General features: G+C 69.1%; 51 protein-coding genes and 2 pseudogenes (1 of these 53 running past the window's edge). 37 read left to right on the top strand and 16 right to left on the bottom strand.

The genetic code is table 11. From position 1 onward, the window contains the following. A protein-coding gene (gene ffh, locus ACZ4XX_RS16520) for a signal recognition particle protein (RefSeq protein ID WP_329283498.1) crosses the window boundary here: on the top strand, window positions 1-843 show its 3' portion. It extends 711 nt beyond the left edge of the window; 843 of the gene's 1,554 nt are visible here — the last part of the coding sequence; its start codon lies off the left edge, out of view; it ends in the stop codon at window positions 841-843. Window positions 844-997: 154 nt separating this feature from the next. Further along, on the top strand, window positions 998-2,923 hold the full coding sequence (ftsH, locus tag ACZ4XX_RS16515) for an ATP-dependent zinc metalloprotease FtsH (RefSeq protein WP_468508607.1): 1,926 nt from the start codon (window positions 998-1,000) through the stop codon (window positions 2,921-2,923). Window positions 2,924-3,089: 166 nt separating this feature from the next. Here ftsH and ACZ4XX_RS16510 read toward each other — a convergent pair whose 3' ends face one another. Next, a complete protein-coding gene (locus ACZ4XX_RS16510) occupies window positions 3,090-3,815 on the bottom strand; it encodes a class I SAM-dependent methyltransferase (RefSeq protein ID WP_468508606.1) in 726 nt (241 codons plus the stop codon). 361 nt (window positions 3,816-4,176) lie between these two features. Between ACZ4XX_RS16510 and ACZ4XX_RS16505 the strand changes: the two genes are divergently transcribed. From ACZ4XX_RS16505 to ACZ4XX_RS16415, 19 genes are all read left to right on the top strand, one after another. After that, complete coding sequence (locus ACZ4XX_RS16505) at window positions 4,177-4,770, top strand: hypothetical protein (RefSeq protein WP_024755886.1); 594 nt, start codon at window positions 4,177-4,179, stop codon at window positions 4,768-4,770. Window positions 4,771-4,925: 155 nt separating this feature from the next. Next, complete coding sequence (rpsP, locus tag ACZ4XX_RS16500; protein WP_317602091.1) at window positions 4,926-5,369, top strand: 30S ribosomal protein S16; 444 nt, start codon at window positions 4,926-4,928, stop codon at window positions 5,367-5,369. Between the two features lie 2 nt (window positions 5,370-5,371). Next, window positions 5,372-5,611 (top strand): RNA-binding protein, encoded by a 240-nt coding sequence (locus tag ACZ4XX_RS16495; protein WP_003980229.1) that lies wholly within the window; start codon window positions 5,372-5,374, stop codon window positions 5,609-5,611. 120 nt (window positions 5,612-5,731) lie between these two features. Next, the gene (gene rimM / locus ACZ4XX_RS16490) at window positions 5,732-6,310 is read left to right on the top strand and encodes a ribosome maturation factor RimM (RefSeq protein WP_468508605.1); all 579 of its coding nucleotides are present in this window, start codon (window positions 5,732-5,734) and stop codon (window positions 6,308-6,310) included. After that, the gene (gene trmD, locus ACZ4XX_RS16485) at window positions 6,307-7,128 is read left to right on the top strand and encodes a tRNA (guanosine(37)-N1)-methyltransferase TrmD (RefSeq protein WP_468508604.1); all 822 of its coding nucleotides are present in this window, start codon (window positions 6,307-6,309) and stop codon (window positions 7,126-7,128) included. The genes rimM and trmD overlap by 4 nt, the downstream gene beginning before the upstream one ends. Window positions 7,129-7,256: 128 nt before the next feature. After that, window positions 7,257-7,607: a 50S ribosomal protein L19 gene (gene rplS / locus ACZ4XX_RS16480; RefSeq protein ID WP_053644504.1), complete on the top strand. Its 351-nt coding sequence runs from the start codon at window positions 7,257-7,259 to the stop codon at window positions 7,605-7,607. Between the two features lie 69 nt (window positions 7,608-7,676). Next, complete coding sequence (gene lepB, locus ACZ4XX_RS16475; protein WP_468508603.1) at window positions 7,677-8,525, top strand: signal peptidase I; 849 nt, start codon at window positions 7,677-7,679, stop codon at window positions 8,523-8,525. Continuing rightward, window positions 8,518-9,513, top strand: coding sequence for a signal peptidase I (lepB, locus tag ACZ4XX_RS16470; protein WP_468508602.1), 996 nt, complete (start codon window positions 8,518-8,520; stop codon window positions 9,511-9,513). The genes lepB (ACZ4XX_RS16475) and lepB (ACZ4XX_RS16470) overlap by 8 nt, the downstream gene beginning before the upstream one ends. After that, complete coding sequence (gene lepB, locus ACZ4XX_RS16465; RefSeq protein ID WP_468508639.1) at window positions 9,482-10,426, top strand: signal peptidase I; 945 nt, start codon at window positions 9,482-9,484, stop codon at window positions 10,424-10,426. The genes lepB (ACZ4XX_RS16470) and lepB (ACZ4XX_RS16465) overlap by 32 nt, the downstream gene beginning before the upstream one ends. A gap of 74 nt (window positions 10,427-10,500) precedes the next feature. After that, window positions 10,501-11,277: a signal peptidase I gene (lepB, locus tag ACZ4XX_RS16460; RefSeq protein WP_468508601.1), complete on the top strand. Its 777-nt coding sequence runs from the start codon at window positions 10,501-10,503 to the stop codon at window positions 11,275-11,277. A gap of 191 nt (window positions 11,278-11,468) precedes the next feature. After that, window positions 11,469-11,957 carry an NUDIX hydrolase gene (locus ACZ4XX_RS16455; RefSeq protein WP_468508638.1) on the top strand — a complete coding sequence of 163 codons (489 nt, stop codon included), beginning with the start codon at window positions 11,469-11,471 and terminating at the stop codon, window positions 11,955-11,957. 55 nt (window positions 11,958-12,012) lie between these two features. Beyond that, on the top strand, window positions 12,013-12,321 hold the full coding sequence (locus ACZ4XX_RS16450) for a DUF2469 domain-containing protein (protein WP_005311352.1): 309 nt from the start codon (window positions 12,013-12,015) through the stop codon (window positions 12,319-12,321). A gap of 140 nt (window positions 12,322-12,461) precedes the next feature. Continuing rightward, window positions 12,462-12,827: a YraN family protein gene (locus ACZ4XX_RS16445; protein ID WP_468508600.1), complete on the top strand. Its 366-nt coding sequence runs from the start codon at window positions 12,462-12,464 to the stop codon at window positions 12,825-12,827. Between the two features lies 1 nt (window position 12,828). Further along, window positions 12,829-14,451, top strand: a complete 1,623-nt coding sequence (locus tag ACZ4XX_RS16440; RefSeq protein WP_468508599.1) for a YifB family Mg chelatase-like AAA ATPase — start codon at window positions 12,829-12,831, stop codon at window positions 14,449-14,451. Continuing rightward, on the top strand, window positions 14,448-14,930 hold the full coding sequence (locus ACZ4XX_RS16435) for a hypothetical protein (RefSeq protein WP_468508598.1): 483 nt from the start codon (window positions 14,448-14,450) through the stop codon (window positions 14,928-14,930). The genes ACZ4XX_RS16440 and ACZ4XX_RS16435 overlap by 4 nt, the downstream gene beginning before the upstream one ends. Then, the gene (locus tag ACZ4XX_RS16430; protein ID WP_352276336.1) at window positions 14,899-16,350 is read left to right on the top strand and encodes an integrase; all 1,452 of its coding nucleotides are present in this window, start codon (window positions 14,899-14,901) and stop codon (window positions 16,348-16,350) included. The genes ACZ4XX_RS16435 and ACZ4XX_RS16430 overlap by 32 nt, the downstream gene beginning before the upstream one ends. Then, window positions 16,347-18,164 (top strand): hypothetical protein, encoded by a 1,818-nt coding sequence (locus ACZ4XX_RS16425; protein ID WP_352276337.1) that lies wholly within the window; start codon window positions 16,347-16,349, stop codon window positions 18,162-18,164. Before ACZ4XX_RS16430 ends, ACZ4XX_RS16425 begins: the two co-directional genes overlap by 4 nt. Continuing rightward, window positions 18,161-20,368, top strand: a complete 2,208-nt coding sequence (locus tag ACZ4XX_RS16420) for a hypothetical protein (RefSeq protein WP_468508597.1) — start codon at window positions 18,161-18,163, stop codon at window positions 20,366-20,368. Before ACZ4XX_RS16425 ends, ACZ4XX_RS16420 begins: the two co-directional genes overlap by 4 nt. Further along, window positions 20,365-20,907 carry a hypothetical protein gene (locus ACZ4XX_RS16415; RefSeq protein ID WP_468508596.1) on the top strand — a complete coding sequence of 181 codons (543 nt, stop codon included), beginning with the start codon at window positions 20,365-20,367 and terminating at the stop codon, window positions 20,905-20,907. The genes ACZ4XX_RS16420 and ACZ4XX_RS16415 overlap by 4 nt, the downstream gene beginning before the upstream one ends. Before the next feature lie 205 nt (window positions 20,908-21,112). Here the strand turns inward: ACZ4XX_RS16415 and ACZ4XX_RS16410 are convergent, their stop codons facing one another. The 7 genes from ACZ4XX_RS16410 to ACZ4XX_RS16380 all read right to left on the bottom strand — a co-directional run bounded on the left by ACZ4XX_RS16410 (window position 21,113) and on the right by ACZ4XX_RS16380 (window position 29,268). Further along, the gene (locus ACZ4XX_RS16410; protein WP_468508595.1) at window positions 21,113-23,044 is read right to left on the bottom strand and encodes an AAA family ATPase; all 1,932 of its coding nucleotides are present in this window, start codon (window positions 23,042-23,044) and stop codon (window positions 21,113-21,115) included. Then, window positions 23,041-23,607, bottom strand: coding sequence for a hypothetical protein (locus ACZ4XX_RS16405; RefSeq protein WP_352276342.1), 567 nt, complete (start codon window positions 23,605-23,607; stop codon window positions 23,041-23,043). Before ACZ4XX_RS16405 ends, ACZ4XX_RS16410 begins: the two co-directional genes overlap by 4 nt. Then, window positions 23,604-24,974 (bottom strand): hypothetical protein, encoded by a 1,371-nt coding sequence (locus tag ACZ4XX_RS16400; RefSeq protein ID WP_352276343.1) that lies wholly within the window; start codon window positions 24,972-24,974, stop codon window positions 23,604-23,606. The genes ACZ4XX_RS16405 and ACZ4XX_RS16400 overlap by 4 nt, the downstream gene beginning before the upstream one ends. Before the next feature lie 50 nt (window positions 24,975-25,024). Next, the gene (locus ACZ4XX_RS16395; RefSeq protein WP_352276345.1) at window positions 25,025-25,450 is read right to left on the bottom strand and encodes a hypothetical protein; all 426 of its coding nucleotides are present in this window, start codon (window positions 25,448-25,450) and stop codon (window positions 25,025-25,027) included. Between the two features lie 449 nt (window positions 25,451-25,899). Continuing rightward, a complete protein-coding gene (locus ACZ4XX_RS16390) occupies window positions 25,900-26,439 on the bottom strand; it encodes a hypothetical protein (protein ID WP_352276346.1) in 540 nt (179 codons plus the stop codon). A gap of 260 nt (window positions 26,440-26,699) precedes the next feature. Next, a complete protein-coding gene (locus ACZ4XX_RS16385) occupies window positions 26,700-27,443 on the bottom strand; it encodes a hypothetical protein (protein WP_468508594.1) in 744 nt (247 codons plus the stop codon). 166 nt (window positions 27,444-27,609) lie between these two features. After that, on the bottom strand, window positions 27,610-29,268 hold the full coding sequence (locus ACZ4XX_RS16380) for a hypothetical protein (protein WP_468508593.1): 1,659 nt from the start codon (window positions 29,266-29,268) through the stop codon (window positions 27,610-27,612). Window positions 29,269-29,739: 471 nt separating this feature from the next. Here ACZ4XX_RS16380 and dprA point away from each other — a divergent pair. The 3 genes and pseudogenes from dprA to ACZ4XX_RS16365 all read left to right on the top strand — a co-directional run. Beyond that, window positions 29,740-30,633, top strand: a pseudogene (gene dprA, locus ACZ4XX_RS16375) (DNA-processing protein DprA); the annotation flags it as partial. Window positions 30,634-30,872: 239 nt separating this feature from the next. Continuing rightward, a complete protein-coding gene (gene whiG, locus ACZ4XX_RS16370; RefSeq protein WP_468508592.1) occupies window positions 30,873-31,709 on the top strand; it encodes an RNA polymerase sigma factor WhiG in 837 nt (278 codons plus the stop codon). Between the two features lie 72 nt (window positions 31,710-31,781). Continuing rightward, on the top strand, window positions 31,782-32,330 hold the full coding sequence (locus tag ACZ4XX_RS16365) for a TetR/AcrR family transcriptional regulator (RefSeq protein WP_468508637.1): 549 nt from the start codon (window positions 31,782-31,784) through the stop codon (window positions 32,328-32,330). A gap of 73 nt (window positions 32,331-32,403) precedes the next feature. Here ACZ4XX_RS16365 and ACZ4XX_RS16360 read toward each other — a convergent pair whose 3' ends face one another. Continuing rightward, window positions 32,404-32,853, bottom strand: coding sequence for a murein hydrolase activator EnvC family protein (locus ACZ4XX_RS16360; RefSeq protein ID WP_468508591.1), 450 nt, complete (start codon window positions 32,851-32,853; stop codon window positions 32,404-32,406). Between the two features lie 254 nt (window positions 32,854-33,107). Between ACZ4XX_RS16360 and rpsB the strand changes: the two genes are divergently transcribed. The 6 genes from rpsB (at window position 33,108) to ACZ4XX_RS16330 (ending at window position 39,379) form a co-directional block, all read left to right on the top strand. Further along, window positions 33,108-34,028, top strand: coding sequence for a 30S ribosomal protein S2 (gene rpsB, locus ACZ4XX_RS16355; protein ID WP_468508590.1), 921 nt, complete (start codon window positions 33,108-33,110; stop codon window positions 34,026-34,028). A 102-nt stretch (window positions 34,029-34,130) separates the two neighbouring features. Beyond that, a complete protein-coding gene (tsf, locus tag ACZ4XX_RS16350; RefSeq protein WP_468508589.1) occupies window positions 34,131-34,967 on the top strand; it encodes a translation elongation factor Ts in 837 nt (278 codons plus the stop codon). A 164-nt stretch (window positions 34,968-35,131) separates the two neighbouring features. Beyond that, window positions 35,132-35,896: a UMP kinase gene (gene pyrH / locus ACZ4XX_RS16345; protein ID WP_406062623.1), complete on the top strand. Its 765-nt coding sequence runs from the start codon at window positions 35,132-35,134 to the stop codon at window positions 35,894-35,896. Window positions 35,897-35,990: 94 nt separating this feature from the next. After that, the gene (gene frr / locus ACZ4XX_RS16340; protein WP_030322321.1) at window positions 35,991-36,548 is read left to right on the top strand and encodes a ribosome recycling factor; all 558 of its coding nucleotides are present in this window, start codon (window positions 35,991-35,993) and stop codon (window positions 36,546-36,548) included. Further along, window positions 36,548-37,651 (top strand): phosphatidate cytidylyltransferase, encoded by a 1,104-nt coding sequence (locus tag ACZ4XX_RS16335; protein ID WP_468508588.1) that lies wholly within the window; start codon window positions 36,548-36,550, stop codon window positions 37,649-37,651. The genes frr and ACZ4XX_RS16335 overlap by 1 nt, the downstream gene beginning before the upstream one ends. Before the next feature lie 108 nt (window positions 37,652-37,759). Continuing rightward, on the top strand, window positions 37,760-39,379 hold the full coding sequence (locus ACZ4XX_RS16330; RefSeq protein WP_468508587.1) for an MFS transporter: 1,620 nt from the start codon (window positions 37,760-37,762) through the stop codon (window positions 39,377-39,379). Between the two features lie 113 nt (window positions 39,380-39,492). Here the strand turns inward: ACZ4XX_RS16330 and ACZ4XX_RS16325 are convergent, their stop codons facing one another. Both ACZ4XX_RS16325 and ACZ4XX_RS16320 read right to left on the bottom strand, forming a co-directional pair. Continuing rightward, a complete protein-coding gene (locus ACZ4XX_RS16325) occupies window positions 39,493-42,453 on the bottom strand; it encodes an NACHT domain-containing protein (RefSeq protein ID WP_468508586.1) in 2,961 nt (986 codons plus the stop codon). 213 nt (window positions 42,454-42,666) lie between these two features. Further along, the gene (locus tag ACZ4XX_RS16320; RefSeq protein ID WP_468508585.1) at window positions 42,667-42,879 is read right to left on the bottom strand and encodes a hypothetical protein; all 213 of its coding nucleotides are present in this window, start codon (window positions 42,877-42,879) and stop codon (window positions 42,667-42,669) included. Window positions 42,880-43,118: 239 nt separating this feature from the next. Here ACZ4XX_RS16320 and rlmN point away from each other — a divergent pair, with 239 nt between their 5' ends. The 5 genes from rlmN (at window position 43,119) to ACZ4XX_RS16295 (ending at window position 48,960) form a co-directional block, all read left to right on the top strand. Further along, on the top strand, window positions 43,119-44,225 hold the full coding sequence (rlmN, locus tag ACZ4XX_RS16315) for a dual-specificity RNA methyltransferase RlmN (protein WP_468508584.1): 1,107 nt from the start codon (window positions 43,119-43,121) through the stop codon (window positions 44,223-44,225). Between the two features lie 237 nt (window positions 44,226-44,462). Then, window positions 44,463-45,557, top strand: a complete 1,095-nt coding sequence (locus tag ACZ4XX_RS16310) for a thiamine ABC transporter substrate-binding protein (RefSeq protein ID WP_468508636.1) — start codon at window positions 44,463-44,465, stop codon at window positions 45,555-45,557. A gap of 38 nt (window positions 45,558-45,595) precedes the next feature. Next, a complete protein-coding gene (locus ACZ4XX_RS16305) occupies window positions 45,596-47,209 on the top strand; it encodes an ABC transporter permease (protein ID WP_468508635.1) in 1,614 nt (537 codons plus the stop codon). Continuing rightward, window positions 47,209-48,237, top strand: coding sequence for an ABC transporter ATP-binding protein (locus ACZ4XX_RS16300; RefSeq protein WP_468508583.1), 1,029 nt, complete (start codon window positions 47,209-47,211; stop codon window positions 48,235-48,237). Before ACZ4XX_RS16305 ends, ACZ4XX_RS16300 begins: the two co-directional genes overlap by 1 nt. A 75-nt stretch (window positions 48,238-48,312) precedes the next feature. After that, a complete protein-coding gene (locus tag ACZ4XX_RS16295; protein WP_468508582.1) occupies window positions 48,313-48,960 on the top strand; it encodes a dihydrofolate reductase family protein in 648 nt (215 codons plus the stop codon). A 168-nt stretch (window positions 48,961-49,128) separates the two neighbouring features. On the opposite strand, the gene ACZ4XX_RS16290 is transcribed toward ACZ4XX_RS16295, so the two are convergent. The 5 genes from ACZ4XX_RS16290 to ACZ4XX_RS16270 all read right to left on the bottom strand — a co-directional run bounded on the left by ACZ4XX_RS16290 (window position 49,129) and on the right by ACZ4XX_RS16270 (window position 54,326). Then, window positions 49,129-50,268: an LOG family protein gene (locus tag ACZ4XX_RS16290; protein ID WP_468508581.1), complete on the bottom strand. Its 1,140-nt coding sequence runs from the start codon at window positions 50,266-50,268 to the stop codon at window positions 49,129-49,131. Between the two features lie 98 nt (window positions 50,269-50,366). Continuing rightward, window positions 50,367-51,512 carry a hypothetical protein gene (locus ACZ4XX_RS16285; RefSeq protein ID WP_468508580.1) on the bottom strand — a complete coding sequence of 382 codons (1,146 nt, stop codon included), beginning with the start codon at window positions 51,510-51,512 and terminating at the stop codon, window positions 50,367-50,369. Continuing rightward, a complete protein-coding gene (locus ACZ4XX_RS16280) occupies window positions 51,494-52,222 on the bottom strand; it encodes an ABC transporter ATP-binding protein (RefSeq protein WP_468508579.1) in 729 nt (242 codons plus the stop codon). Before ACZ4XX_RS16280 ends, ACZ4XX_RS16285 begins: the two co-directional genes overlap by 19 nt. Window positions 52,223-52,461: 239 nt before the next feature. Next, window positions 52,462-53,832 carry an aspartate aminotransferase family protein gene (locus tag ACZ4XX_RS16275; RefSeq protein WP_468508578.1) on the bottom strand — a complete coding sequence of 457 codons (1,371 nt, stop codon included), beginning with the start codon at window positions 53,830-53,832 and terminating at the stop codon, window positions 52,462-52,464. A gap of 2 nt (window positions 53,833-53,834) precedes the next feature. Further along, window positions 53,835-54,326, bottom strand: coding sequence for an Lrp/AsnC family transcriptional regulator (locus ACZ4XX_RS16270; protein WP_030322349.1), 492 nt, complete (start codon window positions 54,324-54,326; stop codon window positions 53,835-53,837). Window positions 54,327-54,530: 204 nt separating this feature from the next. On the opposite strand from ACZ4XX_RS16270, the gene ACZ4XX_RS16265 reads away from it, so the two are divergent. Further along, entirely contained in the window at window positions 54,531-55,976 is a 1,446-nt protein-coding gene (locus tag ACZ4XX_RS16265) for a gamma-aminobutyraldehyde dehydrogenase (protein ID WP_468508577.1), read from the top strand. Window positions 55,977-56,119: 143 nt separating this feature from the next. Further along, a pseudogene (locus ACZ4XX_RS16260) lies at window positions 56,120-57,283 on the top strand (polyamine ABC transporter substrate-binding protein); the annotation flags it as partial. Window positions 57,284-57,364 lie beyond the last annotated feature (81 nt).

The raw sequence follows: 57,364 nt of genomic DNA, 5'->3' as shown, positions 1-57,364 counted from the left end.
TTCCGCGACGGCGTCGGCTTCGACGGCGTCGTGCTCTCCAAGCTCGACGGCGACGCCCGCGGTGGTGCCGCGCTCTCCATCGCGCACGTCACCGGCAAGCAGATCATGTTCGCCTCCAACGGCGAGAAGCTGGACGAGTTCGACGCGTTCCACCCGGACCGCATGGCGTCCCGCATCCTCGGCATGGGCGACATGCTCTCCCTCATCGAGAAGGCGCAGCAGACCTTCGACGAGGAAGAGGCCGCCAAGATGGCCTCGAAGCTCGCGTCGAAGAAGGGCCAGGAGTTCACGCTCGACGACTTCCTGGCGCAGATGGAGCAGGTCCGCAAGATGGGCTCCATCTCGAAGCTCCTCGGCATGCTTCCGGGCATGGGCCAGATGAAGGAGCAGATCGCCAACATCGACGAGAAGGACGTCGACCGCACGGCCGCCATCATCAAGTCGATGACCCCGGGCGAGCGCCACGACCCGACCATCATCAACGGCTCGCGCCGCGCCCGTATCGCCAAGGGCTCCGGCGTCGAGGTCAGCGCGGTCAAGGGCCTCGTCGAGCGGTTCTTCGAGGCCCGCAAGATGATGTCCCGCATGGCCCAGGGCGGCGGCCTCCCCGGCATGCCGGGCATGCCCGGCATGGGCGGCGGCCCCGGCCGGCAGAAGAAGCAGGTCAAGCAGGCCAAGGGCAAGCGCAAGAGCGGCAACCCGATGAAGCGGAAGGCCGACGAGCAGGCGGCCGCCGAGCGCCGCGACCAGGCGCAGCAGGGCGGGGCCTTCGGTCTCCCGGCGCCGGGACAGGCCCCGAAGGACTTCGAGCTGCCGGACGAGTTCAAGAAGTTCATGAGCTGATGAGCTGACCGGGCGACGCGCCCGAGCACGGCGTGAGGGGCCCGGAGCGGTACGACACCGCTCCGGGCCCCTCTTCATCCCTCCGGACCGCCCGCGATGCCGCGTTCGTCCCGCTCTTCGATACTGGGGCCACAGCCGCCCCGAGGAGAGCCACGTGGCCAACCCTGTACCCCCGCGCGACCGGACCGACCAGCCCTGGCGCTCGGAGGGGGCCCCGCCGCCACCGCCGGCGAAGAAGAAGATGCCCGGCGGCTGGGGAGGTCTCATCCTCACCGCCCTGGTCGTCTATCTGATCGCCAACCTCGTGCTGTCGTTCTTCAACCGGGGCGACGAACCGACGATCTCGTACACCGAGTTCAGCAAGCAGGTGAACGCCGGCAACGTCACCAAGATCTACTCCAAGGGCGACGCCATCCAGGGGGAGCTGAAGAACAAGCAGCCCCTGCCCGACGGGGACGAGGGCGACTACGGCAAGTTCGAGACCCAGCGGCCCGCGTTCGCCGACGACGACCTGTGGGCGCAGCTGACCAAGCAGAACGTCACCGTCACCGCGGAGCCGGTCGTCCAGGAGCGCAGCTTCCTCGCCAACCTGCTGATCTCGCTCGCGCCGATGCTGCTGCTCGTCGTGCTGTGGATCTTCATCGCCCGCCGGATGAGCTCCGGGATGGGCGGCGCCGGCGGCATGCTGGGCCGCAAGTCCCCGCCCAAACCCGTCGAGCTGGAGGCCGGCGCCAAGCGCACCACCTTCCAGGACGTCGCCGGCATCGACGAGGTCGAGGGCGAGCTCAACGACGTCGTCGACTTCCTCAAGAACCCGCAGGCCTACCGCGAGATGGGCGCCAGGATGCCGCGCGGTGTGCTCCTCGCGGGGCCGCCCGGCACCGGCAAGACCCTGCTCGCCCGCGCCGTCGCCGGCGAGGCCGGGGTGCCGTTCTTCTCCGCCTCCGCGTCCGGGTTCATCGAGATGATCGTGGGCGTCGGCGCCTCCCGGGTCCGCGAGCTGTTCGCCGAGGCCCGCAAGGTCGCCCCCGCGATCATCTTCATCGACGAGATCGACACCATCGGCCGGGCCCGCGGCGGCGGTTCCGGGATGGGCGGCCACGACGAGCGCGAGCAGACCCTCAACCAGATCCTCACCGAGATGGACGGCTTCACCGGCTCCGAGGGCGTCATCGTCCTCGCCGCCACCAACCGCGCCGACGTCCTCGACCCCGCCCTCACCCGCCCCGGCCGCTTCGACCGGATCGTGCACGTCAACCCGCCCGACCGGGGCGGCCGCGAGGCCATCCTCAGGATCCACACCCGGGAGATCCCGCTCGCCAAGGACGTCGACCTGCAGCACGTGGCCCGCACGACCCCCGGCATGACCGGCGCGGAACTCGCCAACCTCGCCAACGAGGCCGCCCTCCTCGCCGTCAAGCGCGACCAGAGGGCCGTCACCCAGTCCGACCTCTCCGACGCCCTGGAGAAGGTCCAGCTCGGCGCCGAACGCCCGCTCGTGATGCCCGCCGACGAGCGGCGCCGCACCGCGTACCACGAGAGCGGCCACGCCCTCCTCGGCATGCTCCAGCCCGGCGCCGACCCCGTCCGCAAGATCACCATCGTGCCCCGCGGCCGCGCCCTCGGCGTGACCCTCTCCACCCCCGACTCCGACAGGTACGCCTACACCGAGGACTACCTGCGCGGCCGGATCATCGGTGCCCTCGGCGGCATGGCAGCCGAACAGGTCGTGTTCGGCGTCGTCACCACCGGCGCCGAGAGCGACCTGGAACAGGTCACCAACATCGCCCGCGGGATGGCGGGACGCTGGGGCATGAGCGAGCGCGTCGGTCGCCTCACCGCCATCCCGAGCGACGCCCAGCAGGCGTACGGCCTCTCGGCGGCCCCCGCGACCCTCGACACCGTCGACGCGGAGATGCGCCGCATCGTCGACGAGTGCTACGAGAGCGCCGTGCGGCAGCTCCGCGAGCACCGCGGCCGGCTGGACGCGCTGGCCGCCGCGCTCCTGGAGAACGAGACGCTGGAGGAGGCCGCCGCCTACCGCGCGGCGGGCATCACGCGCGCGGCGCGGGAGGACTGAGCCAGGGAGCCCGCAGTCGCGGGACCGGCGGGCTCGGAGCCCGCAGTCGCGGGACCGGCGGGCTCGGAGCCCGCTGTCACGGGACCGGCGGCCGCGGAGTCCGCTGTCGCCGAACCGTCGGCCACGGGGCCCGCTGCGACCGAGCCCGTTTCCGCGGATCCCGTTTCTACGGCACCCGGGCGACGACGTACCGGAAGACGTTCGGCATCCACACCGTGCCGTCCGCGCGCACGTGCGGGGCCAACGCCTCCTCGATCTCCTTCTCGACCTGGGAGAGCTCCGTCGCCCGCACGGCCTCGTCGAACGCACCCGTCGACAGCAGCCCGCGCACCGCGCTGCTCTCACTGGCGTACCCGAAGGGACAGGCCACCCGCCCCGCACCGGCGGGCCGCAGCCCCGCCCCGGCCGCCAGACTCTCCAGGTCGGTCCGGAGGGCCGGCCTGCGGTCCGCGAGCCGGGCCGCGACCCGCAGCACCGCCTCCGTGGAGCACCGCTCCGGCGGCCCCCAGCCGGCGAGCACGACCGTCGCGCCCGGTTGGGCCGTACGGGTGAGCGCCGCCAGCTCCGGCAGGAGCGCGTCCGTCGTGTGGAAGGCCGTGATCACGTCGTACGTGTCCCCCTCGGGGGGCTCCGCCGTGACCGTCACGCCCTCGGGGAGCCGCTCCCTCGCGAGTTCCACGCGCGCGTGGTCCCGGTCCGCGCCGGCCACCCGGGCGCCCCGCGCCGCCGCCATGAGAAGCGCCAGACCGGAGCCGCAGCGGAGGCCCAGGACCCGGGTCCCGGCGCCCACGCCGAGGCGGTCGTACACCGCCTCGTAGAGCGGGACGAGCATCCGTTCCTGGATCTCGGCCCAGTCACGCGCGGGGTGGTGCGGGACGAGCGTAGGTGTCATGGAAACGTGCCCCAATCCGTGCTCGGACGACGACCCCCCGTAGCCAGGGAACTGCGCATCCCGTGCCGCGTCCAGTGCTCGCACCGCACCGATTCGTCCGGAAGAGAGGCGACCCGGTAATGTCCCTGCCACGCTTCCCGGTCCGCTCGGGCAGCCGTTCCCCAAGGCGCGCGCGCACCACGGCTGCACGCCGGGGCGTATGCGCCACTACGCACCAGCTTGACGCCCTCTGCGTGTCTTCTCCGTAGATCGGCGCACTGGCCCTCGTCACGACACATCAACGGCAACTGACGGGTACGTGCAAAATATTTGGGATGCCCCGGAATGGAACCCGGGGGCACTTCGGCTCGTTGTACGCGACGTGAGCACGACACCACCTGTTCTCGCCGCAGAGCTGGCACAGGCGTGGGCCGACATTCAGCGGCACCACCCCGAGCTGCCCGATCTTGCCGCGCCCGAGTCCCTGATCGGAGAGTCCTCGTCCGCCTGCGGCGCCGAACTCTCCTTCGAACGACTGCTCCACGAGGCAGTCCACGGCATCGCCGCCGCCCGGGGTGTCCGCGACACCTCCCGCGCCGGCCGCTATCACAACCGCAGATTCCTCGCGATCGCCGAGGAGATGGGCCTCGACCACCCCGAGGAGCCGCACGCCAGCAGCGGCTTCTCCCTGGTCACGCTCAACCCCGAGGCGAGGCGGCGCTACCGCCCCACCATCGAGCGGCTCCAGCGCGCCCTCAAGGCCCACACGGTCGCCACGGCGGCCGACACCAAGCGCTCCTTCCGCGGACCGGCCGCCCGGCACGGCTCCTCGGGCGGCGGCGTCCGCGTCAAGGCCGTCTGCGACTGCGGACGCAACGTGCGCGTGGTGCCCTCGGTGCTCGCCCAGGCCCCGATCGTCTGCGGCGGCTGCGGCAAGCCCTTCCGTATCCCGGAGACCGTGGGCGCCGCGAGCTGACCTCGCGGTGTGTGGCACAATGGCTAGCTGTACTCGACAGTCGCACAGGACCCCTCTCTCCTCCGGCTGACGCGTCCATCGGGCATCCGAGTACCGCAACCCCACGTGGCATCTCAAAGTGCCCAACCACGTCAAGACCAGGAGACACCACTCCAGTGGCAGTCAAGATCAAGCTCAAGCGCCTCGGTAAGATCCGCCAGCCGCACTACCGCATCGTCGTCGCCGACTCCCGCACCCGTCGGGACGGTCGCGCGATCGAGGAGATCGGCCTCTACCACCCGACGTACAACCCGTCGCGTATCGAGGTCGACTCCGAGCGTGCGCAGTACTGGCTGTCCGTCGGCGCCCAGCCGACCGAGCCCGTCCTCGCCATCCTGAAGCTCACGGGCGACTGGCAGAAGGCCAAGGGCCTCCCGGCCCCCGAGAAGGCCCTGCTCGTCCCCGCGACGAAGGAGGCGAAGCGCGCCTCGTTCGACGAGTTCGCGAAGACCCTCGAGTCGGGCGACGACAAGGGTGAGGCCATCACCCAGAAGGCCAAGAAGGCCGACAAGAAGGCTGACGAGGCCGAGGCCGCGTCGACCGAGTCGACCGAGGCCTGAGCATGCTCGAGGAGGCTCTCGAGCACCTCGTGAAGGGCATCGTCGACAACCCCGACGACGTGCAGGTCGCCTCGCGCACCCTGCGTCGCGGCCGCGTGCTGGAGGTCCGGGTCCACCCGGACGACCTCGGCAAGGTGATCGGCCGCAACGGCCGCACCGCACGCGCGCTGCGTACCGTCGTGGGCGCCATCGGCGGCCGTGGAATCCGGGTCGACCTCGTCGACGTGGACCAGGTCCGCTGAGCAGGCCGGCAGCATCACCTTAGTTGTGCCGGCACGGGCCGGGGAGGGCTTACGAGCCCACCCCGGCCCGTTGTCGTTCGCGTCGTTCGTACGAGCTGTGTGACAGGAGAGTGTGGAGCAGTGCAGTTGGTAGTCGCGCGGATCGGCCGCGCCCACGGGATCAAGGGCGAGGTCACCGTCGAGGTACGCACGGACGAGCCCGAACTCAGGCTCGGCCCCGGTGCCGTACTGCTCACCGACCCGGCCTCCGCCGGGCCGCTGACCATCGAGACAGGCCGGGTGCACAGCGGCCGGCTGTTGCTGCGCTTCGAGGGCGTCCGCGATCGCACCGGCGCCGAGGCCCTGCGCAACATCCTCCTCATCGCCGAGGTCGACCCCACGGAGATGCCCGAGGAGGAGGACGAGTACTACGACCACCAGCTCATGGACCTGGACGTGGTGCTCGCCGACGGCACCGAGATCGGCCGCATCACGGAGATCTCCCACCTGCCGTCCCAGGACCTCTTCATCGTCGAGCGTCCCGACGGCACCGAGCTGATGATCCCGTTCGTCGAGTCGATCGTCACCGAGATCGACCTGGAGGAGCAGCGGGCCGTCATCGACCCGCCGCCCGGCCTGATCGACGACCGCGCCGAGATCGTCTCCTCCCGCGACGAGTCCGACGAGTCCGACGACGAGTCCGGTGAGGGCCAGGCATGAGGCTCGACGTCGTCACGATCTTCCCCGAGTACCTCGAACCGCTGAACGTCTCCCTCGTCGGCAAGGCCCGCGCACGCGGACAGCTCGACGTCCACGTCCACGACCTGCGGGACTGGACGTACGACCGGCACAACACCGTCGACGACACCCCGTACGGCGGCGGCCCCGGCATGGTCATGAAGACCGACCCCTGGGGCGACGCGCTCGACCAGACGCTCGCCGACGGCTACGAGAGCGGCGCCCACGGCCCCGTCATGGTCGTCCCGACCCCCAGCGGCCGACCCTTCACCCAGGAGCTCGCCGTCGAGCTCTCCGAGCGGCCCTGGCTGATCTTCACCCCGGCCCGCTACGAGGGCATCGACCGCCGCGTCATGGACGAGTACGCGACCCGGATGCCCGTCTACGAGGTCTCCATCGGCGACTACGTCCTCGCCGGCGGCGAGGCCGCCGTCCTCGTCGTCACCGAGGCCGTCGCCCGCCTGCTGCCGGGCGTCCTCGGCAACGCCGAGTCCCACCGGGACGACTCCTTCGCCCCCGGCGCCATGGCCAACCTCCTCGAAGGCCCCGTCTACACCAAGCCCCCCGAGTGGCGCGGCCGGGGCATCCCCGACGTCCTCCTCAGCGGGCACCACGGCAAGATCGCCCGCTGGCGGCGCGACGAGGCCTTCCGCCGCACCGCCGCCCACCGGCCCGATCTCATCGAGCGCTGCGACCCCGCCGCCTTCGACAAGAAGGACCGCGAGATCCTCTCGATGATGGGCTGGGCGCCCGAGCCCGGCGGCCGATTTTGGCGCAAGCTCGACGACGTGGAACAATAGGCCGCTGTCGTCCGTCCGGCGCGCGCCCCTGCCACAGGGGGAACGACGCCGCCAGGATCGGACGATCTTCCGAATCGCTTCGAACGTACCGCTGATGGCCTGTGGCATCAGCGAGGAAAGAGACCTCCATGGCCTCCCTGCTCGACCAGGTCAACGCGGGTTCGCTCCGCTCGGACCTCCCCGCCTTCCGTCCCGGCGACACCGTGAACGTCCACGTGCGCGTCATCGAAGGCAGCCGCTCGCGTATCCAGCAGTTCAAGGGCGTCGTCATCCGTCGCCAGGGTTCGGGCGTCAGCGAGACCTTCACGGTCCGCAAGGTCTCGTTCTCCGTCGGCGTCGAGCGCACCTTCCCGGTGAACAGCCCGATCTTCGAGAAGATCGAGCTCGTGACCCGCGGTGACGTCCGTCGCGCCAAGCTCTACTACCTCCGTGAGCTGCGCGGCAAGGCTGCCAAGATCAAGGAGAAGCGCGACCGCTGAGCTCAGGCTCCCGGCACGCTCGACGCTTCCGAGCCCTCGCACAGGCAGTCCGGATAGGCTCTGCCACCGATGGACACCGAAGCACAGCACACGGAGCGCGACCCCTCTTCCGGTACGGAGGACGGGTCGCGCTCCGCGCGCGTTTCCGAGGACACGAACGGCGCGAACGGCGCGAGGGACACGGGGGACACGGGGGACACGGGGGACGCGGCGGGCGCCGGGAGCGCGAGGAGCACCTCCTCCTGGCGGCGCACGGCCTTCGTCGGCGGCGCCTGCGTGACCTTCCTGCTGCTCCTGAGCCACTTCGTGATGCAGCCCTTCCTGATCCCCAGCCGTTCCATGGAACCGACCCTCCAGGTCGGCGACCGGATCCTGGTCAACAAGCTGGCGTACCGTTTCGGCAACGAGCCGGGCCGGGGCGACGTCGTCGTCTTCGACGGCACCGGCTCCTTCGTGCGGGAACAGCCCCCGGGCAATCCCGTCACCGGTCTCCTGCACGACGGGGCGGCCGCCCTCGGTCTCGCCGAACCCGACGAGACCGACTTCGTGAAGCGGGTCGTCGGCATCGGCGGCGACCGGGTCGTCTGCTGCGACAAGAACGGCCGGCTCACCGTCAACGGCGTCCCCGTCGAGGAGCGTTACGTGATGCTCGGCGACCGGCCGTCCAGCGTGCCCTTCGACATCGTCGTCCCGCAGGACAGGCTCTGGGTCATGGGCGACCACCGCAGCCAGTCCAGCGACTCCCGCGACCACCTCGGCAGCCCCGGCGGCGGCATGGTCCCCGTCGACAAGGTCGTCGGCCGCGCCGACTGGATCGCCTGGCCCTTCGGCCGCTGGACCACGGTCCAGGAGACCGATGCCTTCGGCGCCGTACCCGCCGCGCCGGCAGGAGGACACGGGACGGCACCCCATGGGTAGCAGGGGACGCCCTCCGGGCGGCTCCGGGCGTGCCTTCGACCCGGGGCCCGAGCAGGCCACGCCCCTGCCGGGCCGGGCCGAGCGGCGCAAGCTGGCCCGCAAGGTCCAGCGGCGCAGGCAGCGTTCCGCGATCCGCGAGATCCCCATCCTGATCACGGTGGCCGTCCTCATCGCGCTCGTCCTGAAGACCTTCCTGGTCCAGGCGTTCGTCATCCCCTCCGGCTCCATGGAACAGACGATCCGCATCTCCGACCGGGTCCTCGTCGACAAGCTCACGCCCTGGTTCGGCTCCCGCCCGCAGCGCGGCGACGTCGTCGTCTTCAAGGACCCCGGCAACTGGCTCCAGCAGGAGGCCACGCCGCCCGCCGACGACCCGGTCGGCGTCAAGCAGGCCAAGCAGGTCCTCACCTTCATCGGGCTGCTGCCCTCCGCCGACGACCGGGACCTCATCAAGCGGGTCGTGGCCGTCGGGGGCGACACCGTCCGCTGCTGCGGCAAGGACGGGCGGCTCACCGTCAACGGCGTACCGCTCGATGAGCCGTACCTGCACCCGGGCAACGAACCGTCGACCATCCCCTTCGAGGTGAAGGTCCCGCAGGGCCGGATCTTCGTCCTCGGCGACCACCGCTCCGACTCGGCCGACTCCCGCTTCCACCTCGACGAGAAGGACCACGGCACGGTCTCCGAGGAGCAGGTCGTGGGCCGCGCCGTGGTGATCGCCTGGCCCGTCGCACACTGGCGCGGCCTGGAGGAACGCGCGACGTTCGCCGCCGTACCGGACGCCCGTGCGACTTCCGGGACCGCGCTCGGTGCGTCGCATAGTGTGTCCCAGCGGAATCTCAACGGATTCTCCGGGCTCCCGACCCCTGCGGAACTTCTGCTCGTTATGGGAGTGGTGGGCCTGTCCCTGTTCCGGGGCAGGCGATCGCACGGACTGAGGAGTGGATGTGGGGGATTTGGCCGTCGGCGCACGATCCGGACACGATGAGCCCGACAAGAGGGCCGGCGGGGCCTTCGGCGATGACACGACGGGTGACGACGTGACGGATGACGGGCAGGCGCAGCCGCCGGGTGGCGGGGCGCCGGACGGTGGGACACCTGACGACGGCGACGAGGCGACGGGCGGCTCCGGGGGCCCCAGGAAGCCGCGTTCCTTCTGGAAGGAACTGCCCCTTCTCGTCGGCATCGCGCTCGTCCTCGCCCTGCTGATCAAGACCTTCCTGGTGCAGGCGTTCTCGATCCCGTCGGAATCGATGATGAACACCCTCCAGCGGGGCGACCGGGTCCTCGTCGACAAGCTGACCCCCTGGTTCGGCTCCGAGCCCGAGCGCGGCGAGGTCGTCGTCTTCCACGACCCGGGCGGCTGGCTCGAGGGCCAGGAGACGCCCACGCCCAACGTGGTGCAGAAGTTCCTCAGCTTCATCGGCCTCATGCCGTCCGCCGAGGAGAAGGACCTCATCAAGCGGGTCATCGCCGTCGGTGGCGACACCGTCTCCTGCAAGGAGGGCGGCAAGGTCATCCTCAACGGCGTGGCGCTGGACGAGACCTCGTACCTCTACCCCGGCTCCGTGCCCTGCCAGGACTCCTTCGGCCCGATCAAGGTCCCCGAGAACCGCATCTGGGTCATGGGCGACAACCGCCAGAACTCCCTCGACTCCCGCTTCCACCAGCAGCTCCCCGGTGGCGGCACCGTCTCCGACGACGAGGTCGTGGGCCGCGCGGTCGTGATCGCCTGGCCCGTCACCCGCTGGGCCACCCTCCCGGTGCCCGAGATCTTCGACAACCCCGCGCTCGACAAGGCCATGGCCGCCGCCCCGCTCGGCGCGGCCGGTCTCGCCGGAGCGCTCCCGCTGGTCCTGTGGCGCCGGAAGAAGGTCGCCGCACGGCATACCGCCGAGTAGTGACCCGCAGGTAGGGTGCCGTCCCGGACCGTCGACAGACCAACGGTCCGCCGACAGACCTGCGGGGTGCGCACATGAGCGGAAACATACGGACCAAGGGCGGCCACGGCCGCCTCGGCAGCGCGCTGTCGGGGCTGGCCGTGGCCGTCGGCTGTGTGCTCTTCCTCGGAGGCTTCGTCTGGGGAGCCCTGCTCTACCAGCCGTACTCCGTCCCCACCGACTCCATGACCCCCACCCTCGACGTCGGATCCAAGATCCTCGCCCAGCGCGTCGACGGCGACGAGGTGCGGCGGGGAGACGTCGTCGTCTTCACCGACCCCCTCTGGGGCAACACGCCCATGGTCAAGCGGGTCGCCGCCGTCGGCGGCGACACCGTCGCGTGCTGCGGCGCGGACGGCCGCCTCACCGTCGACGGCGAGCCCGTCGACGAGCCCTATCTGCGGCCCGGACCGGGCGGCCGGACCATCGCCTCCGGCACCGAGTTCTCCGTCACCGTCCCGGCCGGCAACCTCTTCCTCCTCGGCGACGACCGGCACACCTCGCTCGACTCCCGTACGCACATGGAGGAGGCCGGACAGGGCTCCGTGCCCCGCTCCTCCGTGGTCGCCAGGGTCGACGCCGTGGTCTGGCCCGCCAAGGGCCTCCTGGACCGCCCCACGGGCTTCGCCGGCCTCCCCGGCGGGATCTCGGAACCCGGACCCGTCATGCCCCTCCTGGGCGCGATCGCGGCCGGAGCCGTACTGGTGCTGGCCGGGGGAGCGTACGGGCCGGTCGTACGGCGGGTGGGCCGGCTGACGAAGCGTCGGCCGGCGGGCACCGCCCCCGGGACGCGGGAGAAGGTGGGTACATGACGGACTCCGCGGCACGGCAGACGCAGGCACCCGGTGCCGAGCAGGGCGAGGAGTCCGGTGTCGCGCCGGTCGGTGAGTCCGGGGCCGCACCGGTCGGTGAGTCCGGTGTCGCGCCGGGCGGGGAGTCGGGTGTCGCGCCGGTCGGTGAGTCCGGGGCCGCACCGGGTGCCGGTCCGGGTGCCGATCCGCGGGTGGAGGTACGGCGGGTCGCGCGGGTCGTCCTGCTCGACCCCGACGACCGCATCCTCCTCATGCACGGGTACGAGCCCGGCCACCCCGATCAGACCTGGTGGTTCACGCCCGGCGGCGGGCTCGAGGGCGACGAGACCCGGCGGGAGGCGGCCCTGCGCGAGCTCGCCGAGGAGACCGGCATCACCGACATCGACCTCGGCCCCGTGCTGTGGACGCGGTACTGCTCGTTCCCCTTCGACGGGCGCCGCTGGGACCAGGACGAGTGGTACTACCTCGCCCGCACCCGGAGGACCGAGGCCGCGCCCCGGCCCCAGGCCCTCACCGAGCTGGAGAGCCGCAGCCTCGCGGGCCTCAGATGGTGGACCTCCGCCGAACTGTCGGCGGCCCGTGAGACGGTGTACCCGACCAGACTCGCCGAGCTGCTGCGCACGCTGCTCGACGAGGGACCTCCGCGTGCACCGGTGGTTCTCGCCCCGGAAATCGTTTAGGGGCGCGTCCGCCTGGCGCACAATAGGGGGACGCACGGCTGAAGGGGAACATGCCATGAGCGCCGAGGACCTCGAGAAGTACGAGACCGAGATGGAGCTGAAGCTCTACCGGGAGTACCGCGATGTCGTCGGGCTGTTCAAATACGTGATCGAGACCGAGCGGCGCTTCTACCTCACCAACGACTACGAGATGCAGGTGCACTCGGTCCAGGGTGAGGTCTTCTTCGAGGTGAGCATGGCCGATGCATGGGTCTGGGACATGTACAGACCGGCCAGGTTCGTCAAGCAGGTCCGTGTCCTCACCTTCAAGGACGTGAACATCGAGGAGCTCAACAAGAGCGACCTCGAACTCCCCGGCAGCTGAACCGAGCTCGCCCGAACCCGCCCGGCCTGCCCCGACCTCGCCCGCAGGGGGGAGCGGCTTTTCCACAGGCCGTCCGCCGTCCACAGCGCCGCACGCGATCCCACCGCCTCCGTCACATTCGGTGACGGAGGTGGTACCGCATGAACAGGACCCAAGCACTCGGACGGTACGGAGAAGAGCTGGCCACCCGCCTGCTCACCGCGACCGGCATGCACATCCTCGCCCGCAACTGGCGCTGCGGCCGGACCGGCGAGATCGACATCGTCGCCCGCCACGGAGACACCCTCGTCATCTGCGAGGTCAAGACCCGGCGCGACGGCGCGTTCGAGCACCCGATGGCCGCCGTCACGCCCCGCAAGGCGGACCGGCTCCGACGTCTCGCCGCCTGCTGGCTCGACCGCAACGGCGCCCCGGCCCCGCTCGGCGGCGTCCGCATCGACCTCATCGGCATCGTCCTGCCCCGCCGCGGCGCCCCGCTCCTCACCCACGCCCAGGGGGTGGCCTGAGATGGGATTCGCCCGCACCTGCTCCGTCGCCCTCGTCGGCGTCGAAGGCGTCGTCGTCGAGGTGCAGGCCGACCTCGAACCCGGCGTCGCCGCCTTCACCCTCGTCGGCCTCCCCGACAAGAGCCTCAGCGAGAGCCGCGACCGGGTCCGCGCCGCCGTCGTCAACTCCGGCGCCGAATGGCCCCAGAAGAAACTCACCGTCGGACTCAGCCCCGCATCCGTGCCGAAGGGCGGATCGGGTTTCGACCTCGCCGTTGCGGCGGCCGTGCTCGGCGCCGCCGAGCGCATCGACCCGCGCGCCATCGCCGACCTGGTCCTCATCGGCGAACTCGGCCTCGACGGACGGGTCCGGCCCGTCCGCGGCATCCTCCCCGCCGTCCTCGCCGCCGCCGACGCCGGGTACCGCCAGGTCGTCGTCCCCGAACAGACCGCCGGCGAGGCCGCCCTCGTCCCCGGCCTGTCCGTCCTCGGCGTCCGCAGCCTCCGCCAGCTCATCGCGGTTCTCACCGACGAACCCGTCCCCGAGGAGGAACCCACCGACGCCGGTCGGCCCGACGCCATGCTCGCCGGACTCCTCGTCCCCGGCGCCGGCCTCGGCACCGGACTCGCCGCCGACCCCACCGATGCCTCCGAGGGCCCCGACCTCGCCGACGTCGCCGGCCAGCACCGGGCCCGCCGCGCCCTCGAAGTCGCCGCCGCGGGCAGCCATCACCTCCTGCTGTCCGGCCCACCCGGCGCCGGGAAGACGATGCTGGCGGAGCGGCTCCCCGGTCTCCTCCCGCCCCTCACCCGGCAGGAGTCCCTCGAAGTCACCGCCGTCCACTCCGTCGCCGGTCTCCTCCCGCCCGGCGAACCCCTCGTCCGTCGCGCCCCCTACTGCGCACCCCATCACTCCGCGACCATGCAGTCCCTCGTCGGCGGCGGAAACGGCCTCCCCAGGCCCGGCGCCGTCTCCCTCGCCCACCGGGGCATCCTCTTCCTGGACGAGGCACCGGAGTTCTCCGGAAAGGCCCTCGACGCCCTCCGCCAACCCCTCGAATCCGGGCACGTCGTCATCGCCCGAGCCGCCGGAGTCGTCCGTCTCCCCGCCCGCTTCCTCCTCGCCCTCGCCGCCAACCCCTGCCCTTGCGGACGCCACACGCTGAACGGCGCCGGCTGTGAATGCCCTGCCGCACTCGTCCGCCGCTACCAGGCACGCCTCTCCGGACCCCTCCTCGACCGCGTCGACCTCCGCGTCGAGGTCGAACCCGTCACCCGCTCCGACCTCCTCGGCCGAGGAAGCCGCGGCGAGACCACCGAGACCGTCGCCGACCGCGTCCGCGAAGCCCGCGACCGCGCCGCCGCCCGCCTCGCCGACACTCCGTGGAACGCCAACGGCGAGATCCCCGGACACGAACTCCGCACCCGCTACCTCGCCGCCCCCGGAGCCCTCGCCATCGCCGAACGCGACATCGAACGCGGACGCCTCACGGCCCGCGGCCTCGACCGGGTCCTCCGCGTCGCCTGGACCGTCGCCGACCTCGCCGGACACGACCGCCCCGAGAACGAGGACATCGCCCTCGCCCTCGAACTGCGCACCGGCATCGCCCGCGGCGTGCCCGTCGGAGCGGGGGACCGGCCATGACGACTCCCGACTCCCGGCCCGGCACCCCCCACCCCGGCACCCCCCATCCCGGCACGCCCGACCCCGGCACCTCCGCCCCCCGCCCCGGCACCCCCGGCTCCGCGGCCACGGACGAGCGGCTGGCCCGGGCCACGCTCAGCCGCGCCGTCGAGCCCGGCGACGAACACGCCGGCCGCTGGCTCCGGCGCTACGGAGCCACCGGCTTCCTCGACCGGCTCCTCGACACCACACCGTCTCCCCGAGGAGACGGTCACGCCGACCCCTTCCCCGGCACCGGACCGAAGCGCGTCGCCTCCTGGCGACTTCGCGCCACCGCCGCCGACCCCGCCCGCGACCTCGACACCATCCACGACCTCGGCGGACGCTTCCTCGTCCCCGGCGACTTCAACTTCTGTGGACATACTCTGTGTTGCCCCAGGAGGAGTTGCGACGGAGAGGTTCTGTGTTGTGGACGAGTGGTGGCTCTTCTGGACGGGTGATGGGGGTACGCCGAAGGAGGACGAGGTACCTGGGTGGGGTGATCTGCCGGAGCGGGAGAAGGCGCTGAGGTTCCGCGATCGGCAGCCGATCCTGGTCTCGCCGGAAGGGAGGGTCGATCCTCGACTGAGCAAGATCTTTCGACGGTCGGCGTTCTCCGCCAAGGCGGAGGGGACTCAGGAGACCTACGCGCCGATCTACCGGGTGTTCTTCACGTTCCTTTGGCAGCGTGGCCTGAACTGGGACGAGGCAGTGCCTGAGGACCTGGAGGACTGGGAGGAATGGCGCCGTCGGGCTGCGGCGAACCCGGAGAAGATCGGCGGCGCCACCTGGGCCAAGGAACTGGCGGCCCTGACGCTCTTCTACAAGATCGCCTGCGGCCAGGGGTTCGCGGAGGTCAACCCGGTGCTGATGCGTTCGGTTCGCACGTCGGACGGAGGTGAGGCCGAGGTCGCGGAGCTAGCGCCCAACGACGTGGTCTATTCCGACGTGAAGTGGCTGACGCCGAGGGCCTTCCGTTTGTGGCGGAACGTCGGTCTGGGCGGCATGCTGCCGAGCGGTCTGGAGGACGAGACGTGGCGGGGCCGGCTTGGCGGGCGTGACTGCGCTTTCGCGGACTTGACGTATTCGAGCGGCATGAGGCGCCGTGAGGCCGGGACGATCCTGACCTGTGAGATTCCCAAGCTCGGCCGTCAGAACTACTACTCGGGGAAGGTGGGCCACAAGATCGCCAAGCGGGCGGGGCACACGTTCTACGCCAGTCACGCGGCTCTGCAGAGGGTGGAGGGCTACAGGCTGAGCACGCGGGCGGAGGCGGTGCGGGTTGCGCAGGCTCGGGGTGCGTACGACGACCTGCCGGGCCAGAGGATCATCTACAAGATCACGCGGCGGAGAAGCGTTTTGTGGACCGAGCGGGACGGCCGCCGGGGTGAGGGCTCCCTGGACACGCTCACGGCCGCGGACCGGCTCAGGCTCTACATCCGTACCGAGGAAGGTCTTGAGCCCGCGATGCTGTGGTTGACGGAGAGCGGTATGCCGTTCTCCTACAAGAACTGGACCAAGGTCTTCGAGCGGGCGAGCGATCGCTGCGAGGCTCTGGGGCTCGACGTGTTCGCCACCCCGCACATGCTGCGGCACTCGATGGCCCTGCGGGTTCTGGTGTCGCTGCACAACGCGCTCGACCGCCGGCTGGGCCTGACGCCAGCTGAACGCCGGCACTACGAGGACGTCTACGGGCCGGTCTGGTCGATGGTCAAGGACATGCTCGGACACAAGAACGAGCAGGTCACCAGGGACATCTACCTTGAGCCCGTGGGCGGGCTGCAGCTGGATTCTCTCCTCAATGACGAGGACAATCCGGTCGACGCGGAGAAGATCGCCGAGCTGGCGGCCCGCACCGGCTTGATCCTGGATGCGGCGTGAAGGGGCCGGGGCGGGGGCGGCGGGCGGCCCTGCCTCCGGAAGGGTGGGAACGAGAGGCGGTTCTCGATCCGACGGGCCTGGTCGTCCGGGCGGTCGGTGAGAAGGGCGAGGACCTGGGCACCTGGGACTTCAGCGACGCACCCGGGCCTGAAGGTCTGCGTCTTGAGCTGGTGGAACTGCTGGCCCGGCACGGCCGGGCGCGTTGGACCAGCGAAGCCACTTATGGGACTGCGTCGAAGGTTCTGCGCAAGCTCTTGCGAGATGCTGCGGCGGCTGAGCCGCCGATCACTGCGGTTGACCAGATCAACGTGTTCTGGTGGAAGTCCTGGAGCCAGGACGTCACCAGCCGCCGGTTCTTCGGCTCGGTACTCCAGGCGAGTTCGCGGCTGCCGGCCGAGACACGCTCCTTCATGGCGGTTCCGCGCCGCAGACCTGCTGCTGAGAAGAAGAAGGAGGCGCCCAAGCGTGCTCACTCGAAGGCGGATCTGAAGACGGTCCGTGACGCAGCCGCCGCGACGGTGCGGTCGGCTCGCTTGCGCATCGAGAAGAACGTCGCGCTCATGGAACGGTGGCGCGATGGGGCACTGGCCGAGGGGAGCCCGGACTGGGCCTGGGGGCAGATGCTGGACCACATCAGTCGCACCGGGGACGTTCCGCGCTACGGGGGCAAGAACCGCGTTCTGGCTAATGAGACGCGTCGTTTGATGGGTGATGAAGGCGTCGCGAGCGTCCTTGCCAGGCTGTTTCCTACGGTCCAGGAGATCGGTGCGGCTTCTGTGCTGCTGATCGTTCATGAGGGCTGGAATCTGTCCGTGCTGAGGAAGATGAAGGTGCCGTCGTTTCCGAACGCGGACGGAGATTCCGCCTCGCCGGCGGTCCACCGGCTGGCCACGGACAAGGCCCGCCGCGGCAAGAGACGCCGCCATAACAGCAACAATCTCGTCGATGCGGGGGAGGGCAGCAGCGGCTGGGCGATGAGACAGATCCTGGACCTGACTCGGCAGGCCAGGCTGACCCTGGAGAAGCTGGGACGGCCCAGCCCGATGCTTCTCCTCGCCCGGCGAGGACGCGGTGGACCGGAGAATCTGGGCTCGCTGCGAGACGGCAGCGCTCTTGAGCAGGCGATCGTCGACTGGGCCCGTGGCCAACGGGCGTCGGGAGTCCGCCTTCCGCCCAGGATCAGTGCTCAACCGCTGAGGCACAGCGCTCAGGTCCATCACGGCCGGGCCCGGAACAACACCCCGGCCACTCAGGACAAGGACTACCTACTCAAGGACGAGACGGTCCGAGAGGACTCACGTGACGTCGTGGAAGCTGGTCTGGCCAAGGCTGTCGAGCACGCCCGGGAACGGGTGAAGATGCGGCTGGTCGCTCACGCCACCGGCGACACGGAGTACGACGCCGAGCAGGTCGCCAAAGCCGCGGGCGTCGACCGCGAGACCGCGATGAGCATCGTGAAGGGCCAGCTGAAGACGCCGGTCGCCTCATGCGCCGACTACGAGAATTCCGACTTCGGCCCGACCGGGAAACCCTGTGGGGTCTCCTTCCTGCTGTGTTTCGGCTGCCGCAACGCGGTGGCGACCACGCGTGATCTGCCGCGGATCGTCTATCTGCACCGTGTCATCGAGGGGCTCCGCTCGACTTTGACGGCAGCCACCTGGGCGGCCGACTGGCAAGGCCATCACGACCGCGTCTCCGACTTCCTGAACAACTACGCCAGCGGTGAGGACGGCAGAGCAGAACTTCTGTCCACCCTGGCCCAGGCGGACCGCGACCTCATCGACCGCATGCTCGACAGGAGACTCGATCCGTGACCTCGACCGCGCTGGCCGACGGCATCCGCCTGGCCGATCCAGCACCCCACGACCTGGCCCTGCCCGCTCACCGGGTCCGTTCCAACATCCCCGAGGACCAGTTGCCCCGTTTCCGGGACCTGACCTGGCGTCTTTCCTGCATGACCCACAAGGACACGGTCAAGCCCGAGATCGTCAACTGGGCCCGCTGCCCAGAGCCGCTGCGGGCCTCGCTGATGCGGGTGGGCTGGGCCGTCATGAACATCCCCGCCCCCGAGGTGCTGCTGCGCGAGACCGCTTCCCGGAAGGTGATGTCGCCCAGGGCCCTGCGGCTCACCTTCAGCTTCTGGATCGATTTCGCCGACTGGCTCGTGAAGCAGGGCATCACCGAACTCGCCGCGGTGACCGGAGAGGATCTGGGTGAGTACGCGGAGCACATCCGCACCTATGGAAGATCGTGGGACCACGACCAGAGGGCGGCGAAGACCCTCACCCGGATCTGGGGATACGCGCCGTTCCTGCTGCCGCAGGACCGCCTCGTGATGCCTCCCTGGGAGGATCCGGCAGCTGTCATGAGCGACTTCCTCGGCACGAAGGACACCCCGAGCGACGGCGAGAACAACATTCCGATCGTCCACCCGGCGGTGATGTCGCCTCTGCTGGTCTGGTCGCTGCGGATGGTCCTCGATCTGGGGCCGGACATTCTGGCCGCCTGGCGCGAACGCCGGCGCTTGCTCGACCGCACCCGGGAGGCATCGCCCCGCGGGGACAGCCAGGTGGTCGTCGACTACCTGCAAGGGCTGATTGCTCAGGGCAAGCCGTTGCCGGGATTCTCAGGCTTCCAGGAAGACGCGATCAAGGCCAGCGTCCGGTCCCGGGGCGGCAAGGGGATCCTGCCCTCCCTCAACCGTCAGTTCATCGCTGGCACCCTCGGGGTCCACGCCGACCAGGTCACCGTTGCCCAGCGGCGTCTTCGGCACGAGCTGGAGCCCCACCATTTCGGCCTGGACGCCCCCCTCGACGTCCCGATCACGAGCCGGATCGCGGACCGGCCCTGGACCGATTCGCTGGACTTCGACGAGATCACCTTCCTGGTCCTGCACCTGTCCACGGCATCGCTGATCACAACCGCCTACTTGTCCGGAATGCGTCCTGAGGAAGTACTGCACCTGACCAGAGGCTGCTGCACGCGCGAGGAACGCGAGGACGGCACCTCCCGCTACAAGATCACGGGCCGGCACTTCAAAGGCGTCACCGACGACGACGGCAACGCGATTCCCGAGGGTGAGATCCGCCCCGATCCCTGGGTGGTCCTCGAGTTCGTGGCGCGGTCCATCGCCGTGGTCGAGGAACTGGAGAGCGGCGACTTGCTCTTCTCCCGCAGCTTCTCCAGGGGGCACCGGCCTTCAACGGAGGGCGGCGACGCAGTCCCCAGCGAAATGGCCACCAAGCGCATCGCGAGCTTCATCGCCTGGGCGAACCAACAGGCCATCCGCCACGACCGCCCGCACGAGCTGATCCCGGAAGACCCTGAGGGCCCGGTCGTCCTGCGGCGGTTCCGGCGGACCATCGCCTGGTTCATCCACCGCCAGCCAGGCGGACGCATCGCTCTGGGAGTGCAGTTCGGCCACGCCGCGACGCTGATCGGAGAGTCGTACGCGGGACGCTCGAAAGCGGACATGCTCGAGCTCCTCGACTTCGAGAAGGGCCTGGCCCTGGCCGACGCCCTCGCCGAAGCACGCGAACGCATCGCTGATGGCGAGAGCGTCAGCGGGCCCGCAGCCGGCCGCTACATCTCCGCCGCGACAGAGTTCGAAAACCGATACGCCGGCACCTACCTGGGCAAACGAGAACTCCGGGCCCTGGTGAAGAACCCGAAACTACAGGTCTATGAAGACCCGAAAGCCTTCCTGACCTGCAACTTCGATGCCTTCAAAGCCCTCTGCGACCCCGACCTCGAACTCGGCCAGAGCAACACCGGCAGACGACGGACCCCCGATCGGACCCGCTGCCAGCTGGCCTGCCCGAACATCAGCCGCACCGACTCCCACATCGCGAGCATCCAGGCAGAGATCGACAAGATCGACGCAGACGCCGCAGCCGGACTCGACCCCTATCCCATCGCACGTCGGGAGCAACAACGGCGAGCCGTCTTCGTCGAGATCGTCGAGCGGCACCAGAGCAGCGCGATCCCAGGCAGCCCGAGCAGTGAGAAGACCCGATGAACCCGGTTCAGAACCCCGACGCAACGACGGAACCCGCTACTGAGGGAGAACGACGAGGCCAGGCTGCCACCATCGCTGAAACAGTCGGAGCAGTCCTCGCCCACGCTGCCGACGCCCTCCAGCAGGGGACCGCCGCTGACGCCGCAGAGATCCAGATGATCACCGATGCCATGGTCCGTCTCCTGGTAGGCGCACCGCTTCGCTCCGACGGAAAACTCACGATCAAGACGTTGGCGGAGGAAGCCGGCCTGCGGCGGAACAAACTCACCCACAAACACACCGGCCTCAAAGACCTCTTCTATGCACTAGTCAAGGCCCAGCAGACCTCGCCGCAGCCCTTCACCGATAAAGAACGAGATGCGAGCGTGAAGCAGAAGAAGGACCTCGCCCGAGTCCGCGCAGAGCGCGACGGCCTCCGAAGCAAGGTTCAACAGATGGCACGGGTCATCCATGTCCTCGAAGTCGAAAACCACCAGTTGAGGCAGGCGCCGACATCCCATGGCGTTGTTCAGGTCTTCCCCGGCTCCCGCAGAAGATGAATGCCCATCGAATCGGCCAGGTTGCAATTTCAGTGAGATGGCCTCCGGTGAGAGCACTGGACTGCCGGAGATAATCCACGCAGCGTTCCCGCGGGCCGCTAAGCCGGTGAGGTTAACCTCGCCTCACCGGCTTAGCGCGCGTTTAGGTATGTGATCCTGCTTGCGCATCCTAGAACGGATGGCTCCTTGGCTTAACTCTGCGGCTCTACTTATCGGTCGACGGTGCGCCGATTGTTTTGACGTTTGAGCGGCCAGGATGGCGCACTGTCGAAACGGTCGGACTGTCGTAATCGAAGTCAATCTCGGAATAATGACTCCGGTACTCTGCCGGCAGATTGTTGTCCGAGATGATGAACTGAACCCTTCCCTGGTTTGCGTCGGCCAGCATTACGAGTCGTCGATAGAGTGCGGCCGCGAGGTCGTCGTCTGGAGTGTTGAGTGCCAACCGTGGAGCATCGATGAGCAGGAAAGCCGGGTAGGGAACCTCGCTATGCCTGAGCGCTACCGCCAGAAGAGACGTCCAGTAGGCGAGCTGAGTAGCCGTCATCATGCCGCCGCCGGGGGGCATGAAGTCATAGAATATTTTCTCATTGAGCACCGGCAGGTAGTTCGTCCGATGGATTTCGGCCGCCTGGACTCCTGGGATGCCGAGAGTCGTGACTGCGTTTCCGAATTCCTCAGAGATCTCGTCGAGGATTTCCTGCCGCCGCACGGCAAGTGCCTGCGTCGCTTGATCGACCTGGGCCTGGAGTCGGTCTTGCTTAGTGCGGAGATCTTGAACGGCTTGCTCCAGGTCGTTGACACGATCCCATTGACGGAGTACGCCCTCAAGCTGTTCTTGTTGTGCGCGGGCTGTGGCCAGACGTTCGGTGGCATCACTGTACGCCTGAAGCCGCGGCGTCACGCGGTCGATAGTGCGGCTGTCGATTTCCGCGTTAAGCCTGCTGACCAGCTCCTCCCTACTTGCCGCTGCATCGTTAGCTTCGCTGATTCCCACCGCCAAGGAACTCAGCTGGTCGTCCATCTCTGACAGCTGTTGGGTCAGCTGCATCAGTTCGTACTGATCGGCCTCGCCGGAGGTTTCCACCGGGTCCGGTTGCAAGCACACTCGGCAGACATCTGCCGGCACTTCTCGCCCCGTCAGCGACTGCACGCACCGGGGGCAGACCAGGAATTCGATACTGGCCAGGCGTTCGCCAGCATCGCGCATTCTGTTAAGCCGGTCCAGATCCGATTGAACTCGGCGTTGCTCCAACGCGTATTCGTTACGCTGTCGCTGCAACTCCTTGACGGTGGCCCTTGTGTCGGCAAGGATGCGCTCGGATTCATTCAGCAGATCGCGCAATACCTGCGTCTGCCTATCCGTTACCGGGTCGATCTCGTCGCGCAGTTCAGCTCGTTGAGCTTCGGCCTCGCGCTCCGTGGTGATCGCCTGCTGCAGCGCCTCTTCTGCGTCGAACCGCTGCGCTGTCGAGCTGTCGTGAAGAAACTGGAGGACAGTGTTGTACTGTTCGGTTGCCTTCGCGACCTCTCCCTTGAGGAGGTTTACCTGAGAGCGCATGTTGAGAACAGACGGGTCTGTGAAGCCGAAAAGCAGTTCAAAGACTGCCTTTCTTTTCGGCTCGACGTAGCTTTTCTGGCTGTTTGCGATATCGATATTGATCTCGTACTGCGGGAGGTACAAGACCGAGAAGATATCGTTGAAGGTGATGCGGCTGCCTGCTTTGACGCTCTGTCCAGATGCTGCAGCCTTCATGTCGTCGGGGAACCCGAGGGCTCCGAGCAGGAGCGTATTTAGGCTGGGCTGAGTAGTGCCGATATGCTGATCAGGGAGCCGCTCTTGAGCCACTAGGTCTGTAACGCGAACCTTTTTGCGTTTGGTACTGTCAAGGCTGCGAGCAATATGCAACCTCTGATTTCCGATGGTTACGTCTAGCGCCACATCGAGGACGTGCTCCTGTGCAACGGTGGCCAAAATTGCGTCCCCGCCAAAGCCGAACTTGATCAGCTCCAGCAGAGTGGTCTTACCGACGCCAGTCGGTCCCGCGAGCACAGTCAGATCGGAAGGGAAGGGATAGTTGACGATCCCCTCCGTAGTGGCAAGCGAAACCGAATTGATTCGGAACTTTGCGCTCATCGGATCACCTGCCTATGGGGACGGTTCATGAGTGGCGCGAGACGGTTGTAGATGCGGTCCTTCAAAGCGCTCCCCGTAAGCCCGATAGATGCTTCAGCAACCGCGCGGCAGCGGTCGTTGATCGACGCCCACTGGCTGCTTCTGCTCATCTCTTTGACAAGCTTCTTTCCCGCCGGGGTGGGGGCGATGGCAACACTTCCTTGTCGACCGCGCCGGTATGCGACAAGTCCACGTCCCACTAGAGCCCCGATAACGGAGTAGTAGCGATCATCCCAGGGGCCGTACTTGTAGCGGATCATGGGGGCTTCAACATCTGTAGGGTTCGCGTCATCTGCCGGCGTGAGGTGAAGCCGCGGGTCAGCGGACGTTAGTTCCTCAAGAACCTGGGGAGCGAGAGCCGGATAGCGAACCAGAAAGTCGAGCTTGGCCAGCTTGGTGAGGCCGTCAAGTTTTCCTTGATGTCCAGGTGTTTCGGTTACAGCAGTTACAAGCAGTAGGATTCTGGCCTGATGATAGGCAAGGTCCTCGCGTAGGAGGGCCAACTCGAAGGCGTCATGGCTCATGACGCTTCCCCTCGAGATGCGCGAAGGCGTTCAATCTCCGCCTCGACATCAAATGAGTTACTAAACCACACCTTGCACTCGCTGGTTAGGTCGCAGACGCCACCGAGAAGCAGGTCGGCATCCATGCCGACAGGCAAAGTTTCCTCAGGTAGGTCATCAACACGACGCTGCAGTTCCTTCCAGAGTTCCTTCCCTCGGATCACAGGGAGGTCTGCCGCCGCTTCATCACTCAGCCGATGCAAGCGTCGGCGGAGCTTAGCCTGCTCCGCACGAGCGGTTGTATCCCCACTCATTCGATGGCGCCAGTAGTCTCGATACTCTCGTTGCAGTTCCTCCGCCCGCTCGATGCTGATCTCACCACAGTGGCCAGCCTTCATTTTCACTGAAAGGCGGGTCAGGCGTGGCTGAGGGACAAGCGGACGGAAACCTTGTGGATTCGCTATCGCCATGCGGACCGCAACGTCGATTTCTGCCAGAGTAATGATCCGTCCGACATCCGCTCGCTCCAGATCGGTGGCGCTAGGTAGCGGTGTTCCGGGCTTGTAAGCGAGAACCAAGGGGAGCTTTCCTCGGGGCATGGGTCCTGCTGCCCGCATCCGAACGCGCATCAGGTCGTGAACGGCCTGCCAGATGGCGTCCGCCTCTGCTTGAACGCCAAGGCGTTCCAACACGGGCTTTGCGTACATGTTGGCTGCTGCGTATGCGACGAAACCTCGAGGAAGGCGAGTGTGGTCGAGCGTCAGCATGGAGAGGAAGCGTGCAACCTGGTCCTTCTCCTGCTGTGTCGCTTCCTTTGGGTCGCTGTTCTCGGTCCAGAAATCTGGCAGCCGCTCTTCCGCGGTGTGCTGCCGGATGCACTTGCACAAGTCCTTGATCGACTTCTCGTGCTTTTCGGTGAGAGCGAGTGGGCGATGACTGAGGCGAAGCGTGCGAAGGTGCTCGATCGCCGTCGCAAGATCCTGCGCGGCATCTGCCAGGCCGGGAGTTGTCACCAGGCGGCAGGTGGGCTTCTCGCCCAATGTGTGCCAGCGGTTGAACAGATGCGCGATGCCACCGTCGTTGGCGAGTTGGTTTACCGTGGTATAAGCCCCGTATGGGGCGTCGCGGTGCTTAGCGGATACCAGCTCGATGTCGTCGTCAACCGCGACCGCCCAGTCTTCGTGAAGCTCGCAGACCACTCGGCAGTAGTGGTCCGCTGCGAGGGAGCCGTCGTCAGTGAGGGCGGTCTCGTAGAGTGACAGGCCATCAGCGGTGGCCATCGCCGCTTGCCAGTCAAAGAGATCGGCCGTTCGTTCGCCTGCGGCGTCTGGTTGCGGGTTCGTCCAGAACAGCTCAACAGCAGTTGGGCCCGTCGCGTTCGCGTCCAATTACACCCCCCGGATCACAGGGGTAACTGTGTGTGCCTGCGGGCTCAAGGTCAAGTGCCCGTGTTCCATCCCTGGATCTGTCCCCGGACATCCTGGCCGCCGCCCGCGAACAGCGCCGGCTGCTCGCCACCATCCCCGACCGCGCCCCGCGCGGCGGTACTGAGACCGCGGTGGCCCACCTGCGCGGCTTGCTCGCGGCCGGGCAGCAGCTGCCCTCCAGCGGTGCGCCTGGCGCCACCGCCGTGCGTGCCCGCTTCGGCGGGCCGCTGCCACCGATGACCAACGCGTTCCTGGCCGGCTCCCTCGGCGTCACCACCTCCCAGGTCGCCCGTGTCCGCAGCCTGCTGACCGGCGAGCTCACCCCGGCCGACTTCGGCCCCGCCCCGCTCCTCGCTGTTTCGCTCAACGCCCGGATCGGCGCCGCACCGTGGCGAGAGCAGGTCGGCTTCGACGACGTAGACGTGCTGATGCTGCACCTGTCCACCGTCGCCCTGATCTGCTGCGTCTACCTCTCCGGCATGCGGCCCGAGGAGGTCTGGCCCTGCATCGCGGCTGCTACACCCGCGTTGAGCGCGAGGACGGCACCGTACGGCTCAAGATCCGCAGCTGGCACTTCAAGGGCGTGCTCCACGAGGAAGGCAACACGATCGGCGAGGGCGAACAGCGCGCCGACCCGTGGATCGTGCTGGAGCCCGTCGCGCGCCGTCGCCGAGGAACTCGAAGACGGCGAGCAGCTGTTTACCCTCGCCACCGAAGCGCCCCCCGGCGATCCTCGCCCGGATGCTCGGGGTCCACGTCAAAGTCGACGTCCAGTGGCAGCAAGCATCAGTTGGCGACTGGGCCGCCTACGCCGCCGATGTGAGCCAACGGGGCAGGCCGTGAGCGAGGCGGTCTTACCAGGTCAGCCCGTGTTGATGCGAGCGGTCTAGTTTCTGAGGGTGGAGAGCGCTGATGGGATCTCGACGGCCAGCGTGAGCATACTGTCGGCGACGGCTTCAACATCGCGCACGGCCACCATTTGGTGAGCACGCATGTGAACAGGGTTTTTCCTACTACTACTGCTGACGTGGAAGATGCGGTCATCCGGTTCTGCTGCTGCTGGTCCTGGGCGAGGGCCACACGAAGTTACAACCCAGTCGGGCATGTCGCACTCCTTGCTCCAGTGACCATGAACCATCAGGTTGCGCAGACGACTGGCATCCTGGGCATCCTGGAGCAGTGACTTTGCGTGGTCGGCCTTGGGCCCAGGCGCATGCATTGTGCGCAGGTAGGTTCCTACTGAGTCCCTCAACCAACTGACCGCTTGTCCTTCGAAGATGAAGTCTCCGTCATCGGACGGTACGAGAAGGTCAGCGGTGGCAGAGCGGAGGCGTGCTTCCATCTCTCCACTGGCTACGAGCAGTCGCCCCAACGCCAGGCAGAGCTCACTGAGGTGTGGGGTATCAGCGTTGTTGGCCTTGAGCATGGGGACAGCTTGTCTCAAACCTGGGCAGCATGAGAGCTTTTCTCCTATCTATGTCCACCCATTCAGGCACTTCCGATACCCGACTCCACCGTTAGGCCGCTTCAAGGCCGGCATGCGCGGAGTGCTGGGCCAGGAGAAGGGCCTGGCCCTGGCCGAGACCCTCACCGAAGCCGGCAAGAAGGTCAGCGGCCCGGCCGTCGACCGATACCGCGCTGCGGCTGCCGAGTTCTCCGACCGCTACGCCGGGACCTCCGGCGGGCCTAGAAGCGGCCCTCCTTGTCCAGGTTGATCAGCATGACGATCCACACGGCGGCGGCCCGCACCACGCCCAGCGCCTCGATCCGGGTCAGCTCCACGTCCTTCTGGCCGCCACCGTGACGCACCCAAGGCATCGCGGAGCCGTAGTTGTGCAGCTGGTTGATCGCCTGCCACAGCGGGGTGCGCTCCCCTTCGGGGAACAGCCGGCGAAGCCCGGAGTTGATGTCCTTCTGCCTGGAGGCGATCTTGACGACGCCCTCCAGGGTGTTGACGGCCAACGCGACGGCCTGGTGATCGTCCCCGGCCTTCTGGGCGTTCAGGGCCTTGGACCAGTTACTCCGGGCGGCGGCGTACTTCCCGGTGAGCAGGGTCAGCGGGTGGACGGTGGCGTCCTGGACGTCCAGCTCCCCGGCCCCCTCGTCGTCCTCGAGGAAGGAGCCGTCGACCATCATGAGAGCGATTTCGGCCTCCTTGAGGATCTTGTTGACCCGCTCGTCGTAGGCCGACGATCCCCACATTCCGTTCGAGGTCAGGGCCTGCTCCAGCAGGTCGAAGACCTTGGGGTCCGGCAGCCGCTGCAACTGTTCGTTGATCCATTCGGGCAGGTCCCTGCCCCACAGGCCGGAGGGCACGGGGATGTCGAGCCAAGTGGCGAGGGTCGCAACCGCTTCCTCCTCCAAGGCGTGCACGACGTCCTGGAGTACTCGGCGTAGCCCGGGCGGGGCTACCTCACGTTCGTGACTCATCGTCAGTCCTTGTGATTGGCGTAGCGCTTCGGCCTTCATTGTCGCCGAGCTAGGTGCTGGGCTCGGCCCGCTTTCGTACGAGTGAGCCGCGCCGGGGCAGCGGGTGGCGTGTGTTCCCGGCCCGGCGAAGCGGCCCAGTAGTGGCGCTGCCCTGCGGTCCTGGGGATTAGGCCGTCGGGTCAGGTGTCATGCGCTGCCCGTGCGCGTGGCTGAGCAGGTACAGCGCCGCTTGCAAGATGAGCGCGACGTGGTGCTTGGGCGGGGTGTCGGCCAGGCCGTGGAGGATGTCGTTGCGCAGGTTCATCCCGCGGTCGGGGTCGACCAGGAGAAGTTCCAGCGCTCTGCTCCAGTCCGCCGGATACCCGGCCTCCGGCATGCTCTGCAAGAGCTTGCCCAGCAAGTCGACTCCACCGGGGCTCGGTCCCCAGGCCACGGAGACGACAGGAACCCGGGAGCGCAGGAGTTCCCGGAGGATCTGCTCGACCTGCGGCAGGGCGACGCACGCCGCGGCGTCGAATTCCTCCAGCCAGTAGTAGCAGAAGGCCTGGGCGAGGATCCGCGCGCGCGGCTCGGGCAGCACCGCCTCGTGTGCCAGAGCGGCGGTCATCTCGAACTCGTCGGGTCGAAAGCGTTCGTGGATGCGGTCGAGCTGGATTGCGGTCAGGATTCCGAACAGTCCCAGGCCGCGGACCTGCATCGCCACGGCGAGGTCGTCGTCGGCCTCGACGGGCGGTCGGACGAAGACCGGTCCGGCTGGGTTGATGCGCGAGCGCGGGATCCTTAGCAGGCCCTCGAGCGCGCCGTCGGCCTCGGCCTCGGCCTGCGCGCGCATCGCCGGATGGATGTCCTGCACAGTGAGCCACAGCGCGGTCCGCAGATCCTCGGCTGCATCGACCCGGGCCTGCTGCCCGGCGATCAACGCGCGCGGGATGGTGCCCTCGGTCCGGACGGAGGTCCGCTCCGGCGTGGTCTGCTGCAGGGCCATCTCGGCACGGGCCCGCAGGTCGGGCAGTCCCCGCTTCTGCGCCTGGGTCGCTGCCTCCGTCAGGAAGTACAGGCGGCGGTGCCCTGCATCGGCTGTATCGGCGGCGTCGAGGAGGGTGTGGATCACGGCGGCGTCGATCTCCGTGTGGCGGCTGGGGCCCGCGTCCTTCCGCAGTGCATCGAGGAAGCCAAGCCGGACATCCACGTCGCGGGCGAAGAGGTCGGCTGCCCGTTCGGCGAGGTCCGCGACATCGCACTCCAGGGTCTGCAACGTTTCCAGGACAACCAGCAGGGGTCGCCCCTCGTCCTCGGCGCCGGCCAGGAGGCTCTCGGCAAGGGCGACGGCGTCCTTGGTTGCGTGTTCACGAACGTCGTGCTGCTTGAACTTGACGGACAGCTCTCCGGCCCTCTTCAGGCACCGGGCGGCCCGCAGCAGCCCGTGGCCGTCCTGGGCGGCCAACAGCAACTGCACCGCGTCGAGGTATCCGGAGGCCGCGCCACGAACGTGGTCGGGTCTACGGCCGTGTCCGGCGTCGAGTAGCAGATGATGAAGGTGGCCACGGACCAGAGGATCATCCACGTGGTCTGCGTACAGGCTCCAGATCTCCATCTGGGCCGGCGTGGTGGGCGGAATCGGCGGGGCCTCCCGCGCCTCCTTCCGGGCCTTCAGCACCTCAGACGGCCGGCGGCGCAAGGCCGCGACCAGCGCATCCCGCTGCTCGACGGCCGTACTCGAACCGACGTCCATGGCCGCGAGGGAGAACGCGGCGGCTGCGTTGGAGACAGCGTCCTTAGCCGCCGCCATGAGCGCTGTCAGCACGCTCGGCTCGATCTGGGGCACGGGACCTCACTTTCGTCATCAGCAGTATCGGAGCAGCCGGTGTCCGCGCGCACCGATTTTCGTGCGCTCCGGCGGGAAGCCCTCGGGTTCAGCGGCCGCGTCGGCACGGCCACGGCGACCGGCACCCCGGACATCGCCACCCTGCGCAGTTACGCCCCGTCGGCGTCGATGTCGTACAGACCAAAGCGGAACCGCGCGGCGGAAGGAGCCGGAGTAGTGGTGCTCGACCGCGAAGGTCTTCGATTCCTTCTCCGCAGCAGCTCGACCGCGTACTGCCGGGCGTCGAACCCGTCATCACCAACGTGACGGAAGGAGTGCCGTCGATTGTTCTACCGCTGGCACCAGTCGGAGGCGGTGGGAACCTCGGCCAAGCCGTCGAACGGAGGGGTGTCTTGGACGGTAGTCACGGCCGCGAGCGCGGCGCGCTGGTAGCGTCGTCAGTAGAGCGGCAACACGTGGAAACTGTCCCCAGAAACGGAATGGCCCCGCCAGCTCGACGACCTCGCGGACGCCCGCCCCCTCGGCCTCTGGATCCGCGGCCCCGCCGACCTGCGGGCCTGGGCCCTCCGCTCCGTCGCCCTCGTCGGCGCCCGCGCATGCACCCCGTACGGCGCCCACACCGCCGCCGACCTCGCCACCGGCCTCGCCCGCCAGGGCTGGGTCGTCGTCTCCGGAGCGGCCTACGGCATCGACGGCGCCGCCCACCGCGGCGCACTCGCCGCAGGCGGAGCCACCGTCGCCGTCCTCGCCTGCGGCGTCGACACCCCGTACCCCCGCGGCCACGACCAGCTCATCCGCCGCATCGCCGAACAAGGCCTCGTGGTGGGGGAGTTGCCGCCCGACAGCCACCCCACCCCCAGCCGATTCATCCTCCGCAACCGGGTCATCGCCGCCCTCACCCGAGGCACCGTCGTCATCGAGGCCCAGCACCGCAGCGGTTCGCTGGTCACCGCCCGCGCCGCCGCCCGCCTGGGCCGTCACACCATGGGTGTCCCCGGCCCCGTGACCAGCGCACTCTCCGCCGGCGTCCATGAGCTCCTCCGTGGCGACGCCGCCCTCGTCACCGACGCCGACGAGATCGTCGAACTCGTCGGCGACATGGGTCAGCTCGCCCCGGCGCGCCGGGGGCCCGTCCTTCCGCGCGATCTTCTCGCCCCGGCCGCCGCACACATCCTCGAAGCGATCCCGGCCCGCGGCCCCACCCCCGCCACCGTCATCGCCCGTCGCGCCGGAACCACCCCCGACGACACCCTCGCCAAGCTGTACGAACTCCACTCCCTCGGCTTCGTCGAACGCCACGGAGAAGGCTGGCGGTTGACGAACACGACGACACCCGCGTCGAACGCGCGGCGAGGCGGTACTTGACCTGGAGCATTCGGGTGAAAGGGTGAAGGCGATGAACAGTCGAGTTCTCTCGGCCGCATCCGAGGGGCCGACACGCGCCACGGCCCGGGTTCGAAGATGTGGCCGACGGCGTCCACCCGGAGCGGCGCGATCCGCCGATGTTCGCGCACCGCGACCGCGCACTCACGCTACGCTCACCAGGATTCCGTCCAGGACACCCACACCGACACACCCGACAGCAGAACGGCTCAAGGCAACGCATGCCCCAGCACACCTCCGGGTCTGACCGCGCTGCGGTGCCCCCAGCAGCCCGGGGCGCCGTGCGACCACCCGCACCGACCTCCCTCGACGAACTGTGGCGGTCGTACAAGGACACGGGAGACGAGCGGCTGCGGGAGCAGCTGATCCTGCACTACTCGCCCCTCGTCAAATACGTCGCGGGTCGAGTCAGCGTCGGGCTGCCGTCCAATGTGGAGCAGGCCGACTTCGTCTCCTCCGGCGTCTTCGGCCTCATCGACGCCATCGAGAAGTTCGACGTCGAGCGCGCGATCAAGTTCGAGACGTACGCCATCACCCGCATCCGCGGCGCCATGATCGACGAACTCCGCGCACTCGACTGGATCCCGCGCTCCGTCCGCCAGAAGGCCCGCAACGTCGAGCGCGCGTACGCCACCCTCGAGGCCCAGCTCCGGCGCACCCCCTCCGAGACCGAGGTCGCCGCGGAGATGGACATCACGCTGGAGGAACTGCACGCGGTTTTCAGCCAGTTGTCCCTGGCGAACGTCGTCGCCCTCGAAGAGCTGCTGCACGTCGGCGGCGAGGGCGGCGACCGGCTCTCCCTGATGGACACCCTCGAGGACACCGCCGCCGACAACCCCGTCGAGGTCGCCGAGGGCCGTGAGCTGCGGCGACTGCTCGCCCGCGCCATCAACACGCTCCCCGAGCGGGAGAAGACCGTCGTCACGCTCTACTACTACGAGGGCCTCACCCTGGCCGAGATCGGCCACGTCCTCGGCGTCACCGAAAGCCGTGTCAGCCAGATCCACACCAAGTCCGTCCTCCAGCTCCGGGCCAAGCTGGCCGACGTCGGACGCTGACCCGGCGCGAGCCGGTCGTACAGTGGAGCCGTGCCCAGGATTCGAGCGGCCTCGGTGGCCGAGCACCGGACGATGCAGCGCGGCGCCCTCCTGGACGCCGCGCGCGCCCTGCTGTCCGAGGGCGGTACGGAGGCGCTGACCTTCCCCGCACTCGCCGAGCGCACGGGCCTCGCCCGTTCCTCGGTCTACGAGTACTTCCGATCGCGCGCGGCCGTCGTCGAAGAGCTGTGCGCCGTCGACTTCCCCGTCTGGGCGGCCGAGGTCGAGGTCGCCATGGACGGCGCGGACACCCCGCAGGGCAAGGTCGAGGCCTATGTCCGCAAGCAGCTGGAGCTCGTCGGCGACCGCCGGCACCGTGCGGTCGTCGCCATCTCGGCGAGCGAGCTCGACGACGGTGCCCGCGAGAAGATCCGCGCGGCCCACGGCGGCCTCGTCGCGATGATCGTCGAAGCCCTCGCAGCCCTGGGCCAGCCCCAGCCGCGCCTGGGCGCCATGCTCCTCCAGGGCGTCGTCGACGCCGCGGTCCGCCGCGTCGAGCTCGGCGCGGCCGAGAACCCCGTGGAGATCGCCGAGGCGGCGGTCACGATGGCCCTCCACGGGGTCAACGGCACCCAGGCCTGACCGGCTCGCACACGGGCCCCCGCCCCGAGCGCTCCGGCCGCCCCGAGGGCCTCGGCCGCCCCGAGCGCCGCGATCAGCCTCCGGTCGGCAGCAGGCGGGACGGAGCGCGTGGGACCAGGAGCAGCGGGTTCAGGTACCGGTCGCCTCTGAGGAGGCCCCAGTGGAGGCAGCTCTCCGGACAGTGCGTGCCGGGGGCGACCCGGGCGATCGGAGTGCCGGCCGCGACCCGCGTACCGGCCTCCACCAGCGGGGTCACCGGGGTGAAGGTGGTCCGCAGCGGGGGAGTGCCCGAGCGCGGCAGGGTGAGCGTGAGGACTCCACGGCCGCCGACCGGGCCCGCGAAGGTGACCGTGCCCGCGACCGGGGCCAGGACCGGGGTGCCCGGTGGTGCGGCCAGGTCGACGCCGCGATGACCGGCCGCGTAGGGCCCCGGCGGCGGCTGCCAGCCGCGCAGGATCTCCGGGAGCGGCGGGCCCACCGGCCACAGCAGGCCGAGGGTCAGGATCAGTGCCGTGAGGTGCATGGCAGAACGCTCCCCCGCATGTCCGGTCCACGGGGCTCGCGGAGGGTTTCTGTGGACCACCTGCCGGTTGTGGACAGCGCCGTCACCCGCTGCTCCCGGGGTCCCGTACACTTTCTATGGCGACCCGGGTCACCGGGTCGACTTCGCACGCCCCGCCACTACCCTCACCGGTCGTGGCAGCGCCTTTCGGTCCCTTGCGGGCATGGCGCGTCGGGGCGTCAGGAACACAAAACCGAGAACCCAAGGAGATGGCCATGGCCGTCGTCACGATGCGGGAGCTGCTGGAGAGCGGCGTCCACTTCGGTCACCAGACCCGTCGTTGGAACCCGAAGATGAAGCGCTTCATCTTCACGGAGCGCAACGGCATCTACATCATCGACCTGCTCCAGTCGCTGTCGTACATCGACCGCGCCTTCGAGTTCGTCAAGGAGACCGTCGCCCACGGCGGCTCCATCATGTTCGTCGGTACGAAGAAGCAGGCCCAGGAGGCCATCGCCGAGCAGGCGACGCGTGTCGGCATGCCGTACGTCAACCAGCGTTGGCTCGGTGGCATGCTCACCAACTTCTCCACCGTCTACAAGCGTCTGCAGCGCCTCAAGGAGCTCGAGCAGATCGACTTCGAGGACGTCGCCGCCTCCGGTCTCACCAAGAAGGAGCTTCTCGTGCTCTCGCGCGAGAAGGCCAAGCTGGAGAAGACCCTCGGTGGTATCCGCGAGATGTCCAAGGTTCCCAGCGCCGTCTGGATCGTGGACACCAAGAAGGAGCACATCGCCGTCGGCGAGGCGCGCAAGCTGAAGATCCCGGTCGTCGCGATCCTCGACACCAACTGTGACCCCGACGAGGTCGACTACAAGATCCCGGGCAACGACGACGCGATCCGCTCCGTCACCCTGCTCACCCGCGTGATCGCCGACGCCGTCGCCGAGGGCCTCATCGCCCGCTCCGGCGCCGCGACCGGCGACTCGAAGCCGGGCGAGAAGGCCGCCGGCGAGCCCCTCGCCGAGTGGGAGCGCGACCTGCTCGAGGGTGAGAAGAAGGCTGACTCCGACGAGGCTGCCGAGGTCCAGACCTCCGCCGAGACCGAGAAGGTCGCCGACGCCGAGGCCGCCGACGCCCCGGCCGAGGCCGCTGCCGAGGTTGCCGAGGCTCCGGCCGCGGACGCCGAGCAGGCCTGACCCTTCAGGACCTTCGGGTGACGACGGCGGGGGCCCACGAAGCCCCCGCCGTCCACCCGTGGACCCGCCCGATCTTTCAGACTTCGAGAGAGAAACAGACTCATGGCGAACTACACCGCCGCTGACGTCAAGAAGCTCCGCGAGCTCACCGGCGCCGGCATGATGGACTGCAAGAAGGCCCTGGACGAGGCCGAAGGCGATGTCGACAAGGCCGTAGAGGCCCTGCGCATCAAGGGCCAGAAGGGTGTCGCCAAGCGTGAGGGCCGCTCCGCCGAGAACGGCGCCGTGGTCTCCCTCATCGCCGACGACAACACCTCCGGCGTCCTCGTCGAGCTGAAGTGCGAGACGGACTTCGTCGCCAAGGGTGACAAGTTCCAGGCCGTCGCCAACCAGCTGGCCGCGCACGTCGCCGCCTCCGCCCCGGCCGACCTCGAGGCGCTGCTCGCCTCCGAGATCGAGGCCGGCAAGACCGTGCAGGCGTTCGTCGACGAGGCCAACGCCAACCTCGGCGAGAAGATCGTCCTGGACCGCTTCGCGCAGTTCGCCGACGGCTTCGTCTTCGCGTACATGCACCGCACGATGCCGGACCTCCCGCCGCAGATCGGTGTCCTCGTCGAGTTCGACAAGGCCGACGCCGCCGTCGCCAAGGGTGTCGCCCAGCACATCGCCGCCTTCGCGCCGAAGTACCTCACCCGTGAGGACGTTCCGGCCGAGGTCGTCGAGACCGAGCGTCGCGTCGCCGAGGAGACCACCCGCGCCGAGGGCAAGCCCGAGGCCGCGCTCCCGAAGATCGTCGAGGGTCGCGTGAACGGCTTCTTCAAGGACGCGACGCTGCTCGGTCAGCCGTACGCCCTTGACAACAAGAAGTCCGTCCAGCAGATCCTGGACGAGGCCGGTGTCACCCTGAAGCGCTTCACCCGCATCAAGGTCGGCATCTGAGTCCGTACGCGAACAGCGACGGACACCGGACCCCGGTAGGGTCTGAGGCAGTCGACCGCGCACGCGCAGGACGACCGCAGATCTGACGAGGAGGCCATTGCCGTACGGGATACCGCGAGGACCCAAGGCAATGGCCTCCTTCGTATGTGCACGAGGAGATCTCCATGAACCAGGGCGCCGTACAGGGCGACGACAACAACGGCAACAAGGCCGGCCGCTACATGCTGAAGCTGTCCGGAGAGGCGTTCTCCGGCGGTACCGGCCTGGGTGTCGACCCCAACGTCGTGCACGCCATCGCGCGTGAGATCGCGGCCGTCGTCCGCGACGGCGCGGAGATCGCGGTGGTGATCGGCGGCGGCAACTTCTTCCGTGGCGCCGAGCTCCAGCAGCGCGGCATGGACCGGGCCCGCTCCGACTACATGGGCATGCTCGGCACCGTGATGAACTGCCTCGCCCTCCAGGACTTCCTGGAGAAGGAGGGCATCGACTCCCGCGTCCAGACGGCCATCACCATGGGCCAGGTCGCCGAGCCGTACATTCCGCTGCGCGCCGTCCGCCACCTGGAGAAGGGCCGTGTGGTCATCTTCGGTGCGGGCATGGGCATGCCGTACTTCTCCACGGACACCACCGCCGCCCAGCGCGCCCTGGAGATCGAGGCCGAGGCCCTGCTGATGGGGAAGAACGGCGTGGACGGCGTCTACGACTCCGACCCGAAGGCCAACCCCGACGCGGTCAAGTTCGACGCACTGGAGTACAGCGAGGTGCTCTCCCGCGACCTCAAGGTCGCCGACGCCACCGCCATCACCCTGTGCCGGGACAACAACCTCCCGATCCTCGTCTTCGAACTGCTCACCGAGGGCAATATCGCTCGCGCGGTGAAGGGTGAGAAGATCGGCACGCTCGTGAGCGACCAGGGCACCCGGGCCTGACCCGAACCGGGGAACCGCCCCGCAAGGGGATGGACAGAGCCCTGCCGGTCGTACACCGTGCAGGACACAACGCGACGACACGCAGGAGCATGTGGTGATCGAAGAGACCCTCCTCGAGGCCGAGGAGAAGATGGAGAAGGCCGTCGTGGTCGCCAAGGAGGACTTCGCCGCGATCCGCACCGGCCGTGCGCACCCGGCGATGTTCAACAAGATCGTGGCGGACTACTACGGTGCCATCACCCCCATCAACCAGCTGGCGTCCTTCTCCGTCCCGGAGCCTCGGATGGCCGTGGTGACCCCGTTCGACAAGAGCGCGCTGCGCAACATCGAGCAGGCGATCCGTGACTCGGACCTCGGCGTCAACCCGAGCAACGACGGCAACATCATCCGGGTGGTGTTCCCCGAGCTGACGGAGGAGCGCCGCCGGGAGTACATCAAGGTCGCCAAGGGCAAGGCCGAGGACTCGAAGATCTCGATCCGCTCGGTCCGCCGCAAGGCCAAGGAGACCATCGACAAGCTCGTCAAGGACGGCGAGGTCGGCGAGGACGAGGGCCGCCGCGCCGAGAAGGAGCTCGACGACACCACCGCGAAGTACGTCTCGCAGGTGGACGAGCTGCTCAAGCACAAGGAAGCCGAGCTGCTCGAGGTCTGATGAACGACTCTTCCTGGGGGGCCCCGGCCGGTTCCGGCCGTGGGGGACCCGACCAGGGGCCCGTCCCGGCGGGTCCCGCATACGAACGGCATCAGGCGGCGCAGACTCGGCCCATGCCCATCGTGCCCGACGTTCCCGCCGGCGGATTCCAGGACGGTCACGGCCGGGGGGCCGCTCACCAGAGCGGTCCCCTGTTCCGTGACGAGACGCCGCACGAGCACCCGCAGGAGCCCATGCCCAGCCCCACCCCGCCTCCGCCGCCCGCGCCGACGGCGCCACGGCCGAAGAAGAGCGCGGGGCGCAATCTGGGCGCGGCCATAGGGGTAGGGGTCGGACTCGGGGCCGTCATCATCGCCTCGCTGTACATCTGGGCGCCGGCGTTCGTCGGGGTGATAGCGATCGCCGTGGTGGTCGGGCTGTGGGAGCTCACCTCCCGTCTCCAGGAGCGCAAGGGGATCAAGGCTCCGCTGGTGCCGCTCGCGGTCGGCGGCGCGGCGATGGTCGTCGCCGGTTACGTCCGGGGGCCCGAGGGCGCCTGGGTGGCGATGGCGCTCACGGCGCTCGCGGTGCTCGTCTGGCGGATGACGGAGCCCCCCGAGGGCTACCTGAAGGACGTCACGGCGGGTGTGTTCGCTGCGTTCTACGTGCCGTTCCTGGCGACGTTCGTGGCGTTGATGCTCACCGCCGACGACGGCCCGCAGCGGGTGCTGACGTTCCTGCTGCTGACCGTGGTCAGCGATACGGGCGCGTACGCGATCGGCTGGCGCTTCGGCAAGCACAAGCTGGCACCGAGGATCAGTCCCGGAAAGACCCGCGAGGGTCTGTTCGGGGCGGTGACCTTCGCCATGGCGGCGGGCGCGCTGTGCATGGAGTTCATGATCGACGACGGCATCTGGTGGCAGGGTCTGCTGCTGGGTCTCGCGGTGGCGGCGAGTGCGACGCTCGGCGACCTCGGCGAGTCGATGATCAAGCGGGACCTGGGCATCAAGGACATGGGCACCCTGCTCCCGGGGCACGGCGGGATCATGGACCGGCTGGACTCGCTGCTGCCGACGGCTCCGGTCGTCTGGCTGCTGTTCGTGATCTTCGTCGGTTCGGCCTGATCCGTACGCGTGTGTCGTCAGGGCCCGTCACCCTCAGGGGTGGCGGGCCCTGACGCATGTGGGCGTGCTCGCCGAGCCGACATCATGCCGAGTGGGGACAATGCGGTCATGACACCCAAGGCAGGCGGCGCCGGCGGCGCAGCGGCGGGGGCGCGGCTCGTCCTGCTGACGCTCGCGGCGGGCCAGTTCCTGATGGCCCTGGACAGCTCCGTCATGAACGTGGCGATCGCGACCGTGGCCGACGACGTGGGCACGACGGTGACCGGGATCCAGGGGGCCATCACCGCCTACACGCTGGTGATGGCGATGTTCATGATCCCCGGCGGCAAGGTAGGGGTGCTGATCGGACGCCGGCGCGCGTTCATGATCGGCTGTGTGATCTACGGCTGCGGATCGCTGACCACGGCGCTCGCGCCGAACCTGCCCGTCCTGCTGTTCGGCTGGTCGTTCCTCGAAGGCATCGGGGCGGCGCTCATCCTGCCGTCGATCGTGGCGCTGGTGGCCGGCAACTTCCCCACCGAGGGCCGGGCGGCGGCGTACGGCATCGTGGCGGCGGCGGGCGCCGTGGCCATCGGGCTCGGACCGCTCATCGGCGGTGTCGCCACGACCTACTTCTCCTGGCGCTGGGTCTTCGCCGGCGAGGTGCTGGTGGTGCTCGTCATCCTGGTGTTCGCCCGCCGCATCGCCGATGCCGCCGACGAGCAACACCCGCACATCGACCTCGTCGGCGCCCTCCTGTCCGCCGCCGGGCTCGGGGTCTTCGTCTACGGTGTCCTGCGCTCGGACGAGTGGGGCTGGGTCCAGCCGAAGACCGACGCGCCCGCATGGCTAGGGGTGTCGATGACCGTGTGGCTGATGATCGCGGGTCTTCTCCTGCTGTACCTGTTCCTCCACTGGGAGGCCCGGCTGGTCAAGCGCGGCCGGGAGCCGCTCGTCGACCCGGCCATGCTGCGGAACAGGCAGCTCACCGGCGGTCTGACGATGTTCTTCTTCCAGTACCTCGTGCAGATGGGCGTCTTCTTCGTCGTCCCGCTCTATCTGTCCGTGGCCCTGGGCCTGTCGGCGCTGCAGACGGGCGCCCGGATCCTGCCGCTCTCGCTGACGCTGCTGGCCGCCGCGATCCTGATCCCGCGTTTCCTCCCGGACGTCTCGCCGCGACGGGTGGTACGGATCGGGGTGGTGGCGCTGCTCGCCGGTGCGGTCGCTCTGATGGCCGCGCTGGACGCGGAGGCCGGAGCGGAGATCGTCACCGTCCCGCTGCTGCTGATCGGCTTCGGAATGGGTGCACTGGCCTCCCAGCTGGGATCGGTCACGGTGTCCGCGGTCCCGGACCGGCAGAGCGCGGAGGTCGGAGGGATCCAGAACGCCGTCACCAACCTGGGCTCCTCGATGGGCACGGCGCTCGCCGGCTCCCTGATGATCGCCGCGCTCACGACGTCCTTCCTGGGCGCGGTGGAGCGGAACGAGGCGATCCCGGCCGAGGTCAAGAGCCAGGCCGTCGTGGAGCTGCAGAGCGGTGTCCCGTTCCTCTCGGACGCCCAGCTGACAACCGCCCTCGACGAGGCGGGCACCAGCGAGGAGGTGGCCGAGGCCGCCCTGGAGGCGAACGAGGCCGCCCGCCTGGACGGCCTGAAGGCAGCCCTCGCGATCCTCGCCGGCGCGTCCGTCGTGGCGCTCTTCTTCACCCACCGGATCCCACGGACCCAGCCCAGGTCACCCGGTCCCTGAGCGTCCACGGCGCGGGTGAGTCCGCCGGAGCCGGCCGGGGCACGCACGGCGTCAGCACGGGTCCCGGGACTCCTGCCCCGCACGGCGCGGCGGGTGCGGTGATCGAGGTGGCCTTATGAAACCTGCGTACTGTTCATGTTCCAGATGTGCTGACCCGCAGACCAATTGGCCACGAACTGCCGAGCCGGGAAGATCAGTCGAGGCATCAGCGGACTCAGAGACTCAGGGCCCTCCCGACGGGCTTTGGCCAGCAGGGCCAGCGACAGTGGATATCTGACCTGTGCTGCGAAAGCCTCCTCGAGCAGCTCTATGAGTCCCAGGCACAAGTAGATCAGCCCGGTCAGGGAAGAGCTTCCGCCGCTCGCTTCCCGTCCGGAGCTGTCGTACAACTCTCGGACCACTCTCTCGCACCGGGCTGCGCCACGTGTATTCCAGTACGCCAGGAATCGGTCGTCCAGTCGAGGTACATCAAGGTTGACCAGAGTGTCCAGCGGGTTGCCCAGCATCAGGGCGAGGTCGGCGAGAGCACTGTGAGCCCGCCCACGCCGTGTTTCGTCGGTGATCGTGCCGCTGCCAAGGACATCGAACACCCATGCAGCCGGTGAAATGGGACCCAGCGAGTTGGGAGTACCTGCCGTATCCAGCATGACGGACAGAACATTGCTGTGCGCCGCGTCGGGAGGCCCAGCAGCCCTACGGGCCTGCGGACTTGCCAGCGTCCTTATGCCGGTGGCACCCGTATACAGTGACAGAGCCCAGCCGGCCGAAGAGTGCTCCATGGCGCTCAGGGCAATGTCCTGCAGGCCGGGTACGGACCCGAGGTGGGCTTGCACAGGGTCGGCGTAGGTCTTCACCCGTTGCTGGTCATGTCGTGAAACAGGGATGTAGTGGACGTTGGTGACGAGCCACGCCAACGCCAGGCTGTGCGAACTCGCCTTGTTCGTCGCGGTGGAGAGATGCTCCTCCGCCACCGCTTGGAAGGCCGCCCAAGCTGCTTCCGGGTAGGGTCCCGAAGGCGAAAGGAACTCCTGAAGTTCCCCGGACGCGGTGGATATGTAGCTTTCGATGGCGAGCTTCATGAGGAGCTGCATGGTCGAGACGTTTATCTTGACGACGTCGAGCCGGCGAGCCATGAACTCCACGAGCGTCCGGAGGCCTTCACCTTCGACTGTCTGCCCGCGTTCCAGCAGCCTGGTGACGACGCGACTGCTCCCGCCGGCCCACTTCTCATCCGCCAGGTTCATGCAGATCTGCGTAAGGATCTCCCATCGCCCGCCTGTCAGTTCGGGCAGAAGGCGATCGGCCAACAGCTCCGGTGTTCCGCTGTTGCGTGTCAGATGAAGGGCTGCAAAGTACTCCTGAAGGCTCTGGTGGGTGAAGCCGAAGATTCCCGAGCCGTCCACCTCTGTTCCGAGCTCTGTGAAGATCCAGGCGCGGCCGCGGCATAGGGTGACGAGCTCTTCGGCCAGTCGTCGTGCTTCTTCGTGTGCGGGAACCGACTCGTCGGACATGGCTGCCGAGGCGACCGACTTCACATCGGCTTCCGGCATGCCGGCCAACCATTGAGGGTCGGTGATGGACCGGTAGGCGAGGGCGGCGAGGGTATGTCGTACGGTGTCGAGATCCGTTTCGCTGTCGACCGGAAGGCCCTGGAAGTTGTCCCAGTCGGCCAGAAGCAGTTCCGCGCACTTCTTGTACAGCTGCGCTCGGCTCCGCGGGATGAAACGGTGCCCCCTGTACAGGACGCAGATGTAGGCCAGCAAGAGCGGATTGCAGCGAAGATCGGGGATGCTCGTGCTTTCCTTCATGAAGGCTTCAGTCACCTGAACCGGTGGCTCCGGCAGGCGCGATCCGACGGAGAACCACTTGGACACGTACGCGCGAACCTCGCCGTTCTCTCGAACGAGTCCGTTGTCGAACGGTTGGATGCGATACTCGTGGAAGGTCGCCGGATTCAGCCTTGCCGAGCTGTATCCCACGATGCGGGATGTCGCGAGAACCCGTGACAACGGGTAGAGGCGACTCGCTGTCTCGATGATCTCGGAGGACCTGCGGCGCACGCTTTCCGACTGCACCTCGTCGAGTCCGTCGAACACCAGCAGAGCCGACCCCTCGAGGAGAACCTCCTCGACAAGTCCCTCTGGAACCTTGATCTGGTACCGATGGGCCAACTGCTCTTCGATGACCTTCAGCAGGGAGAACCCTGATGCGGTGAAGTCGACCTCACGCATCACCACGTAGAACGGGATCGATTCTTCCCTTTGAAACAGAATCGACGCAGATATCGCGCTGCTCGTCGATTTTCCGGCCCCCGGGTCACCCAGGAGAACCGTCCGGTCGATCGAGCCTATGAAGTCGTCGAAGGAGGTTCGGTCGTCGTCCTGTCCGTGTATCAGCTTGGGTTGAACGAAGATCTGGGTGTAGTGGATTCGTCGACGATTGCCGAGGTCAGGCAGTGGTATTTCTTCGTGGAGTGCGAAGGCTTTTCGGTACCGTTGGGTCCACTCGTCCCTGACCTCAGCCTTCGGTCTGTGCGGACGAGCCAGAACCGCGAGATACGATTCGATGGAATCCGCGGTCGCCCTTGCGAGGGTCGCGTGCGCCCAGTCGATGGCATGGGATTCATCCTTCAGCGCGGCGCGAAGCTCGCGAACCAGCCCCTCGCACTTGCGATGAAGATGGGTGAACAAGAGTTCCGAATAGTTGTTCAGAGCGGCGGAGTCCACGTCAGGGAACTGCTTCCGAAAGAATTCCCGAAAGGCAAACTTGATCTTGGTTGCCGCTCTCAGGTCCCCGTCCAGGATCTCGATGGCCATCAGCTGCTGGGACAGTGCCCTGAACTCTGGCGTTTCTATGCACCTGAGCACATCGCGATTGCTGACCCCGTGAGGGAGGTCGTTCAGCAGAGCGGTCGGGGAAACGCTCCGTCCGTCCGGGGCGGCGATCCGGTCCAAGGCGTTGGCGAGGTTCCCTCTCGCTCGTCCTCGGCGGGCCAGTTCTCGCTGGACGCGGCCTATCAGGGGCCCTGCGACCACGCCGGCGAGTCGACCCGCTATGGCTGCTTCGACACTCAAGCGTCCCCCCGGTGACCGCAGCGTGAGCCGGCTCACCGCTGCACGTGGCTGACAGTCTCCGGGCAGAGGCCGTGAGAGTGCAACGGCGAACTGCCGTTTGGGTAGTTGAAGAGCGGGCGGCGGGAGTGGAGGTCCGCAGCTGCCCGCCGGGCGTGAGGGGCCGCGCCGGTCGTCGGGCAGGAGAGGGCACGGCCCCTGGCGTGGCGTCGCGCGTCAGGCGGCCCTGTACTCGTGAGCCCGGCCGCCGCGCCACTTCACCCAGGCCGGGTCGTCGAGGAGATCCCCGGCGTCCGGGAGGCCGGCGCGGCGGAGGAACTCGACGACGTCCTCGTCGCTGTGGGCGAGGCCGAGAATGTCGCCGCGCGCGGTGACACGCCTTCCGCCGGTGGGGGAGGGCTGATGGACGACTATCGGGGCACTGTCCATACCTCAAGGATGCCCCCGGGCCGAGCGGCTCTCCCGACCATGCCGTGGGACGCTCCCAGCCGCTCCGTCCCACCGGCCGTACGCGGTCCGCCCGCGGATTCCCCGCCCACCGGTCTCCGCCCCGGGCGGTCTCCGGGCCGTCCGAAGGCGCCCGGGGCGGCCCCGGACGGCCCGGGACGACCACCGCCGGGGGCTCGGGCCCCTGGTTACCGCGTTCCGTCTGCGACACTGGGGGAACCATGCCCAAGCCCGGAGAACTCACTTTCGTCGCCCCCCGCGGAGCCAAGAAGCCGCCGCGGCACCTGGCCGACCTCACGCCCGCCGAGCGGAAGGAGGCCGTCGCCGCGATCGGCGAGAAGCCGTTCCGCGCCAAGCAGCTGTCCACCCACTACTTCGCGCGGTACGCGCACGATCCCGCCGAGTGGACGGACATTCCGGCCGCCTCGCGGGAGAAGCTGGCCGGGGAGCTGCTGCCCGATCTGATGTCCGTGGTGCGGCACATCTCGTGCGACGACGACACCACCCGCAAGACCCTGTGGCGGCTGCACGACGGCACGCTCGTCGAGTCGGTGCTCATGCGCTACCCGGACCGGGTGACCATGTGCATCTCCTCACAGGCCGGCTGCGGGATGAACTGCCCGTTCTGTGCGACCGGGCAGGCCGGGCTCGACCGGAACCTGTCGACCGCCGAGATCGTGCACCAGATCGTGGACGGCATGCGGTCGCTGCGGGACGGGGAGGTGCCCGGGGGACCGGCGCGGCTCTCCAACATCGTGTTCATGGGCATGGGGGAGCCGCTCGCGAACTACAAGCGGGTCGTCGGTTCCATCCGGCGCCTCACCGACCCCGAGCCGGACGGTCTCGGGCTCTCGCAGCGCGGGATCACCGTCTCCACCGTCGGGCTCGTGCCCGCGATGCTGCGGTTCGCCGACGAGGGCTTCAAGTGCCGGCTCGCGGTCTCGCTGCACGCCCCGGACGACGAGCTCCGCGACACCCTGGTGCCGGTCAACACGCGCTGGAAGGTGCGAGAGGTCCTCGACGCCGCCTGGGAGTACGCGGAGAAGTCCGGGCGCCGGATCTCCATCGAGTACGCGCTCATCCGGGACATCAACGACCAGGCCTGGCGCGGTGACCTGCTCGGCAAGCTCCTCAAGGGCAAGCGGGTGCACGTCAACCTGATCCCGCTGAACCCGACGCCGGGTTCGAAGTGGACGGCGTCGCGTCCGGAGGACGAGAAGGCCTTCGTCGAGGCCATCGCCCGCCACGGCGTGCCGGTGACCGTCCGGGACACCCGAGGCCAGGAGATCGACGGTGCCTGTGGACAGCTGGCGGCCGCCGAGCGCTGACCTTGTAGTCTGAGCTCGAACACATCTCCATATTCCGACAGGGGAGCGCCACAGCGCTGAGAGTGCGGTCACCGTAGGACCGCAGACCCTCTGAACCTTGCCCAGGTCATTCTGGGTAGGAAGTTCGGTCGTTAACTCAAGCTGTTGCGCCCTGCCCGCGTCCGGTTCGCCGGTCGTGGGCAGGGCCGCGTCTCTTCCTGGTCATACCCAGGAGGAATCTCAGTGAGCACCAATCCGGTGAGCATCAAGAAGGCCGCTGCCGCCGCGCTCGTCGCGGCGCTGGGCGTCACCACCCTTGCCGCCTGCGGCACGGAGGGCATCCGCGAGGCGGCCGGCAAGTCCGACGCGCCCGCGCCGAAGACCGTGACCCTCGTGAGTCACGACTCGTTCAACGCCTCCAAGGAGGTGCTGGCCGAGTTCACGAAGCAGACCGGCTTCACCGTCAAGGTGCTGAAGAGCGGCGACGCGGGCGAGGCCGTCAACAAGGAGATCCTGACCAAGGGCTCCCCCCAGGGCGACGTCTTCTTCGGCGTCGACAACACCCTGCTGTCCCGCGCCCTCGACAACGGGATCTTCGTCCCGTACGAGGCGAAGGGACTCGACCGGGTCCCGGCCGCGTACCAGCTCGACAAGGAGCAGCGGGTCACGCCGATCGATTCCGGTGACATCTGCGTCAACTACGACAAGAAGTACTTCGCCGACAGGAAGCTGGCGCCGCCGGTGACCTTCGACGACCTGGCGAAGCCGGCGTACAAGGACCTGCTCGTGGTCGAGAACCCCGAGCGGTCGTCCCCGGGGCTCGGCTTCCTGCTCGGCACCGCCGCCGAGTACGGCGACGAGGGCTGGCAGGCCTACTGGACGAAGCTCAAGGCCAACGGCGTGAAGACCGTCGACAGCTGGGAGCTCGCCTACAACCAGGAGTTCTCCGGTTCGGCCGGCGGCAAGCAGGCCAAGGGCGACCGGCCCCTCGTCGTCTCGTACGCCTCCAGCCCGCCGGTCGAGGTGCTCTACGGCGAGCCGCAGCCGAAGGTGGCCCCCACCGGGGTCTCCACCGGGACCTGCTTCCGGCAGACGGAGTTCGCGGGCCTGCTGAACGGCGCGAAGAACCCCCAGGGCGGCAAGGCGCTGATCGACTTCCTGATCTCCAAGAAGTTCCAGGAGGACATGCCGCTCCAGATGTTCGTCAACCCGGTGGCGAAGGACGCGGCCCTGCCCGAGCTGTTCACCAAGCACGGTGTGGTCGTCGACGAGCCGGAGACGATGGCGCCGGAGAAGATCGCCGAGAAGCGTGACCCGTGGATCCAGCAGTGGTCGTCGCTCGTTCTGAAGTAGTCCCCGACCGCCGGGGGAGTGCGGCGCGGCTCGGCCTGATGGTCGTGCCCGTCGCCTTCTTCGCGCTCTTCTTCGCCTGGCCCGTCGTCTCGATCGTCGAGCGAGGGCTGCGCGTCGACGAGGTGTGGCAGTTCGGCCGGTTCGGCGAGACGCTGAGCCGGCCGGAGATCCTCGGCGTCCTGTGGTTCACGTGCTGGCAGGCCCTCGCCTCGACCGGGCTGACCCTGCTGATCGCGCTGCCCGGCGCGTACGTCTTCGCGCGCTTCGAGTTCCGCGGCAAGGGGCTGCTGCGCGCGGTCGTCACCGTGCCCTTCGTGATGCCGACCGTCATGGTCGGTACGGCCTTCCTGGCGCTCGTGGGCCGCGGCGGGCTCCTCGACGAGCTGTGGGGCGTACGGCTGGACACCACGGCCTGGGCGATCCTGATCGCCCATGTGTTCTTCAACTACGCCGTCGTCGTACGGACCGTCGGCGGACTGTGGGCGCAGCTCGACCCGCGCCAGGAGGAGGCGGCCCGGGTCCTCGGCGCGTCCCGCTGGAAGGCCTGGCGGACCGTGACCCTGCCGGCGCTCGCCCCGTCCGTCGCCGCGGCGGCGCTGATGGTCTTCCTGTTCACCGCGAGCTCCTTCGCCGTCGTCCAGATCCTCGGCGGCTCCACGTACTCCACGCTGGAAACAGAGATCTACCGGCAGACCGTCGTCCGGTTCGACCTGACGACGGCGGCCGTCCTCACGATGGTGCAGTTCGTCGCCGTCGGCGTCGTCCTCGCCGTGCACGCCAGGGCGGTCCGCCGCCGGGAGACCGCGCTGCGGATGGTGGCACCCGAGGAGACGGCCCGCCGGCCCCGGGGCTTGGGCCAGTGGGCGCTGTTCGCGGCCGTCCTGCTCTCCGTCGCCCTGCTGATCGTGCTGCCGCTCGGGGTGCTCGTCGAGCGGTCCTTCGCCACCTCCCACGGATACGGGCTCGACTACTACCGGGCCCTGCAGACCCCCGACCCGTCCGGCACCTTCCTCGTGCCCCTGCTCGACACGATCGGGAACTCACTGCGGTACGCCGTCGTCGCCACCCTGATCGCCCTCGTCATCGGCGGGCTCGCCGCGGCCGCGCTGACCAGGCGCGCCGGGCGGCTCGTACGGGGCTTCGACGCGCTGCTCATGCTGCCGCTCGGGGTGTCGGCCGTGACCGTCGGCTTCGGGTTCCTCATCACGCTCGACGAGCCGCCGTTCGACCTGCGGGCCAGCTGGATCCTCGTACCGCTGGCCCAGGCGCTGGTCGGTGTGCCGTTCGTCGTACGGACGATGCTGCCGGTGCTGCGTGCGGTGGACGAGCGGCTGCGGGAGGCGGCGGCCGTGCTCGGTGCCTCGCCGTGGCGGGCCTGGCGGGAGGTGGACCTGCCGCTGGTGCGGCGGGCGCTGCTGATCGCCGCCGGGTTCGCGTTCGCCGTCTCGCTCGGCGAGTTCGGCGCGACCGTCTTCATCGCCCGCCCCGACAGCCCGACCCTCACGGTGGCGGTGGCCAGGCTCCTGGGCCGGCCCGGCGAACTCAACTACGGCCAGGCGATGGCCCTCTCGACGATCCTCATGGTGGTGTGCGCGGTGTCCCTGCTGCTGCTCGAACGGCTCCGGACCGAACGCACCTCGGGGGAGTTCTGATGCTGGTACTCGACGGGGCGACCGTACGGTTCGGGGAGCGGGCCGCGCTCGACGCCGTGGACCTGGAGGTCGCCGACCACGAGATCGTGTCCGTGCTCGGGCCGAGCGGCAGCGGCAAGTCCACACTGCTGCGGGCCGTCGCCGGGCTGCAGGCCCTCGACGGCGGGCGGGTGCTCCTCGGCGGCGCCGACCAGCGCGGGGTCCCGGTGCACCGGCGGGGCGTCGGCCTGATGTTCCAGGACCACCAGCTGTTCCCACAGCGGGACGTCGGCGGCAACGTCGCCTTCGGGCTGCGGATGCGCGGGGCCGGGAAGGCCGAACAGGCCGGGCGGGTGGCGGAGCTGCTCGACCTCGTCGGACTGCCGGGCGCCGAGCGGCGGTCCGTCTCCGCGCTCTCCGGCGGTGAGCAGCAGCGGGTGGCGCTGGCCCGGGCCCTGGCGCCCCGGCCCCGGCTGCTGATGCTGGACGAGCCGCTCGGCCAGCTCGACCGGGGGCTGCGGGAGCGGCTCGTCGTGGAGCTGCGGCAGCTCTTCGGGCGGCTCGGCACGACGGTGCTCGCGGTCACCCACGACCAGGGGGAGGCGTTCGCGCTGGCCGACCGGGTGGTGGTCATGCGGGACGGGCGGATCGCCCAGTCGGGTGCACCCGTCGACGTCTGGTCGCGGCCGGCGTCGGAGTTCGTGGCCCGCTTCCTGGGGTTCGACAACGTGGTGGCGGCGCGGGTGACCGGGCCGGTCGCCGAGACCGCCTGGGGGAAGGTCCCGGTGCCGGACGGTTCGCCGCAGGGCGAGCGACGACTCCTGGTCCGGCCCGGCGGGGTACGGCTCGTGCCCGTCGAGAAGGGCCCGGCCTGGACGGTCGAGTCCCGGACCTTCCGGGGCAGCCATGTGGCCGTACGGCTCCGCCCGGTGGACGGGCCGCCGCTGGACGCGGAGCTTCCGCTGCGGGAGGCGCCGGGGGAGGGCGCCGCGGTCGGGGTGGAGTTCCGGGCGGAGGACGTGATCGTGCTGGGGGACGACATTCCGTAGCGGTGCGATGAGTTCTCCGGCCCGGTGGAGTCTCCTTGGTGTTCGTCGTCTTTTCGACCACGCGGGAGGAACCCCATGGGCCAGCTGCTCCGAGTCCAGAACTTCATGGTCTCGTCCGACGGATTCGGTACGGGGGAGGGCCAGAGCCTCGAGCATCCCTTCGGGCACGCGGATCCGGGTGCCATGTTCTCCTGGGCGGGTGCCACGGCGAGCTGGCCCAACCGGACCGACCCGGGCGGCAGCCGTGGCCTCGACGACTACTTCACACGGGACTTCTCCAGGAACATCGGCGCCGAGATCATGGGCCGCAACAAGTTCGGCCCCCAGCGCGGGCCGTGGCAGGACCACGAGTGGCAGGGCTGGTGGGGTGACGAGCCGCCGTTCCACACGCCGGTGTTCGTCATGACCCACCACCCGCGCCCCTCGTTCACGCTGTCCGACACGCCGTTCCACTTCGTCGACGGCGACCCGGCGACGGTCCTCGCGCGGGCGAAGGAGGCGGCGGACGGCAAGGACGTCCGGCTCGGCGGAGGGGCCACCGTCATCCGGGAGTTCCTCGACGCCGACCTCGTCGACACCCTGCACGTCGCGGTCGCGCCGGTGAAGCTCGGCGCCGGGGTACGGCTCTGGGAGTCGCCCGACGAACTCCTCGACCGGTTCCACCGCGATGTCGTGCCCAGCCCGGGTGGCGCGGTGACGCACCACCTGTTCTGGCGGAAGTGACCCGAGCGCGTCACCGGCAGCGGTCGCACGGCCCGGGTGCCGACCGCCGGTCCATGGTCCGAGCCTCGCGGGGAGCGCCCCGGCGGTCGTCGGACCGTGGTCGCGTCCCGGTCCGCCGTGCGGCGGAGACGTGTGTACGGCTCCGGGGGCGGGTCCCGTCCCCGGAGGTCACGCCTTCGCCAGCCGCTCCAGGGCGTCCGGGGCCTCGTCGATCGAGTCCACGAGGGCGATCCGGGCCGCCATCGGCCGGCCCGCCGCCAGGGCCTCCAGGAGGGGCCAGGCCGGGAGTCGTTCCGTCCAGTGGGCGCGGTCGACCAGGACCATCGGGGTCGGCGGGCCCTGGGACGGGTAGTAGTTCGGGGTCGCGTCGTCGAAGATCTCCTGGACCGTGCCCGCCGCGCCCGGCAGGAAGACGACGCCCGCCGTGCAGCGGGAGAGGAGGCCGTCCTCCCGCGTGGCGTTGGCGAAGTACTTGCCGATGCGGCCCGCGAAGGCGTTCGGCGGCTCGTGGCCGTAGAACCAGGTGGGGATGCCGACCGAGTCGCCGCCGTGCGGCAGGCGGGCCCGTACCCGGAAGGCCGCGCGGGCCCAGTCCGTCACCGAGGGCGCGAAGGAGGGGACTGCGGCGAGCTCGGCGAGGGCCTCGGCCAGGGCCTCGTCGGCGAGCGGTGCCACGTACGCGCCGAGGTTCGCGGCCTCCATCGCGCCGGGGCCGCCGCCGGTCGCCACGGTGAGACCGGCGCGCGCCAGCGCTCTGCCGAGCCTGGCGGCGCCCGCGTACGCCGTCGTGCCCCGGCCCATCGCGTGGCCGCCCATCACTCCGACGACCCGGGCCCCGTCGAGGAGTTCGTCGAGGGCGTCGGAGACGGCGTCGTCGTGGATCGAGCGGATCATCGAGGCGAGGATGTCGCCGTCGGCCCGGGTCCGGCCGAACCAGGCGTACGCGAGGGCGTCCGGCGTCCCCTCGTACCCCGTCTCCGCGAGCCCGTCGAACAGCTCCTCGGGGGAGTAGAGCGCCGCCCGGTACGGGTCGAAGGGCAGGTCGGGCACGGGCGGGAAGACGAGCGCGCCGCCGGAGCGGACCTTGGCGGACGCTTCCGGCTGCATCGGGCAGCCGAGGAAGACGGAGCCGGTGGTGACCGCGGTCAGCAGGGCGAAGGTCCGGTCGGTGAGGTCGACCGACTGCACGCGGTACCCGGCGAGCGAGCCGGGCCGGGCGAGCGCCTCGTCGAACGCTTCGAGCGTGTGGATCTCCCGCCCGTGCCCGCGCGGTCCGGGCGGCCGGTGGGCCGGGGGAAGCGTCGCCATGGGCCCACGATAGGGGCGGCACCGGGGTGCCGCCCCTGGAGGCGTCGTGCCGATCGGCCCGGCTCGCGGCCCGGTCGTCAGGACACCGACGCGGTGTCTCAGCCGGTCAGCGGCAGCGCCGCCAGTTCCGCGACCGCCCACGTCAGGGGGAGGAAGACCGCGAGCAGCACGCCGGCGCGCAGGAGGGCCGCCGAGCGGAGGACCGTGGGCGGGGCGCCGATGCGGAGGAGGGCCGCGGTGGTGTGGGCGCGGCACTGCTTGGACTCCAGGGCCGCGGTGAGCAGGGTGGCCGTCGTGCAGGCCAGGACGAGCGCCGCGCCCAGGCCGGTGAGCGGGCCGAAGGTGCCGGTGCCGGCGTCGTTCAGGGCCGCGGCCGCGAGCGTTCCGGAGAGCACCGCGCTGACCACGCCCAGGGGGCGGCCGATACGGCGGGACTCGTCCATCAGGACGCGGCCCGCGAGCAGTCGGGTGGCGCCCGGCCGGACGGACTGGAGGATGCGGCCGCAGCCGTGGACCAGACCGGGGCCCGCCATCGCGAGGCCGACGGCGGTGAGGACCCAGCCGGCCAGGACGCCCGCCGGGTTGCCGTCGAAGCGGCCCGGCAGGGGGAGTCCGTCGCCGGCGCCGCTGCGGCCCGCGTAGGTCTCGACGGCCAGGCCGACCGCGACCAGGGCGATCCCCCACGGCAGTCCGGACGGCAGCGGCTTCTCCGCGCCCTCCGGTGCGGCGGGCGCGGTGCGCGGCCGCAGGGCGAGGCCCGCGGCCGTGGCCGCGGCGACCGGGAGCACCGCGAGCAGGGTGAGGGCGGCGGCGAGCGGGATCGGCCGGTCGGCGGCGAGGAGTTCGGCGGCGGCCCCGTCGAAGGGCAGGCCCGTGATGTCGCCGCGCAGATGGAGGTAGAAGAGCAGCGCGAGCATCGAGCCGAGCGTGCAGGCGACGGCCGTCGACGCGGCGGCGATCGCGGTGAGGCGGGCGGGTCCCAGGCCGATCGCGGAGAGCCCGGGGCGCGGGCGGGTGCTGGGGTCGGTCCGGGCCACCGCGACCGCGAACTGGACGGTCGCGGCGAGCGGCAGGACGCACCAGAGCAGCCGCAGCACGGACGTCGAGGACCGCTCCGGGTGCCCGACCGCGTATCCGAGGGTGCAGAGCAGGAGGAAGCCGACCCCCGCCGCCGCGACGGCGACGAGGAGCCGGCGCGTCTGGACGAGGGGGTGGGCCCCGCGGGCTAGACGGAGAGCGAGCACGCCGCGACGCCCTCCGCCCCTGACGCCGGGGGTACGGTGCCGACCCGGCGTCCGTCGAGGAGTGCGACCGAGCGGTCGGCGAGCGCCGCGACCTCGGCGTCGTGGGTGGCGAGGAGCACGGTGATGCCGTGCGACCGGGCGGCGGCGGTCAGGGTGCGCAGGACCTGGGCGCCGTCGGCCTGGTGCAGGACCGCGGTGGGTTCGTCGGCGAAGAGCACCGACGGGGTGGTGACGAGCGCGCGGGCGATGGCGATGCGCTGGCCCTGCGCGTGGGTGAGGGTGTGCGGGCGCTTGCCGGCGCAGTCGCCGATGTCGAGGCGCTCCAGCCACTCCACGGCGGTCGTCCTCGCGGCGCGGTGGGAGGTGCCGCGAAGCAGCAGGGGGAGGGCGACGTTCTCCCAGCCGGTGAGCTCGGGGACGAGGCCGGGCTCGGGGTCGATCCAGCCGAAGCGGTCGCGGCGGAGCCGTTCGCGGTCGGCGGGACCCAGGGTGTGCACGGGGCTGCTGTTGAACCAGACCTCGCCCTGTTGGGCGAGGAGCTGGCCGGACAGGCACCGCATGAGGGTGGTCTTGCCGCTGCCGCGCGGGCCGACGAGGGCGAGGATCTCGCCCTCGCGGACGCCGAGGGAGACGCCGCTGAGGGCGTCCGAACCGCCCAGGGCGCAGTGCAGGGAACGCGCCCAGAGCACGTCGTTGTCCGGTGGGGCCATCGCGTACACCTCGATGTCGGATCCGATCTGTGTCCCCCGTCCGGGGGAACGAAGGGACGGGCCTGTCGGTCACTGGGCACCGTAAGTATTCGGATCCGTTTGTACGGACAGCACGCGGCCCGGGCCGCCGCCATCCACTCGGATGGCGGCATGCCCGGGCCGGGGTCACGCCGTGAGGGCGGCGTGATGTCGTGTGCCTCGCGCGGCGGGGACCTCGGAGCTCGGTCCCGTCGGGGACCTTAGAGCTTGGTCCAGGCCTCGGTGAGCACCGAGCGCAGGATGCCTTCGATCTCGTCGAAGGTGCCCTGGTCGGCGATCAGCGGCGGGGCGAGCTGGATGACCGGGTCGCCACGGTCGTCGGCACGGCAGTACAGGCCGTTCTCGAAGAGCGCCTTGGAGAGGAAGCCGTACAGGACGCGCTCGGTCTCCTCGTCCGTGAAGGACTCCTTGGTGACCTTGTCCTTGACGAGCTCGATGCCGTAGAAGAAGCCGTTGCCGCGGACGTCGCCGACGATCGGGAGGTCGTGCAGCTTCTTCAGGGTGTCGAAGAAGTTGCCCTCCTGGTCGAGGACGTGCTGGTTCAGGCCTTCCTTGTCGAAGATGTCGAGGTTGGCGATGGCGACCGCCGACGACACCGGGTGGCCACCGAAGGTGTAGCCGTGGAGGAAGGTGTTGTCGCCCTTGTAGAAGGGCTCCGCGATGCGGTCCGAGACGATGCAGGCGCCGATCGGGGAGTAGCCCGAGGTCATGCCCTTGGCGCAGGTGATCATGTCGGGCACGTAGCCGAACTTGTCACAGGCGAACATCGTGCCGAGGCGGCCGAACGCGCAGATCGTCTCGTCGGAGACGAGCAGCACGTCGTACTGGTCGCAGATCTCGCGGACGCGCTGGAAGTAGCCGGGCGGCGGCGGGAAGCAGCCGCCGGCGTTCTGCACGGGCTCCAGGAAGACGGCCGCGACGGTGTCGGCGCCCTCGAAGAGGATCTCCTGCTCGATCTGGTCGGCTGCCCAGCGGCCGAAGGCCTCGGGGTCGTCGCCGTGGATCGGGGCGCGGTAGATGTTGGTGTTCGGCACCTTGTGCGCGCCGGGGACCAGCGGCTCGAAGGGGGCCTTGAGGGCCGGCAGACCGGTGATGGAGAGGGCGCCCTGCGGGGTGCCGTGGTAGGCGACCGCACGCGAGATGACCTTGTACTTGGTGTGCTTGCCCTGCAGCTTGAAGTACTGCTTGGCGAGCTTCCAGGCGGTCTCGACGGCCTCTCCGCCGCCGGTGGTGAAGAAGACCTTGTTCAGGTCGCCCGGCGCGTAGTCCGCGAGACGCTCGGCCAGCTCGACGGCCTTGGGGTGCGCGTACGACCACACGGGGAAGAACGCGAGTTCCTTGGCCTGCTTGTACGCGACCTCGGCCAGCTCCTCGCGGCCGTGTCCGGCGTTGACCACGAAGAGCCCCGCGAGACCGTCGAGGTAGCGCTTGCCCTTGTCGTCGAAGATGTAGGTGCCCTCACCACGCACGATGGTGGGAACGGGCGAGTTCTCGTACGACGACATGCGGGTGAAGTGCATCCACAGGTGGTCGTAGGCGGACTTTGACATGTCACTTCGGGACTGGGTCACGATTATCGAGTTCCCCACATATAGGTCTGCTTCTTGAGCTTGAGGTAGACGAAGCTCTCGGTGGAGCGCACGCCGGGGAGGGTGCGGATGCGCTTGTTGATCACATCCAGCAGGTGGTCGTCGTCCTCGCAGACGACCTCCACCATCAGGTCGAAGGAGCCCGCGGTCATCACCACGTACTCGCATTCGGCCATGGCCGTCAGGGCTTCCGCAACCGGATCAAGGTCACCCTCGACGTTGATGCCGACCATCGCCTGCCGTCGGAAACCCACGGTGAGCGGGTCGGTGACGGCGACGATCTGCATGACGCCCTGATCGAGCAGCTTCTGGACGCGCTGCCGCACGGCGGCCTCGGAGAGGCCCACGGCCTTGCCGATCGCCGCGTAGGGACGGCGACCGTCCTCCTGGAGCTGTTCGATGATCGCCAGGGAGACGGCGTCGATCGTCGGGGACGAACCGGTTCCGGTTCTGGGTTCTGTGCTTCGACTGGCCACGAGTTCACTCTGCACCGAGAATGTCGGTCTTGCAACCCCGGATCGATGTAATTCGTTGTCGAGGGGCTCGAAAGTCACGGAATCCGAAGTTGGAGGGGGTTGGGCCTGTTGAAAGCGTCAGCCGAGCGACTAGGCTGAGGTGTCTCGCCCATCGGGACAGCGCACAAGGACGTGCGACGACAGAACGTGACAGGAGGGGTGGCAGTGACCACCGAGCTGCGCCGGCTGCGTAACTACATCAACGGGGAGTTCCGCGACGCGGCCGACGGCCGCACCATCGAGGTGGTCAACCCGGCCACCGGCGAGGTGTACGCCACCTCCCCGCTCTCGGGCCAGGCTGACGTCGACGCCGCGATGGAGGCCGCCGCGGCCGCCTTCCCCGCCTGGCGCGACAGCACCCCGTCCGAGCGCCAGAAGGCGCTCCTCAAGATCGCCGACGCCTTCGAGGAGCGCGCCGAGGACCTGATCGCCGCCGAGGTCCAGAACACCGGAAAGCCCATCGCCCTCACGGCGAGCGAAGAGATCCCGCCGATGGTGGACCAGATCCGCTTCTTCGCCGGCGCCGCCCGGATGCTCGAGGGCCGCTCGGCCGGCGAGTACATGGAGGGCATGACCTCCATCGTCCGCCGTGAGCCCGTGGGCGTCTGCGCCCAGGTCGCGCCGTGGAACTACCCGATGATGATGGCCGTGTGGAAGTTCGCCCCGGCGCTCGCCGCGGGCAACACGGTCGTCCTCAAGCCCTCGGACACGACCCCCGCGTCGACCGTCCTGATGGCGGAGATCATCGGCCAGATCCTCCCCAAGGGCGTCTTCAACGTCGTCTGCGGCGACCGCGAGACGGGCAAGGCGATGGTCGAGCACCCGACCCCCGCCATGGCCTCCATCACCGGCTCCGTACGCGCCGGCATGCAGGTCGCCGAGTCGGCGGCCAAGGACGTCAAGCGCGTCCACCTGGAGCTGGGCGGCAAGGCCCCGGTCGTGGTCTTCGAAGACCTCGACAGCGCGGCCATCGACAAGGCCGCCGAGGACATCTCCGTGGCCGGCTTCTTCAACGCCGGCCAGGACTGTACGGCCGCCACCCGCGTCCTCGTGCACGAGTCCATCCACGACGAGTTCGTCGCCGCGCTCGCCAAGGCCGCCTCCGGGACCAAGACCGGTCAGCCGGACGACGAGGACGTGCTCTACGGCCCGCTCAACAACGCCAACCAGCTGAAGCAGGTCACCGGCTTCATCGACCGCCTCCCGGCGCACGCCAAGGTCCAGGCCGGCGGCCACCGGGTCGGCGACAAGGGCTACTTCTACGCCCCGACCGTCGTCTCCGGCCTCAAGCAGGACGACGAGATCGTCCAGAACGAGGTCTTCGGCCCCGTCATCACCGTCCAGTCCTTCACGGACGAGGCGCAGGCCCTGGAATACGCGAACGGCGTCGAGTACGCCCTCGCCTCCTCCGTCTGGACCAAGGACCACGCGCGCGCGATGCGCATGTCCAAGTCCCTCGACTTCGGCTGCGTGTGGATCAACACCCACATCCCGCTGGTCGCCGAGATGCCCCACGGCGGCTTCAAGAAGTCCGGCTACGGCAAGGACCTCTCCGGCTACGGCTTCGAGGACTACACGCGCATCAAGCACGTGATGACCTCCCTGGGCTGAACCCCCGCCTGAACGCCACGCGGCCCCGGCACCCCGGTCGACAGGGTGTCGGGGCCGCGCCGCGTCGCTCGACGGAGCGTCCATTGCCCCGGCCGGTGGCCTGCCGCGATGCTGCACGGGTGAGAGCGACAGCCAGGAACAACATCTCCCGCCGGTCCCTGCTGCGCGGCATCGGCGGTGCCGGGGCCGCGAGCCTGCTCGCCGCCGGATGCGGGGTCCCCGCCGCCTACGTCGACGAGAGCGCCCGGGCCGGGCGCGACCTCTCCGCCCGGGACCGGACGCTCGACTTCGCCAACTGGCCGCTCTACATCGACACCGACGACGAGGACGCCAGGAAGCGCCCGACCCTCGACGCGTTCCGGAAGCGCACCGGGATCTCCGTCCGGTACACCGAGGAGATCAACGACAACGACGAGTTCTTCGGCAAGATCAGCCCGTCCCTGATGAACCGCCAGGAGACCGGCCGCGACCTGATCGTCGTCAGCGACTGGATGGCCGCCCGCTTCGTCCGCCTCGGCTGGGCCCAGGAGATGAACCGCGCCACCCAGCCGAACGTCACCGAGCACCTCGACCCGCAGCTCCGCTCGCCCGCCTTCGATCCGGGCCGGCTGCACAGCGTCCCCTGGCAGTCCGGGATCACCGGCATCGCGTACAACCGCAGGAAGCTCGGCCGTGAGCTCCGCTCCACCAAGGAGCTGTGGGCCGACGACCTGCGCGGCAAGGTCACCCTGCTGTCCGGGCTCGACGAGTCCTTCGCCCTGCTCATGATGGGCCGGGGCGTCGACGTCACCCGGTGGACCGGCGACGACTTCCACGGCCTGTGCGAGCAGATCGAGGGCCTCGTGAAGAAGCGGCACATCCGCCGCTTCACCGGCAACGACTACATCAAGGACCTGTCGACCGGCGACGTGCTGGCCTGCCAGGCCTACTCGGGCGACGTCATCCAACTCCAGGCCGACAACCCGGACATCGAGTTCGTCGTACCCGAGGAGGGAGCCGAACTGTGGGCCGAGTCCCTCATGATCCCCAACCTCGCGCACCACAAGACGAACGCCGAGAAGCTGGTCGACTACTACTACGAGCCCGAGGTCGCCGCCGAACTCGCCGCCTGGGTCAACTACGTCTGCCCCGTGCCGGCCGCGCAGAAGGTCCTCGCGGACTCCGGCGACGAGGAGCTGGTGGCCCTCGCGGAGGACCCGCTGATCTTCCCCGACGCGGACATGCGGGGACGCCTCGCGATCGCCCGGGACATCACCGCGCGGGAGCGGCAGGACTTCACGAAGCGGTGGAACGCGATCGTCGGCCTGGGGGGTTTGGGGGGGGGGGGGGAAGACCCGCCAGGCGCCCCCCGGGCCCCCCGGGCCGGGTTTGGGACCGAGAACGAAAAA

Source organism: Streptomyces sp. NPDC029956, assembly GCF_055574655.1.
The sequence above is the reverse complement of the archived record's forward strand: the minus strand, read 5'-3'. Positions and strand labels throughout refer to the sequence as shown.

Bases quoted from the DNA above. Each gene is read 5' to 3' on its own strand.
- trmD (WP_468508604.1), top strand. From the start codon at position 6,307: ATGAGGCTCGACGTCGTCACGATCTTCCCCGAGTACCTCGAACCGCTG.
- ACZ4XX_RS16360 (WP_468508591.1), bottom strand. From the start codon at position 32,853: ATGCACCTCACGGCACTGATCCTGACCCTCGGCCTGCTGTGGCCGGTG.
- ACZ4XX_RS16390 (WP_352276346.1), bottom strand. From the start codon at position 26,439: ATGCTCAAGGCCAACAACGCTGATACCCCACACCTCAGTGAGCTCTGC.
- ACZ4XX_RS16410 (WP_468508595.1), bottom strand. From the start codon at position 23,044: ATGAGCGCAAAGTTCCGAATCAATTCGGTTTCGCTTGCCACTACGGAG.
- ACZ4XX_RS16295 (WP_468508582.1), top strand. From the start codon at position 48,313: ATGGGCCAGCTGCTCCGAGTCCAGAACTTCATGGTCTCGTCCGACGGA.
- ACZ4XX_RS16365 (WP_468508637.1), top strand. From the start codon at position 31,782: ATGCAGCGCGGCGCCCTCCTGGACGCCGCGCGCGCCCTGCTGTCCGAG.
- lepB (WP_468508601.1), top strand. From the start codon at position 10,501: ATGAGCGGAAACATACGGACCAAGGGCGGCCACGGCCGCCTCGGCAGC.
- rplS (WP_053644504.1), top strand. From the start codon at position 7,257: ATGGCCTCCCTGCTCGACCAGGTCAACGCGGGTTCGCTCCGCTCGGAC.
- ACZ4XX_RS16440 (WP_468508599.1), top strand. From the start codon at position 12,829: ATGGGATTCGCCCGCACCTGCTCCGTCGCCCTCGTCGGCGTCGAAGGC.
- ACZ4XX_RS16495 (WP_003980229.1), top strand. From the start codon at position 5,372: ATGCTCGAGGAGGCTCTCGAGCACCTCGTGAAGGGCATCGTCGACAAC.
- rlmN (WP_468508584.1), top strand. From the start codon at position 43,119: ATGCCCAAGCCCGGAGAACTCACTTTCGTCGCCCCCCGCGGAGCCAAG.
- ACZ4XX_RS16435 (WP_468508598.1), top strand. From the start codon at position 14,448: ATGACGACTCCCGACTCCCGGCCCGGCACCCCCCACCCCGGCACCCCC.
- lepB (WP_468508603.1), top strand. From the start codon at position 7,677: ATGGACACCGAAGCACAGCACACGGAGCGCGACCCCTCTTCCGGTACG.
- ACZ4XX_RS16445 (WP_468508600.1), top strand. From the start codon at position 12,462: ATGAACAGGACCCAAGCACTCGGACGGTACGGAGAAGAGCTGGCCACC.
- ACZ4XX_RS16405 (WP_352276342.1), bottom strand. From the start codon at position 23,607: ATGAGCCATGACGCCTTCGAGTTGGCCCTCCTACGCGAGGACCTTGCC.
- rpsB (WP_468508590.1), top strand. From the start codon at position 33,108: ATGGCCGTCGTCACGATGCGGGAGCTGCTGGAGAGCGGCGTCCACTTC.
- ACZ4XX_RS16290 (WP_468508581.1), bottom strand. From the start codon at position 50,268: ATGGCGACGCTTCCCCCGGCCCACCGGCCGCCCGGACCGCGCGGGCAC.
- whiG (WP_468508592.1), top strand. From the start codon at position 30,873: ATGCCCCAGCACACCTCCGGGTCTGACCGCGCTGCGGTGCCCCCAGCA.
- ACZ4XX_RS16450 (WP_005311352.1), top strand. From the start codon at position 12,013: ATGAGCGCCGAGGACCTCGAGAAGTACGAGACCGAGATGGAGCTGAAG.
- lepB (WP_468508602.1), top strand. From the start codon at position 8,518: ATGGGTAGCAGGGGACGCCCTCCGGGCGGCTCCGGGCGTGCCTTCGAC.
- ACZ4XX_RS16280 (WP_468508579.1), bottom strand. From the start codon at position 52,222: ATGGCCCCACCGGACAACGACGTGCTCTGGGCGCGTTCCCTGCACTGC.
- ACZ4XX_RS16320 (WP_468508585.1), bottom strand. From the start codon at position 42,879: ATGGACAGTGCCCCGATAGTCGTCCATCAGCCCTCCCCCACCGGCGGA.
- ACZ4XX_RS16335 (WP_468508588.1), top strand. From the start codon at position 36,548: ATGAACGACTCTTCCTGGGGGGCCCCGGCCGGTTCCGGCCGTGGGGGA.
- pyrH (WP_406062623.1), top strand. From the start codon at position 35,132: ATGAACCAGGGCGCCGTACAGGGCGACGACAACAACGGCAACAAGGCC.
- ACZ4XX_RS16305 (WP_468508635.1), top strand. From the start codon at position 45,596: ATGGTCGTGCCCGTCGCCTTCTTCGCGCTCTTCTTCGCCTGGCCCGTC.
- ACZ4XX_RS16510 (WP_468508606.1), bottom strand. From the start codon at position 3,815: ATGACACCTACGCTCGTCCCGCACCACCCCGCGCGTGACTGGGCCGAG.
- ACZ4XX_RS16415 (WP_468508596.1), top strand. From the start codon at position 20,365: ATGAACCCGGTTCAGAACCCCGACGCAACGACGGAACCCGCTACTGAG.
- ACZ4XX_RS16385 (WP_468508594.1), bottom strand. From the start codon at position 27,443: ATGAGTCACGAACGTGAGGTAGCCCCGCCCGGGCTACGCCGAGTACTC.
- tsf (WP_468508589.1), top strand. From the start codon at position 34,131: ATGGCGAACTACACCGCCGCTGACGTCAAGAAGCTCCGCGAGCTCACC.
- ACZ4XX_RS16300 (WP_468508583.1), top strand. From the start codon at position 47,209: ATGCTGGTACTCGACGGGGCGACCGTACGGTTCGGGGAGCGGGCCGCG.
- ACZ4XX_RS16330 (WP_468508587.1), top strand. From the start codon at position 37,760: ATGACACCCAAGGCAGGCGGCGCCGGCGGCGCAGCGGCGGGGGCGCGG.